The sequence below is a fragment of the Glycomyces arizonensis DSM 44726 genome (assembly GCF_000482705.1).
Lineage (GTDB): Bacteria > Actinomycetota > Actinomycetes > Mycobacteriales > Micromonosporaceae > Glycomyces > Glycomyces arizonensis.
The window spans coordinates 1-57,671 of sequence record NZ_AXWO01000019.1 but is presented as its reverse complement, the minus strand read 5'-3'; the positions used below and the strand labels follow the sequence as shown (position 1 = coordinate 57,671).

Sequence of the window (57,671 nt, the reverse complement as noted above, 5' to 3'; positions counted from 1 at the left end):
GCCCCGAGGTGACGGTGATGCCCCTCCTGTCGGTCAACGGGCGGGCCGTCGCCTGGGAGCGGTCCGCCGCAGTGGTCGGACTCCCCGCGGGACCGAACCTCGTCGAGGTCATGGACGACCACGTATACGAGTCGCGCACGGTCGAGATCCGAGCGGCGGCGGAATCCGAACTGTTCATCGGCGTCGACGGCATGCGCGGCATCACCCGCCTCCTCCTCGGCTCCCGGACGTACGCGGAAAGCGCCAGGATCGCGCGCCTCTCGCCCGGAGTGAAGGCGTTCGGGGCCGCGCTCGCCTCCACGATGCTGCTCCCCATAGCCGTGGGACTGCCCGCCGGGCTCGTGCTCCCGGACTCGTCCGTGCTGGGAGAGGCGCTGGTGTACGCCGCATTCGCGGTGGGCATCGCGTCGTTCTTCCCGTGGCGGCGCCGGTTCCGCAGGCACCCCAATGGAAAACCGTCGCGAATCCAAGACGTCCCGCCGCCCGAGCCGATTCCGTCCGCGGGGCGGGCCCGTCTCCTGCCCCCCGGCTCACCGCCGCCCGCCGGATCGGGACTGCTCGTGCGCTTCGCACCGGACACCGCGGCCGTGCAGCAGCTGCTCGTGACCGTGCGGACCACCGGCTCGACGCCGGGAATGGTGCCGTACTACTCGAACGGCTTCGAGGACTGGCTGGCCGCCCCCGAGATCACAGTGGACGGAGAGGCGCTCCCGTCTCGCTGGGGAACCTGGCTGATACCGCTCGACCCCGGCCTCCACACCGTCCGAGTCCGGCTGCCGGGATTCGCCGACCCCCGACACCCCGCCACCGCCCCGGCGGGGCCACCATCGGAGCAGACGATCCGACTCCAAGTAGCCCCGGGAAAAGTCCACACCCTCGACTGCCGCTACAACATCGTCCGCCTGGCGGCCGAACGCCTCGCCCGCGACCCGAGCACCGAATCGGCGTGGCAGCACGTACTGCGCTCGGTGAACCGCCTCGAAGAGGCCGAACGAGTCGCCTCGGCCCCGCCTTTGACGATCACCGCCGACGATCCCTGAATCGCGGGACGGCGGCGACGAGCGGCCGTGCGCGAAGCTCCTTGTACGGCGATCCCGCTCACCGCCCCGGCGACCTCGGCGAAGCGTTCACCGGCTTCGGACATGGCCGGTTCCGTGTCAGGCGTAGAACGGGTTGTAGTCCTCCGGAAGCTCTGCCGGCGGGATCTCCGGTGCCCCCTTGATCGGCTGCAGCGCCCCCGTGATCGTGTAACGGGCGTCGTCGAGGTCGTCGACGTCGACGAGGACCATGCCCGATGATCCGTCGGCGGCCACCAGGGTCCACACCGCGTCTGAAGCGGCGTTGGCCACCCCCAGGATGGCACGCGCCTTGAGGTGCGCGCACAGCCGTGAAGCCACGGAGACCAGTGGAAGGTCTCCGATGGCCGAGGAGAATTCCTCGCCCGCGCTGAAGGCGGTGTACTCGCCGTCGCGCTCGGGATCGAACTCGATGAGGACGAGGGGGATGCCCGCGGACGGCGTCTCCGTCACACCGTTCGCGACGGTCTTGATGCGGTCCGCCGGAATCCCGAAGACCGAAGCGGTGGCGGCCGCGACGTCTTGCAGGCGGACGGGATCGAGGAACAGGAAGTTGTAACGGGTCACTGCGGATCACCTTGGTAGCGGTTGCTGTTCTTGAAGACCTCCAAGGCCGCATTCCAGTCGGACTCGGAATTCAGGTACGGATTCTGCTCGATCCTTCCTTGAGCCGCGTCGAGATCGCCATTCGCGTTCATCATCTCCTTCAAGATCTGATACTGCGGGCGGTCGAGCTTCACGAAGCCGGGTCCGCTGTCCGGGAACAGCGTACCCTTCGGGAGCTCCATGCCGTAGCTGCGACCACTGTCCAATTCGTATCGCTGTGTCTCGGGATTCCATGTCGCGTCACCCGACTTGATGGCCTCGATGTCGCCGTTGACATCGGTCCCCGGAAGCACGACGGTGTTCTCGTCTTTCGCGGGACTTTTCCTTCTGATCTGGTTGAGGTTGTGCCGGCTGCTCGGGGCGCGAGGATCGGTATTGGCCGCCGGTCCCTGCACGGGTTTCTGGCCGCCGGTGTCGGAACCGCCTGGAGAATTCGAGCCCGATTGCCGGCTCCGGCCGAGTCCGGCTTCGGCCTCGACGGCATCGGAAGCGCTTTTGGTGCCTTGGGAGGTGTTGATCTTCCCCGACGGGGATTCGTGCGGGGGCGGGTCCGCGCCGTTGCCGTTGCCCGACCGGTTGGTCGGGCCGTCGGGGCCGTCGGGACCGTGGGGCTTCGCCAGTACGAGGCCGATGCCGATGAGCAGGAGGAGTCTCAGGGTTCGTCTCATGCCGCGGCCCTTAGTCGTTGAGGAGCTTGGAGAGGGCTTCGATGCTGGTGATCAGGGAGGAGATGAGCTCCATGGCGATGCCGACCCACTTGAGCACGGCCGCCGTGATCTGCGCGGCGATCACCGGGATGGTGACCACGAAGATCGCCTCCACCGCCCAGACGACCACGTGCGCGACCAGCTCGGCGATCATGTCGCGGACGATGTCGCGCGTCATCTGCACGAGCGCCCCCGCGCCCTCGGTGGCCGACCCGATGGCCGAGGCGATCGCGCCCAGGCCCCCGATCGCCTCGACGTTGTGGCCCATCATGTTGTAGTAGGCGTCCGAGGCCGCCCCGGACCACTCGTCGACGTCGCCCTCGACCGAGGTCTTCAGGTCGCCGGACATGGCGAACAGCTCTTCGGCCATGTTGTACCAGGTCTGCGCGTGGGACATGACCACGTCCGGTTTGCCGGTCAGCCAGTCGAGCATCTCCCGCAGCGGCTCGAAGTACTCCATCGCCCAACCGATCCCGTTGGACAGCAGCGCGCTGAACGGGTCCATGACCGTCCCGGCCACTTCGAGCCCGAGCCCGACTCCGGCCAGCGTGCCCGACACCCAGTTGCCGCTCTGGATCGAGGTGACCAGGCCTTCGATGCCGTCGGCCAGACTGGAGCCGGTCCACGGCTGCCGCGTCGACTGGACATCGGCGACCAGTGAGTTCTCGGTCATCGCCCCTACCCGCCCAACTCTGAGGAGAACTCCTCGAAGCTGACCGAGGCGTCGTTGTCGGACTCCTCGTAGGCGTCGGCCGCCGCGCGGATGCTCTCGGCCGCGAGGCCGATGTTCTCCTCCACGTAGGCGACCAGGCCGTCCTGGCGCTGGTGCCGCTCTTCCAGGATCCCGGAGATCCACCCGCACAGCAGCCCGTACGCCTCGTCGTCCTGGGCGATGTGCGAACTGGCGGACGCGATCGCCTCGAACCGGGTCTTGAACTGCTCCAGGTTGCTCGCGTGGGCCCGCAACTGCTCGGCGTCGACGACGTAGCCGGTCATCTACCGCTCACCGCCTTGCTCCGCGTCGTCGCCGAACTGGCGCCGCAGCCCTGACACGAAGGCCCGGCCCGCGGGCGACTCGGCGCCGACGGTGGACTCGACGAGCTCCTGCGAGCGTTCGGCCAGCTTGATCTTCGCCGCGCGGATCGCCTCCAGCACCGCCCTGGCGGCGGCCTCCTCCGAGACGCGCTTGATCCGCGCACTGAATACCAGGTCCACCGGGCTTCCGGTGTGGTCGACGGTCACCTCGGCGAGTTCGTCCCGGTCGGTGGCGGTGACCTTCAGCGTCTGCACCTGCGCGGCCAGCGCCTGCGTGTCCTCGGCCATCCGGTCGGTGCGCTCCTTCCAGTCCGCGAGCCGGGCCCGCGCCGAAGCCGGATCGATCGGCGGGAAGTCCATAAGGCCTCCAAGAGGTTCAAGAGCGGCCGCGGCGATGGAGCCCGCGGCCTTCAATCGACGGTTGGTGAACCGGTCGCCGATTCTATGAAGTCGATGCAAACCGCCACCGTCTTCCACGATTCCGGCAGACCGGGGTCGTGAACACGGTGTACGGCACGGCGCGCCCCTTCAGTGCCTGGACCTCACCCGCAGGCGGCGGCCAGCCGCGCAAGGGACCTGCGGGCGGCCCGCTCGACGCCGATCGGGACGAGCGCCGCCCGCCCTGGCACACGCACGCCCCCCGTCATCGCGACCACGGTGCCCCCCTTGCCGTCGGGCACGGCGGCGATGCCGATGATCAGGAACCGGCTCTGAAGCCAGCACCATCCGGGACGCACCGTGCCGCGCAGCCTCGCGCGCATCCCGAACCGGCTGCGCGCGATCGCCTCGACGCGGTCGCCCTCGCGGCGGACCACCGTGACGCCGCGCATGTCCGGCTCGATGTCGCCGAACGATCCCTCTATATCGGACACCAGCGCCCACACTTGCTCGAAGGGCGCGTTGATCCTTCGCTCGACCACGCGAGCGCCGGAGACGCCGGATGCCAGCACCCGGAACCTCGTGAGGTCGTCGACGCGCGCCTCGGGCCATGAACCGCTCATGCGTTCCACTCCTTTCGGAAGTACTGCCGGGCCCGGTGCAGCCGGGACTTCGCGGTGCCGGTGGTGACGCCGAGGATCGCGGCCGCGGAGCGCTCGTCCATGCCGTCGCGGTCGCGCAGCATCAGGATCGCCCGGTGCTCGGGGGAGAGCCTGGCCAGGACGTCGGCGATGTCGGTTCCCAGCTGCGGGTCGCCGGGTGCGGGCAGCTCGGACAGCTCGTCCGGGACGGCCCTGCGGTCCTGCCGGGCGACCCGCACCGCCTCGCGGACCGCGATCTGCCGCACCCACCCGTACACGGCCTCGGGCTTCCGCAGCCCGCGCAGCGATGTGAACACCGCGATGAGCGCCTCCTGGGCCGCGTCGGCCCCCTGGCCGAGGGCGATCGGGCCGCAGATGCGGGAGACGAACGGCGCCAACCGGTCCAGCAGCTCGTTCATGGCGACCGTGTCGCCGCCCTGGGCGGCTCGCACCAGGGCGGCGAGGGCGGGATCGGTCGTCATTGCAGGAAGTCTGCCATCCGCTCGGTGACCCGGTCGGGACAATCGAGCGTGAGCGCGTGCCCGCAGTCGTCGAGGACTTCCAAGTGGACATCGGGCATCAACGCGGCGAACGTCGCTGACTGCTCCACCGGCAGCACCGTGTCCCGCTCGCCCCAGATGACGAGGGTCGGCTGCTCCGTCTCCGGCATGGCCGCCTCGGTGCGGCTCCAGTCCAGGCCGCGCTCCAGCAGGTACATCGAGTGGAGGTTGTCGGCGAAGGTGCCCGGCGCCCAGTTCGCCTCGATCACTGACTCGGTGGCGCGCTCCTTGTGGACGAACAGCTCGGTGACGGACTCGGCCACCGCGTCCCGGTCGGGCAGGTACAGCTTCGTCATCAGCTCCCCGAGCACCGGCGGCTTGAGCAGCTCCCACGACCGCGGGTCGGGCTCGTCGGCACCGGAGGGCGCCAACAGCACCAGTCGGTCGACGCGGTCGGGATGCCGCTGCGCGAAGGCCAGGGCCCAGCCGCCGCTCCAGGAGTTGCCGCCCAGCGAGACGGTGTCGAGCCCGACCGCGTCGAGGAACACCTCGACGGCGCCGGTCATGGCGTCCAGGTTGAACGCGAAGTCGTCCTCGTGCAGCTCGGTGAAGCCCTGCCCCGGCAGATCGACGACGTAGACGGCGTGATCGGCGGCCAGGACGTCGGCCTGATGCTGCCACGCGTAGGCCCACGAGGCGCCCGGCGACAGCAGGACCACCGGCGAACCCTCGCCTTGCAGCGTGTAGTGGAACTCGGCCAGTGCGGTGTCGACGAAGCGCGAGTCCACCCCGGCGTCGGCGGGCTCGTAGCCGCGGACCGCGCTCGGCGTCCACCCGTAGGCCACCAGCAGGATCGCGGCCGCGGCCGCCAGCGGGGACGCCAGCGCCACCCTGCGACGCAGCCGTGCCGGTCCGCGGCCCTGGCGCGCCACCGCGAGGCAGCAGAGGGCGAGCGCGACGCACAGCGGCGTGTAGACGAGCAGGTTCGCCCAGTAGAACGCCGGATAGTCCGTCGGCGTCCCGGCCCCGGTGATCCACACCAGACCTGCGAGCGCCCTGACGCCGACGCCGATCGCGACGGCGACGGTGACGGCCTGGAAGAGGCGGCCGAACCGCTGCTCATAGCCTCCGGCGGCACGGCGCCAGACGGCGAAGGCCATGACGAGATTCGCGACCGCCAGCGGAATCACCACCCTTGGAGCGAATGAGGTCTCGAAGCCGAGGACCAGATACGACAGCGTCCGCTCGCTCGAAGCGGGCCACGTGAGGCCGAACGACCACAGCAGGTGCATCACGGCGTCCCCCGTCAGCACTGCGACGGCGAACCCCGCGGCGGCGCGGGTCCGGACATTGTTGCTCATATTGCCTTCTCCTGTGAGGAAGTGGAACGAGGGCCCTCACGAAGAAAGAGGCGGCCGCCCGCCGAAAGGTTCCAAGTGACCTCCGACACCCGCGAGCCGCGGCCCACTCATGGGGGCCGCGGCTCGCGTCAGTGCTGCCTGTCGGTGTCCTCTCCGATCAGCTCACCGCGGTGGCGGTCTGCTCGGTGCCCGGTGCGGTATCGCTCCAGTCGAGCCGGTAGAGGCCTCCCGTCCCCGGTGCGTTGGCGTACATGGCCCCTGCCAGGTACCCGAGTCCGGCGCCGAAGTCGCCGTACAGCATCAGGTCGGGGCATCTGACGGTGGTATCGATGTCGGCGGCGGGTTCGGCGGTGCCGGTGATGTGGACGACACCGTAGTCGTATTCGGTGCCGTCCTCGTCTTCGGCACCGATCAGGAGCCGCAGCGTCGCATTCGTCGCATGGGCGGTGGGGTCGAGATCGGCGATGGCGAGGCTGGTGCCGAGGTGGTCGGAGCTACCGGTCTCGTCGCCGAGCTGGACGCCCTGGTTGTAGACGCCCGCGCCGGTGTAGGTGCCGTCTGAAGCAAGGTTGACGGCGTGGACGGCACCGGCGTTGGCGACGTCGCCGAGGTCCTCCCACGGCACACCGATCGCGATGCGGGTGTCGGCCTGGTTCGGCCCGGCGCCCTGCGGCCAGTAGTCGGCCGCGGCCACTTCGTAGCCGAGCCGGTCCCCGCTCTCGGGAGTGCCTCCCAGGAAGGCATCATTCTGATCGAGCCAGGTGGTGTAGTCGGGCCATCCTTCGGGGCTGGTGTCGTGGTCGAACATGAGCACGCCGCCCGCGTCGGCGGCGGTGTTGGAGACGGTGTCCTCGAACGGGGCACCGACCGCCAGCGTCTTGGACGTGACCGCGAGCGACCATCCGAACTGGTCGCCGGTCTCGTTGGCACCTTGCACGCCTGGTGTGTTCTGGTCCACCCATGCGGTCGTGGTGCCGTGCCTGTAGATGAACGCGCCCGCGTCCTCGATGGCGAGGCCGCGGGAGTCGCCGTCGCGGTAGGCGCCGGTGGTGTCGACCTGGACGTCTTCACCGGGCATGCCGATGACGACCACGGGGGTGCCGTCGACCAGGTTGGTCGCGGACACCGAATACCCGAACAGGTCGCCGTCCTCGATCGCTCCGGGGTAACCGGCGGTGTTCTGACCGATGAAGTAGTCGCCGGAGGCGATGTCGCCGTCGCGACCGCCGGGGAAGTACTGGGCGCGGCCCTCGTCGGCATTCTCGCCGGGGATGCCGACGATGATCTCGGCGCATCCGTCGCCGTCGGCGTCGTAGAGGTCGACGGCGTGGCCGAACTGGTCCCCGGCCTCGGTGCCGCCCTCGATGCCCGCGTTGTCCTGGTGGACCAGGCTGACCGCTTGCGTGGCGCCGTCGACGAACCAGACGGCGCCGGCATCGGCGTCGCCGCCGATGTCGCGGGTCGGGTCGGGTATGACCGCGTCGGCGATCCCGTCACCGTTAACGTCGTCCTCGGCGCCGAAACAGGTGTCGGGATCGGCCCAGGCCGGCTGGGACGCCGCGAAGCCGTCTCCGGTGGAGTGCCGGACCCACATCGCGCCGATCTGGCCCTCCGTGGTCGCGCTGCGCAGCGTGACCAGATCCGCGGTGCCGTCGCCGTCGACGTCCCCGCCCGCGATGCGGGTATGGGTCCAGTCGGTCAGGTCGCCGGCGCAGCCGGTGCACCGGGCCGAATAGCCCCAGGAGCCGAGGGCGAATCCTCCTCGATCGGCTTGGGACTCGGCGACCTGCACGCGGATGCGGGAGGTGAACCGGTAGCTGTTGACGATGTCGAGCAGGCCGTCGCCGGTGACGTCGGCGACGGTGAGGTGGTCGCGGCCGGTGTCCCAGCTTCCGGCGGTGTCCAACGCCAGAACCGGCTCTGCCGGTGTGGTCGAGCACCGCTTGCCCACCAGATCGGTGTAGCGCAGGTACACGTCGGCGCTGCCGTCGGCGCCGGTGCGGACCTCGGCGATGTCGCCGCATCGGTCGTCGTCGAAGTCGCCCGCGAGCAGTTCGATCGTGCGCGAGTCGCCGGTGCCCGAGGCGATCTGCGCCGGTTCCCCGAACTTGTTCTGGCCGCGGTCGAACTCGGCCCGCCAGATGCTGTAGGCGCCGAGCCCGTCACCGCGCATGAGCACGAGGTCGTCGCGCTCGTCCCCGGTGAGGTCCGTGAGCTGGAGCTGCGTGTCGGTGAGGTTCCAGTCGTCCGCGACGTCCAGTTCGAGTCGCTTGTCGGACTCCAAGAAGACCTGTCCGTCCATATTGCATCCGCGGACGCGGGGGCCGCAGGCGGGGAACGCCCACACCTCGAAGAAGTCGTTCGAGGGCACGGCCACCACGAGGTCGTCGAAGGCGTCGCCGTTCACATCGGCCGCGCGCCAGACCGCGTCGTCGAGCCGCCACTCTCGTTCCGAGTCGGCGGGGGATAGCTCGGACTCGAACACGGGAGACGCGGAGCGAACGAAGCCGCCGTTTCCATCCCCTTCGAGCAGATACAGATGCGAGTAGTCCTTGTTCGCATCCGTGATCGCGATGCCGTCCAGCACGCCGTCGCCGGTGAAGTCGCCGGTGATCAGGTCGCTGTTGACTTCGCGGACCGTGTAGTCCGAGAGCGACTTCACCTGTGCGCCGTCGAAGACTCCGGTGTTGACGTTGACGCTGTCGATGGCGCCCGACCAGTAGAAGTCGGTCCCGCCTTCGTACAGGCCCGAGCCGATCCGGAGCGGACCGGTGGCCGACCACAGGTCCATGCCCTCGGCCGCGTCGTCGGGAAGCCCGTTCACGAAGAGCTGCGCCTTATCGGCGAAGGAGTCGTACACGACCGCGAGGTGCGTCCACTCCCCGACTTCGGCCGGAGCGAACGACTCGAGATGCGTCCAAGTGGGATTCACCGCGTCGGAGCCGGTGGACCGGAAGCTCCAGCGCCCGGTGTCCTCGTAGTAGCCGAAATAGAAGGGGGACATGGTGTTCCCGTCCTGGGACAGGATGTTCATGTTGCGGCCGGTCCGGTCGAGCCGGACCCAGGCGCCGATGGTGAAGTCGCCGGAGGTGTCGATCACCGGTCCGTCGCTGACGGCGGTGGAGGTGGAGCCGTTGAGCCCGAGGGCCTTGCCCTCGACGCCCTCGACGATCTCCACGTCGTCGCCGTTGAGATCGTTGCCGATCCCCGACTGGTCCTCGTAGTCGTCGTGGTCGACCGACTCGAAGTCCCAGATGCCTTCGGCGCGCTGGCCGAAGCGCTGGAGCTCTCCTGGCTGCGGTGCGCGGTCCCAGACCCTGACGTCGTCGATGTCGCCCGCGAAGTGGGTGCCCTCGTCGCCCCCGTAGAGGTCGCGGCCGACGACGAACGGTCCGGTGGCGTCGAAGTTGTCCGGGATCGGTGTCTGCACCTGGAGTTGGCCGTCGATGTAGAGGCTGATCTCACCGGTGCTGTTGTCGTAGACGGCGGTGACGGTGTACCAGACCCCCGCCTGCGGGTCGAGGTCGACCGTGCCGGTCGAGGGGCATTCCAGTCCTGCCCCCGGCTCGTTCGTGTCGAGGTTGCAGACGGTGAAGGTGAAGGCGTGGCCTTCGCCGTCGTATTTGAGCATGAATCCGGAGTTGACCAGGCCGTCCTGGGAGAGGATGGCGTAGTCGGTGTCGGTCTGGTGCAGGCGCACCGAGGCCGACACGGCGTAGGAGACATCGGTGTGGATCACCGGTGCGGTCGTGGTGGCGACGTCGTCGTCGCCGTCGAAGGTCAGGTAGGTGACGTGGTCGTTCGCCGCGTCGTCGGCGGTGCCTCCCTCCCAGGTCGGGCCGTCGATCGCCAAGGGCAGGTCGAGGTCGCCTTCGTAGGAGTAGTCCTGGTCGGCGGCGGTCGGCGAACCGAACTCCTGCTTGCCGAACTGCCAGTGGCTCACCGGGTCGGCGGCGTCGCCGACGCGGAATTGGTAGACGGTCTTCTCGGACCGGTTCCCGTGCGCGTCCCACGCCCAGACGCTGAGGTTCAGCTTGCCGCTGGCGTCCGGGTCGAGCGCGATGGTCGCGCTGTTGTCGGACGCCGAGACCGGAGCCGTGCCCTCCTGCACGAGCCTGATCTCGTTCTCGTCGTTGGCGTCGTGGAGGCTCCAGTCGTATCCGGCGGTGTCCTCGGATATGGAGTTCATGGTGAACCGGCCGGTCTTCCCGATCGACCCGTGGATCTCGCCGTCGTCGGGGTAGATGGTCGAGGTCACCGTGGGCGGTTCGGGCGGGGTGGTGTCGATCGTGACGGTGCATCCGCCGGATCTGGCGCTGAGCGCGTCCTCGGTGTCCCTGGCCCGGACGGTCACGGTGTACGCGTCGCCGGGGAGGTCGTCCTTGTAGACGGTCCAGTTCGACTTGTCGCCGTTGGACGCGGAGGTGGGCCAGCTCTGGCTGTCGCCGGTGGCCTGGTCGGTCCATTCGAGGAGGCCGTCCATGGTGTCGCCCTCGGCGTCGGAGAACGTGGCGGAGACGGTCCAGGAGTCCGCCGCGCCCAGCTCGACGTCGGAGTTCGCGCCGCACGGCTGACCGTCGATGGTGAACGAGCCGGGCCGGTTCGGCGGGGTGTTGTACTTGACGCTGAGGCTGACGCCGCCGGAGCCGGAGTCGGTCTTCTCGGGTCCGAAGCGGCGGAAGGAGTTGCAGCAGGCGCTCTCGTCGGAGACCTTGAGGCCGAACTGGATGACCCTGTCGCCGGTGCCGGCGACGTCGGCGACGTAGTCGGTCACGTCGGTGTGGATGTCGCGCGGGGCCCCGCACCCGGAGGTGACGCCCTCGTCGCGGGTGGCGAGCTTGGTGCCCCAGTCGCCGTTGTTGTTCCACGTCCAGCGCTTGAGGTTCGTCTCGAGCTCGTAGATCCCGTACGAGGGCGTGACCCCGTCGCAGGAGCGGGCCCAGGAGTAGGTCATCTGCATGTTGAGGTTCGCGTCGAGGATCTGGCGGCCCCGGAACTTGGAGGTGGGGAACTCGAAGGCGAGGCGCCAGGTCTGCTCCATGTCGCCCACGTAGTCGTCCCAGGCCCGGCCCAGGCGGGCGGTGCCGCTGGAGGACTTCTCGAAGCTGCCGCCGTCGTAGTAGTTGTGGTCGCGGTAGGAGCTCCAGCTCGACGCCAGGGCCCAGTGGCTGCGGTCGACGTCGACCCACCTGGGGTCGATCCTGATGGGGAACACCGCTTCGGGGTCGGTCAGCAGCGCCTGGTCGGGCGTCAGTGTGAGCGTGTCGTCGGCGTAGGCGGTGGCGACCTCGGCCATGCGCGCGAAGGTGCTCGGCGACCAGTCCTCGGACGCGTCGTCGCCGACGCCTTCGGACGGCGCGGTCGCGTCCCACATGGTCGGTGTCGGTCCTGTGTAGATGGTGTTGCCGGCGTAGTCGAGGATCTCCAGCGCCCCGGTCTCGCCTATGGCGGCCGAGAACCCGTCGAGTTCGATGCCCAGTTCCAGGGTCGCGACCTCGGCCGAGGCGGCGGCCTCGGGGGTCTTGATCTCGAAGACCTTGGCGAAGCCGTCGTTGGTGGCCCTGACCTTCAGGTCGACGCCGGGGATGATCTCGGCGTAGGTGGCCGTGTCGCCCTCGACGGTCGGGGTGGGCAGGGCCTCGTGCCAGGTGTAGGCCATCGAGCGGCCGTGCACGTCGGTGATGCTGGCGATGACGGTGTCGCCGCCGCCGGACAGCTCCAGGCCGGTGTCGCTGGTGGCGGGCACGAAGGTGCCGTGGCCGGAGGCGATGAGGGTGTTGTCGATCGCCGTCCAGGTGCCGTCGGCCAGCTGCGCTTGGAACGGCTCCATGGCGATCTCTTCGATGAAGGTCCCGTCGGGGGCCGCGTAGACCTCGGAGTCGGCGCTGCCGAGCGATTCGATCTCGACGTTGTCGCCGGTGGCCTCGGCCTCGGCGGCGGCGTCGGCGATCACGGTGTCGGTCGCGATGTCGGAATTGGCCGTGCCGGGCGGCACGCCTTCGCCGACCTCGCTCTGGGCGTACGCGGGCGGGGCGGCGAGGAGGGCTGCTGCCACGGCACCGGCGGCCAGGACAGCCAGCGGTGCCGCGATCGATCTGGGGGGAGAAGATCGCACGTGAAGCTCCTTATTGGTTTGTACGTGGTGCGCCGTGGCGCTGCGCCGAACGCACGACTCCGGAGAGTATGCCAGATTGTGGACGGTCGCGAAAGCCCTGCGTTGTACCAGCTCACTGGCACCATAAAAATCATGTATTTCTATTGATTGTCCTGTCAGGGCTCTGATACAGTCTGCAATCGACATAACTTCATGTGACCGAGCTGGAGCCCCTGTGGACGACACCCCCCTGTCCGTGCCCGAGACCCCTCGACCCGCCCGTACCCGCCTGCCAGACACCTTGGACATGCCCTGGCGCGCCTCGCGCCGGACGCTGATCCGCCGCGGCGTCGTCGTCGGCGCGATCGCGGTCCTGCTGACCGGATTCCTGACCTGGTTCGGCGTCTGGGAGCAGCCCTACCGCCCCGACGCGGCCGAGCAGGTCGACTCCGTCGCCGGAGAGGACTTCGAACCCGGCGAGGCCGACCTTCCCGAGGACCAGACCGAGGGCCGCGGACTCGAGGGCGACCAGGCGGTCGCCTTCCCCGTTGCGAGCGCGCATGAAGTGGACCTGGCCGCCGGTGAGGCGGCCCGCGTCGACGAGCTCGGTGTCACGCTCACGCCCATCGGAGCCGATGTCCCCGAACGGGTCCGCATCGCCCTCGACTCCGCCTCGGCCGATGACGGCCTCCACTGGGAGATCGAGCGGACCGACGGCTCGTCCGAACCGGCCGAGATCGAGATCGCGATCGACTACAGCGCTTGGCGGAACGCCGGAGGCGCGGACTGGGACGATCGGCTCAAGGTATATGGCGCCGACGGGGCCGAGATCGATTCCGCCAACAACGCGGCCGACGCCATGCTCACCACCACCGTCGAACTGACCGAAACCCGCTCCGGCGGCGGCTACGCCCCCGCATCGGACGGCGGCGAGCACACCGCCCACGGCCAGTTCGGCACCTCCAGCGCCACCGCCTCGTTCACCGTGGCCGCCTCGGCCTCCGGCGACAACGGCACCTTCGCCGCCACCACGCTCTCGCCCTCCTCCACGTGGTCGGCGGGCAACCCCACCGGCGACTTCTCCTGGTCCTACCCGATCGAGGTCCCCTCCTCTCCCGGCGGCCTCGACCCGTCCATCGCCCTGTCCTACTCATCATCCTCAGTGGATGGTCGCAACGAGTCGACCAACAACCAGCCGTCGCTCATCGGTGAGGGCTTCTCCTACGAACCGGGCTTCATCGAACGCCGCTACACCCCCTGCCGGCTCGACGACGAGGACGGGCCGAACAACCCGCCCGAGGCCGAGACCGGCGGCGACCAGTGCTGGCGCACCGACAACGCCGTGCTCTCCCTCAACGGCTCCGGCGGCGAGCTCATCCGCGACGACGACACCGGCGAATGGAAGATCAAGAACGACGACGCCTCCAAGGTCGAGAAGCTCACCGGCGCGACCAACGGCGACGACGACGGCGAGTACTGGCGCGTCACCACCTCGGCGGGCATCCAGTACTACTTCGGCCTGAACCGCCTGCCCGGCTACGACTCCGGCGACGCCGAGACCGCATCGACCGCGACCGTCCCGGTCTTCGGCAACCACTCCGGTGAGCCCTGCCACGCCACCGCCTTCGAGGACTCCTGGTGCGACCAGGCCTGGCGCTGGCAGCTGGACTGGGTGGTCGACACCCACGGCAACGCGATCGCCTACTTCTACGAGGGCGAGACCAACCACTACCTGCTCAACATCGACGAGGACAACCCCGTCGACTACGACCGGGCCGTGAACCTGGCCCGCGTCGACTACGGCCTGCGCGAGGGCGACGGCTACACAGGGGCCACCGACCGCGTCGTCTTCGACCTGGCCGACCGCTGCGTCGCGGGCTCGACCTGCGACTACGACCACCCCGAGAACTGGCCCGACACGCCGCTCGACCAGTACTGCGACGGGACCGCCGACGACTGCGCCGACCTCTACAGCCCCACCTTCTTCACCGACCAGAGGCTCGCCTCGATCACGACACAGGTCAACGTGGACGGCACCTGGACCGGCGTCGACGAGTACACGCTCCGGCACTCCTTCCCCGACCCCGGCGACTCCACCCGCGCGGGGCTGTGGCTCGAAGGCATCCAGCGCACCGGCCTGGCCGGTGACGAACCGATCGCCATGCCCGAGATCACCTTCGACGGTGTCCAGCTGTCCAACCGCGTCCAGAAGTCCATCGACACCAAGGCGCCGATGAACTGGTGGCGGATCTCGGCGGTCCGCAACGGCACCGGCGGGGTCACCACCGTCGAGTACTCGGGCACCGAATGCGACGCCAAGAACGGCGTCATGCCCTCCAGTCCCGAGCACAACGACATGCGGTGCATGCCGGTGGTCACGACCCTCGCCGAGGACAACGACGGCGTCACCGAATACGACTGGTACCACAAGTACCTGGTCATGAAGGTCGCCCAGATCGACACCGTCGGCAACTCGCCGCCGGTCACCACCAGGTACGAATACGTCGGCGATCCCGCGTGGCGCTTCACTGACGACGACGGCCTGACCGACCCCGAGTACAAGACCTGGTCCCAATATCGCGGCTACGGGGAAGTCCGCACCATCAAGGGCGACGGCGCGGACGACCTCCTCGTGTCCGAGACCACCTACTTCCGCGGCCTGGACGGCCAGGAGCTCCCCGACGGCACCACCACCTCGGTCGAGGTCGACGGTATCACCGACCACGACGAGTTCGCCGGGCGCCCCCGCACCCAATCGACCATCCTTGACGGCCAGGTGATCTCCGAGACCACCTACACGCCATGGCGTTCGAGCCCGACCTCCACTCGCGTTCGCGACTGGGGCACCGTCCACGCCCGACACACCGGCACGAGCACCATCGAGGCGACCTCGCTGCTCGCCGACGGGTCGTGGCGGACGGTCGCCACCGAGACGAAGTACGACTCGTGGGGCATGGCCTACGCGACCGAGTCGTCCGGCGACACCGCCGTGACCGGTGACGAAGAGTGCACCGAGATCACCTACGCGCGCAACACCGCCGAATGGATCCTCGCGATGCCGGTGCGCACCGAGCACCTGGCCGTCGCCTGCGACCAGGAGCCGTCCTACCCCGCCGACGTCATCTCGGACGAGCGCGTCTACTACGACGGGTCCACCACGTTCGGCACCGCCCCCACCATCGGCGACGCCACCCAGACCGAGACGCTCAAGGACTACGTCGACGGCGCACCTGTCTACCTGGTGACCGGCTCGGTCACCGTCGACGACTACGGACGCGGCCTGACCTCCACCGACGTCGACGGCAACGTCACCACCACCGAGTACACCCCCGCCACCGGCGGACCGATCACCCAGATCACCACCACCAACACGTACGGCCACACCACCACCCAGATCCTGGAGCCGCTGCGCGGCCAGGCGCTCCAGTCGATCGACGCCAACGAGAACGTCACCGAGATGGAGTACGACGCGCTCGGCCGCCTGGTGGCCGGCTGGGCGCCCGACCACGCCCGCGCCGACGGATACGAGCCGTCCGCGACCTTCGAATACCTGCTCAACGACGACGCGGCCTCGGCCACGGTCACGCACGGCATCGGCCCCAACGGCGACTACACCACCACGTACGAGCTGTTCGACGGCCTGCTGCGGTCGGTGCAGACGCAGATCCCCGCCCCCGGCGGCGGCCGCGTCCTCTCCGACACCTTCTACGACACGCGCGGCCTCGTCCACAAGCAGTACGGCGCCTACTACAACAGCGCCGAACCGTCGGCGACGCAGTTCTCCACGTCGGACAACGAAGTGCCCAGCATGACCGTCTACGAGCGGGACACGGCAGGCCGCGTCACCGACGAGGTGTTCTACTCCTTCGCCCAGGAGCAGTGGCGGACCACGACGATCTACGACGGCGAGCGGGTGACCGTCATCGACCCCGACGGGCGGGCGGCCACCTCGGTCTCCGACGCCAAGGGCAACACGATCGAGCTGCGCAACCTCCACACCTCCGACCCCGCCGGCGCGGCCGACACGATCGGCTACGAGTACGACCGGGCCGGACGCCTGGTCGCGATGACCGACACCGGCGGCAACGAGTGGACCTACGAGTACGACCTCATGGGCCGCCAGACCGCGGTGAACGACCCCGACACCGGCCGCACCGAGACCACCTACTACGACAACGGCCTGGTCGAATCGGTCACCGACTCGCGCGGCGAGAGCACCTGGTACGAGTACGACGATCTCGGCCGCGTCCGCTACGTGATGGACGGCGACTTCTGGGGCGAGGTGATCAAGTCCTACACCTACGACACCTTCGGGCTCGGGCTCCCCGCGATGACCAACACCTGGGACGAGGACGGGAACCTCTTCAGGACGCGGATCCTCGGCTACGACGACGCGAACCGGCCGGTCGGCATCCGCTACACCCTCAACGGCGACCTGGGGGCGCTGGACCGCTCGTTCGACTTCCGGTACGAGTACTACCAGGACGGCTCCGTCGCCGAGGTCAAGTACCCGTCGGCAGGCGGCCTGCCCGAGGAGGGCGTGGTCACCACGTACGACGACCTGGGGCTGCCGCAGGCGACCTACTCGGCCAGGCAGTGGTACGTCTCCCAGACGGCCTACACGAAGTTCGCCGAGCCGCAGCAGCTCGTCTTCGACCCGGACGGGCCCAACGTGTCCCAGGCTCCGGTCGCGTGGCAGGCGTACACGTACGCCGACGGCACCCGGCGGGTCACCAATTCGGACTTCTCGATATCGACCGGCCCCGACCACGTCATCAACGACACCGATTACGCCTACACCGACGGCGGCCTGATCACCGGCATCGACAACCAGTCCGATTACGGCTCGGACACGCAGTGCTTCGCGTACGACCACCTGAAGCGGATCACCGACGCCTGGACCGGCGCGACGCCCGCGGCCTGCGACGCCGAGCCGACCACGACCGACGACGTCGGCGGCGTGGCCCCGTACTGGCAGTCCTGGTCCTTCGACGACTCGGGTAACCGCGCCGGGCAGGTCGACCACCTGGCCGGCCAGACGATCGACTACGCCTACGACGAGACGCAGCCGCACACGGTCACCGCGGCGACGGTCACCACGCCCGAGAGCACCCAGACGCTCAACTACGCCTACGACACCGCGGGCAACACCACCTCGCGTCCGAACGCGAACGGCGTGGCCCAGTCCCTGACGTGGTCGGCCGACGGCAAGCTGGAGACGCTCGAACAGGGCGGCGACGTCACCGACTACCAGTACACCGCCGACGGCGGCCGCATCGCCAGGACCGACCCGGACGGCACCATGACGGTGTTCCTGCCGGGCATGGAAGTGGTGAAGCACCCGGACGGGACGGTCACGGCCAGCCGCTACTACTCCCACGGCGGCAAGCAGATCGCGGTGCGCACCAACGACGACACGCTGTACTGGCTCGGCGGCGACCACCAGGGCACCAATACCGCGATGGTCGACTCAGTGACGCACGAGGTGCAGGTCCGGTACTTCGACATCTACGGCAACACGCGCGGCACGCCCGTCGCGGGCTGGGTCGACGACCACGGCTTCCTCGGCGCCACCGAGGACCCCTCCGGCCTGACCCATTTGGGCGCCAGGGAATACGACCCGATACTAGGCAGATTCATATCCGCCGACCCGGTCATGGACCCCACGGACTCCCAGCAGATGGCCGGCTACTCCTATGCCAATCACTCGCCGGTGAGCTTCGCCGACCCGACGGGGATGTACTATGAGGAATACACCGGTGGCGGCCGCCGGGTGCCCTCGCAGAACCAGGACCCCGACCGGCTGGACCACCTCGAACGCTACGACTTCGACGGCCGCGGCGACCCGAACGCGCCCCCGCAGCCGCCGAGCGACGATGACCTCGAAGAGGCCAACGAGGTCATGAACACCTCGACGGTCGACATCGTGATCGACGTGGCGGGCGACATCCTGCTGGACCTGATCGGCATCAACGACCTCATGAGCTGCATCGGCGGCGACGTGTGGGGATGCGCGACCCTGATCATGGACCTGATCCCGTGGTCGAAGGTCTTCACCTTGGGCAAGAAGATCTTCAAGGCGGTCAAGACCGTTTACAAGGCGGTGAACGCCTTCACGGAGAAGATGTCCTGGGCGAAGTCGATCATGCGCCACAAGGACGCCGCCGAGGAGGCGGCCGAGCGGGCAGACGAGGTAGCGGACACCACTTCGGACCTCGCCAAGACCGCCGATTCCTGCCCGTTGCCGGGCAACTCCTTCACTCCGGATGCCGAAGTGGTGATGGCCGACGGGTCGACGAAGCCGATCGACGAGCTCGAACCGGGCGATGAGGTCTTGGCGACCGACGAGGACACCGGCGAGACCGGATCCCGCGAAGTCGACGCGACCATGGTGAAGACCTCCGAGCGGACTCTGGTCGAGATCAGCGTCGACACCGACGGCGACGGCCGAGCCGACGACACCGTGACCGCTACCGACGAACACCCGGTCTGGGCAGCCGACTTGGCGACAGTGCCAGAGGAGGACGCCTTCGGTGCCAACCTGACCGAAACCGAGTTCACGGAGACCGCCGACCCGGCGGCGGAGGCCGACGGTTCCGGCTCGGGAGGCGGCGGCCCGCCCACGGCCGACCTGACGACCACGACAGGGCACGAGAACGGCCCGGCGACCACCGCCGGTAACCCGAACGACGACCATGCCGACAGTCTGGCCAGCGCCAACGTGGAGCTTCCGGGCCTGTGGGTGAACGCGATCGACCTGAAGACCGGCCAGCTCCTGCGCACCAGCGCAGGCACCTGGATCCAGATCACTGCGGTCGACACGCGAACCGAACAGGCGACGGTCTACAACCTCACGGTTGCCGACCTCCACACCTACCACGTGGCGGTCGCCGACACCGACTTCCTCACCCACAACGACGGCTGCGGTGTTGGAGACGGATTTCTCTATCGGGGGGTAGGGAAGGACCACCCTGGGTACGATGAGGCCCTGGAAGGAAAGGCGACACCGCGCGGTGGGCATGATGACCCCGGAAGCCACGCCGGAGGCGACACCGAAAGTGAATTTACTTCATGGACTCATGAGCTCGAGGATGTAGCCGCTGATGCGGCTCAAGAGGATGGGCCGGGAGGCGTAATTCTCCGAATTCCGCAGTCGAGTGTTCCCGAGGGGTCTGATGTCCAGATTCATGGCACTGACTTCGAATCGTACGAGGAGATGGAGCATGCTATTCAAGGCGTAGTCGAGGGCGCCGAGGTCAGTATGGATCTGGGCCGTACCTGGAACTTTCCGTAAAACTGAGAAGCGCAGGACGCACCAGGATTCGATGATGCAATAGTAGGTATTGGTGGAATGGAGCGCAACGATCTGCTGAATGCTCTGAACGGATCGTCCGGCATCGAAGAGCAGGCCAGGCGGGCAATTGAGGACGGTGATGATTTCGAGATTTGGCCGAGAGCTGTGGCCAAATCGGAGATCTTGACGATCTATTCGCGGCGGCTGCGGTTGCTTTCCAAGAACGGTCAGCCATCGGTCGGATTCGCTGAAGCGATCGAAAGCATCAGGAGTTTCCCGGAAGACCGGCTGCGGATCGGATACGTCGATGACCGACCTCGGGGAGGATACTATTTCCAACTCTTCCTGAGCCCGGAGGATTCAGTGATCGTCGCGTGTTTCGGAGTTCAGGAGAGCATTCGGGAACGGTGGAAGAGCCGATGAGCGAGAGGGGCGTGGTGTGGGGCTCGATGGGAGCCTCATGCTCGCTCTCTCGGAAACCTGGAGGCGGGCGCTTCGGTCGCAGGGCCTCCCGGTGCGCGGTGGGACCTGGTGTGGCAGATCGTCCGCGATCACCGCGTGCGGGATGAGCTCGCCCCCGGTTCCTGCGACATCGATGCGCGTCTGCGCGGCAAAGACCTCCGCCAGTACATTCCCGAGGCGAACCTGCCTCCGGTCGATCGCCGCACTGCTCGGCGAGTGTCGCAGTCGTTGAACGAGGCCGCGTGGAGGGCGCGGCGCAAAGGCGATGCGGCCGCGCGCCGTGCGGACACGTGGGCGCCGGACGTGCGGATACTGCTCTCCCTCGCCTCCTTGAACGCGGAAGCGCTGGACGACACTGTCGTCTCCTGGCATTACTGCATGAACATCGCTTTCGCCTTTGAGGTGCTGACGCCTCGCGAACGTACGGCGGACGAGGCGTTTCCCGTTCCGATCGGGCCGTCGTCGCCGTGGGTGCCGTTCGTGGATATGGCCAAGGTGCTCGGCGTGGTCGAGTGGGAGGTGCCCGGTGCGGTCACCGGCGCGCTCTCGGGCACGGCTCGGCTTGCGCGCCGCGAGATTCGCCGGTTCGGTCCGGTCGCCTACCTGTTGCAGCTGGAGTCCATTCGCCAGGCCGTCCGCAACGGCGACAGAACGGTCATGCCGGTCCACGTGCTCGCTGCGGTGGTCTCGGCCGCCTCTCAGCTCAGGCTTGTCGGCGGCGTGGTCGCCGAGCGGTTCGCCCCCGCGCTGGGAGCAGGTCTCTCACTGCTCGGCAAGGGGATCGAGGCGGACCGCCTCAAAGGACCGGCCGCACCCGAACCACGGGCGTCGATTTACGGCGGCAAGTTCTGGCAACGCTTTCACGGAGATCTCCGCATAGGCGATCCGGCCTTCGCGTTCTTCGAAGAGGCCGAGGCCATCGCGGCGCGGGACGGCCGCCGCCAGATCGGCGACGGCGACCTCGTCAGCGCCATCACCGCAAGCGACGATCCGGCGACCTTGTCCATTATCGAGACCATCGGCCTCGACTCTTAGGCGATTATGGACTGAATCCGATCATCTGGCACTGAAGGGATTCGCCACGTGCCTGAGCACATCGGGGTGACAGCGGCAACTTGACCGTGGAAACGGAAGGGCGGCAGTCGCGCTCGCTGCTGGTCGTCACGGCGACAAGGGCGCGCGACCGACTCGTCCTGATCTATAGTGGTGAAACGAGCCCACTGCTCAAGGGGTTGCGGGTGTGATCTCGCCGACTCTCCAACGTCGATCAGGCGTGGGATCGCCCCAGAAACTAGACGCTTTCGCACCGGCGGCGTGTCGCTGCTTGAACTTCCGGAGTTGATGTGTAAGGGTTTCAAAACGCGCGTATCAATCGCGCCCAATCGAATACCGACGGCGGGCCGCCGTCCAAAGACGCCAATCCAGTTCGGCGGCCCGCCTCCTACCAGAGAGGAAACCTCCCATGGTGCAGTCGAGCCTACCCTATGACCCGGTTCCCGCCTCGGTCAAAATCGACCTTGAGCTCCACCAGCCGTACCGGACCTGGTTCGGTTTCGGACGCCTGCGCTGCGAGTGGTGCCACCACAAATGGGGCGCCCACGGGTGCCCGCAGCGCCGCTCCGCAGTGAAGCTCCTCGCCTCCTGCCTCAACTCCCCTTCGCTTCGCGGTGTGCTCTCCAACCTGATCGGCTTCTCGTGGGGTGGTGCGGCATGAACCCGGAACGCATCGTTCTCGGGCGGTTCAACCTCGAACACCGCCGGATCGAGGTCTACCAGGTGGCGGGCCGTTCCGCCACTTCCGTTCGGCTGCGCCGGATCGAACCGGAACCGGTCGTCGATCTGGGGTACATCAACCGGATCGGGTCGCCGTTCTCGCGACTGCACCTGTACCGGGCCGAGTGGTCTCCGGCGTTGCGGCGGGTTGCCAAGGAGCAGGCCGCGGGGATCTGGTTGCACTCTGCGCAGCATGAGGCGGAGGTGGACGGATGACCTTGCACTTCGTTGACAAGCTTCCGGTGTTCGGTTACCGCGAGGTCGACGGCCTTGATCTGGCCTTCGCCTGGATCTGGCGGCAGCCTTCGCTGCGCGTGACCTTCGTCGACGCCGATCCCTCGCTGATCGGCCGCGTCACCCACCTTGACGGCATTCCGCGTCTGGTCGCCGCACCCGACAACCTCGCCTGGCTCCACCACGACGACCCCGCCCGCACCCTCGCCGTCCTCGACTTCGCCACCGACCTCTGGAGACGAAAAGACTCCATCATCCGCACCTGCGACGGCTGAACGTCCGTGGCCGCGCCGCCGCACCGCGACCGGCTCAAGTGTGAGCGGTGTCCGATCGGGTACTTCTGTCATCGCACATCGGCAATGGAGGTGACGATGACGAGTTCGGCGGTTTCGACCAGATCGCCACGGCCGGACACGGTGTCAGCGGCACGCTCCATAGCGACGAGCAGTGGGTCCGAGCCGGCTGTGAGCCGATGCCCGCACGGCCGTCGGTGCTCCTCCCGAGGAGCCCGCCGCCGGAAGGGCACGGGTCGCGGCGCGGCATCGGGCCACGACGAACACAGGAGGTCTTCATGATCGGATTCATCGTCGCAGGACTGATCATCGGCGCGCTCGCGCGCCTCATCAAACCCGGCAAGCAGCATCTCGGCATCCTCGCCACGCTGATCCTGGGCCTGGTCGGCTCGGTCATCGGCGGCACCATCGCGAACCTGATCGGCACGGGCGACATCATGGAGCTCAACATCTTCGGCTTCATCGCCGCCGTCGTCGTCTCGGTGCTGCTGATCGGGGTGGCCGAAGCGATCGCGAACCGCGGTCACAGCACCGCCCACTAGGGCGTGTTCACGAACTGAGACAGCCGCCTATTGGACCTGTTGCGCCGCAACGGAATCCAATAGGCGGCTGTCGTCGAGCCCCTTATGACGGGCATTTGACCGGTGAGCAGTGGCAACGCCCGCGCAGCCCGGTCCCCGTCATCGTCGACCGCCTACAGCGCGAGCATCGCCGCGGCGACCTCGTCGGCGGCCACGTCCGGGAGGGCGGTCGCGGCCTGTTCGAGCACGAGCAGCCGAGCGCCGGGAATCTCGCGCGCGAGCGCCTCGCCGTTGCCGACCGGGAAGAACCGGTCGCGGCGGCCGTGCACCACGAGTGTCGGCATCGCGAGCTCGGGCAGGCGCTCGCGCCAGCGCGGCTTGCAGTCGAGCTTGGCGAAGACCGTGCCCAGATGGTTGGCCATCTGGACCGCGGGCCGTGTGCTCGGGGCGCGGTCGAAGATGCGCTCGGCTCTGGCGCGTGCCGCATCGGGGTCGTCGCCGAGGATCGCCGCGCCGTCGGCGGCGAACCGGGCCACGGCGGCGCGGTCGGACCAGTCCGGCTTGGGGAGCGCGAAGCGCCGCTTCATCGTCGCGGCGTCGTGGTCGGGCAGGTCGGCGTCGACCGGGCCCGGCGCGACGGGCCGCGTCCCGGCCAGCGTGAGGGCCGCGAACGCCTTGGGGTGGTCGAGCGCGGCGAGTTGGGCGATCATGCCCCCGACGCCGATGCCCGCCAGGTGCGCGGGCCGGTCGTCGAGTTCCCGGGCGAGCGCGGCGGCGTCGGCGGCGAGGTCGCGCAGCGTGTAGGCGGGCGCCTGGGGGTCGACGGTCGTGGAGGCGCCGCAGTCGCGCAGGTCGTAGCGCACGACGTGGCGTCCGCCGTTCGCCAGCGCCCGGCAGAGCGCATCGGGCCAGGACAGCATGGTCGGGCCGCCCGCGAGCAGCACGAGGGGCGCCGCGGTATCACCGAAGTGCTCGACCCCGAGCTTGACGTTCTCCGACATGCGTTACTCCCTCTGATCCGGCAGCCCGGCGGCCGCACTGATGCAGACGAGACGCGGAGCCGAAAATCATCGGTCAGAATCTTCCGGTGAGGCGACGGATGATGTCGAGCGGCGCGGCGCGGCTCCGTCGTCTCAGGTGAGCGGCCGGAAAGTCCGGACCGCTGACGACGGCCAGGAGGCCACCGTGAAATACGTCATTCTGATCCACTCCAACCCCCAGCCCTGGGGACACCCGACCGGCGACTTCATCGCCGAGAACCAGGCCCTGCCGATCGAGCAGCGGGAACGGCTGAACACCGAGTTCGAGAACCTCCTGGAAGCGATGCGGGACAACGGCGAGCTGATCACCGGGGAGGCCCTCGGCGACCCGACCACGTCGACGCTCTACCGCTGGCACGACGGCGAGCCGCTGGCCACCGACGGCCCGTACTCCGAGTACAAGGAGCACCTGGCCGGGTTCTTCCTGATCGACGTCTCCGGCCCCGAACGCGCCCAAGCGATCGCGCGAGTCTTCTCCGGACCCGGAGAGACCATCGAGCTGCGGCCGGCGATGTGGCCGGGCGGCGAGGAGCAGTAGGGACCATGGTCCAGACCCCGGACGGCGACCTTGAGGCGGTGTGGCGGCGCGAGTCGCCGCACGTCCTCGGGGCGCTGGTCCGCCGCTACGGGCACTTCGACCGCTGCGAGGACGCCGTCCAAGAAGCGCTGATCGCGGCGGCGCTGCACTGGCCCCGCGAAGGACTCCCGGCGAACCCGCGCGGCTGGCTGATCCGGGCCGCCTCGCGCCGCCTGATCGACGCCCAGCGCGGCGACCGGGCCCGGACCGCCCGGGAGACCGCCGCCGAACGCGATCCCCTTCCCCGCCCCGGCGCCGAACGGGACGATTCGCTGCACGTGCTGCTGCTGTGCTGCCACCCCGCGCTCCCCGAGGCCTCCCAGATCGCCTTGACCCTGCGCGCGGTCGGCGGGCTGACCACCGAGCAGATCGCGTCGGCGTTCCTCGTGCCGGTCGCCACCATGGCCCAGCGGATCAGCCGCGCCAAGGCGAAGCTGGCGGCGTCGGGGGCGCGCCTCGGCGACGTCGGCGCGGACGACCTGCCCGAGCGGGTCCGGTCGGTGCGGCAGGTGCTGTACCTGATCTTCAACGAGGGGTACGCCCGAAGCGCCGGGCCCGAGCTGCTCGACGTCGCGGTGACCGGGGAGGCGATCCGGCTCGCCCGGGAACTCCACCGCCGCCTGCCCAGCGACACCGAGACCGCCGGGCTGCTGGCGCTGATGCTGCTGACCGAGGCGCGCTCGGGCGCGCGGGCCGACGCCCGCGGCGAACTCATACCGCTGGCCGAGCAGGACCGCGCCCGGTGGGACGGCGCGATGATCGCCGAAGGCGTCGCATTGGTGGAGCGGGCGCTGCCTATCGGGCCGGTCGGGTCGTTCCAGCTCCAGGCGGCGATCGCCGCCGTCCACGACGAGGCGGCCGACTACGCCGACACCGACTGGCCGCAGATCGCCGAGCTCTACCGGATGCTCGACGCCGTCGCGCCCGGGCCCGTCGTCACCATGAACCGCGCCGTGGCCGTCGCGATGGCCGAGGGGCCCGAGGCCGGTCTGGCGATGCTCGAACCGCTGATGCGGGAGCGGAAGCTGGACCAGCTCCACCGGCTGCACGCGCTCAGGGCGCACCTGCTGGAGCGGGCGGGCCGCGTCGGCGAGGCCCGCGACGCCTACCGGGAGGCGGCGCGGCTCACCACGAGCCTGCCCGAGCAGCGCTACCTCTCGCGCAGAGCCGCCGCGCTGGACCCCGAACCGGGAAACGGCGACGGCGGCCGTCTCCGCTGAGGGCCTCTCCGGTCGAAGACCCTGCGTGGACGATACTGATCTGGTGCAGTGGTTCTACGACAGCAGCGACACCGATGAGTTCGAGCAGTCGATCGAGATGCGCCTGAGACGCGCCGATGCCTGGGCCGACGGCGCCGTCTTCGACCCGGACACCGCGCGCGAGGCCCTCCGCTTCCGCCACGACAGCCGCGACGGCAGGCTCGGCTACTGGACTCCGGAGCTGGTGCGCGAGTTCCTGACCGAGATCGTCCCCGAGCGCTTCACCGGCGGCATCGAGCACTACGCCCACGTCCCGGAGGCGCTGCGCACCTGGCTGCGGTTCCTGGAGCACGCGGGTGCGCTCGACCCGCACGGGTCGGACTTGAGCGGACTCGAACGGGCCGTGGACGAATGCGCCGAGGACTTCCCCGCCGCGTTCGCCGAGCCCGCCCGCTGGGGCCCGGCGCGCATCGTCGCCGAAGCGGCCCTCGCGTCCGGGATCGACCCGGCCACCCCCGGCGGCGCCGAGCGGCTCAACGCGTTCATGGCCGACGGGCACGACTCCGAAGCGACGGCCGCCGCCGTCGCACGGCAGCACGAGCGCCGCCTGCGAAACCAGCGGACGCCCCCGCTCCCCGCGGCCGAGGTACCCGCACCGGGGCGCGCGGCGGCGCTCGCGTCCGAGACCGAAGCGGTTCGCGCCGCCACCGCCTTCCTCGACTGGCTCGGCGAAGGCCGCGCCATCACACAGAAAGGCAACCTCCGCAAAGCCGACGCGGTCGCCCTGGTCGAGCTGCTCGGCACCGGCGACGACACCGAATCGTTCGCCAGCGCCGCGGACCTGCCGGTCCTGCACTGGCACACCGAGCTCGTGCTCGGCGCGGGCCTGGCGCGGCGCGTCAAGCAGCGCCTCGTCCCGGTCGCCAAGCACGCCCGGCTCACCCGCGATCCGTACGCGCTGCTGCTCGCCGCATGGGAGGCCGAGGCGCTGTGGCGGCCCCAGAGGCCGGGCCTGTTCGCCGCGCGCCGGGACGACGACGGGTCCGTCCTGCGGCTCCTGGTCGAAGCCCTGCTCGGCAGCGCCTGCGACATCGATCTGCCGGTCGCCGAGATCAGAAGGCGGATCGCCGCCGCGGTCTACGGCGACACCGACGACCCCGACGATCTCCGCGGCATGGTCGTCGCCTTGACGCTGTACCGGGACATCGACCACGTCCTCACCGCGCTGCACCGGTTCGGCGCGATCGAGTCCGACCGCGAATGGGAGATCGACGACGAGGTCGGCCTGGCCGATCCGGCCGCTGAGGTCTCGGTCCGGCTCACCGATCTGGGCCGAGCCCTGCTGTGGACCAAGCGGCGCGAGGCGGGCCTGGCCGCTCCGGCGCTGGGGGAGCTGACCGGGTGCCCCGCATCGGTGATGCTCATGTCCGTCGTCGAGCACTACGGGCAGGACACCGGTGTCGAGGAGATCCGCCGCTGGCTCGCCGCGCACGGCGACGACCCGGCCCCGCTGCTGGAGGCGATCGCCGCGAATCCGTTCCGCACCAGCCAGAGCGCCATGCTCGGCGCGGCCGCCGACGCGGTCGGACCGGAGCTGCTCGACCGCGCCGGGCAGGACCGCCGCCTGGCGCCGATCGCGCTGATGCTCGGCAACCTCCGCGGCCGCCTCGACCTGAACGTCCTGATGGAGGGCACCGAAACCGAACGGGCACAAGCGGTCCTCGGCATAGCCGAGCAGATCCTCGAGATGCTCGAACACCTCGGACCGGAAGGGTACGCCGCGTCCGTGGGCGATCTGCCGCCCGAGTCCCTGGAGGGGATGGCGGCCCTGATCGCCGAGAGCGGCCACCCCGACCGGTGGCTGACCGGCCTGTTCGCCGAGGAGGCCGCGCCGCTCCTGGCCGGGCCGGGCGACCGCCGCAGGGCGGGCCTGGAGGCGGCCCGCGACAGGGCCAGGCACGCCAAACGCAGGAAGAAGCGGCCGAAGAAGCGCCGCCGCTGAACCGCGGGCAGGCCGGGACCTTTCGGACCCGGCCCGCCTCCCGCCGTACCGGAGCGTCCGGTCGGCGCCGCGTCCTCACATCCGGCGCCGCGTCTCGTGACGGACGTTCTCGGAGGCGTGCCGCGACTCGTCCTTGACGTGTTCGGCCGACCCCTTCGCCTCGTCCTTGACGTGCTCGGCCGACCCCTTCGCCTGGTCCTCCAGATGATGCGCCGATTCCTTGGCGCTCTGGCCGACGTTCTCGCCCATCTCCCTGCCGACCTGCTTGACCTCGTCCTTGGCCTGGTCGACCATGGGCTCGGCCCGTTCGGCGAGCTCGCGAGAGGCCCGGTCCCCCGGCAGCAGCGAGGCCACGAGCGCGCCCGCGCCGACGGCGATCAGCCCGGCGGCGAGCGGGTTGCCCTCGAACCGCTCCTTGACCTGGTGCCGGCCGTCGTCCGCGCTGCCCATCACCTTGTCCTTGGCGCCGTGGAACCGCCGCTGCATCCGGTCCTTGCCGCGCCCGGCGATCCGCCGCGGGCTCACTCGGTCGTTGACCTCGTCGATCGTCTCTCCGAGGTCCTCTCGCGTGCGTTCGATGTCGTATCTGATCTCGTCTGCTCGCGTGCCCATGAGGCGTCCTCCTTCAACGTGTCCACGGTCTGCCGTGGCATCGGTGAGATATTGCGAAGCTGTTTGCGGCCGTTGACGTACAGCACTGCGGCCACGATCGCGTAGACGACCGCCACGATGAGGAACGCCCATCCGGCGTCCATCACGTTGGCCAGGCCCCACGCGATCGCGAACGAGCCCAGCAGCAGCGCGAGGTGGCCCATGAGGGCCGCCGCGCCGAGCTTGGCCCCGGCCTTCGACGCCTTCGACGCCTCCTCGCGCAGTTCGACCTTGGCCAGCTCCACCTCCTTGCGCAGCAGCTCGCTGACGTCGCCCGCGGCCTCGCTCAGCAGCTGCCCGATGGACTGGTCGTCCCGGGAGCGCCGTCCGTCGGCCGCCTCGTTCATGTCGGCGAACCGGCGTTGTGCGTCGTCCATGTCGGCGAACGGACGTTGCGTCTCGTTCACGTCGGGGATCCGACGTTGCGTGTCATCGATCATGGTCTGATGCCCTCCTGACCGGTCGACGGCATGGACCCGCCGGGCGGTTGCGGCCAGTCCGCCGCCTCGCGGCCGGTCGCGGGGTCGCCTTCGCTCCGGTGCTTGCGGGCCTCGGCCCCGCCGCGGAGCAGCCTGCCGATCGCGAACCCGGTGACGGCGGCGATGCCCAGGAACGCGCCAGGACGCCTGCGGGCGAAGCGCTTGGTGTCGTCCATGAGCCCTTCGAAGCCGCGATCCTGCATGCGCCCGGCGGCGTGGTGGATCTCGTCGGCCGCCGACTGCGCGTAGTCGCCCAGCTTCCCGGCATCCTCGGGGTGGCCCTGTGCCAGGGCGCTGACCTGGTCGCCGAGTCGACGCAGCGAATCGGTGGCCTTCTGCGACTGCTGCGAGACCTCATCGTGCAGCTGCGACCGAGCGTCGTCGGCGACGTGCTTGGCCTCCGTCTTGGCCTGGTCGGCCAGTTGCCGTCCCTCGTCGCGTGCGGTGTGGGCGACGTTCCCGGCCTCTCCCGCGGCCGTGTGCGCCACGGCCGATCCTTCATGCCGCACCGTGTCGGCCGTCGCTTCGGCGGCGCCGGTGCTGCCGCGCCCATCTGCTGGCCTCATGCTGGCCTCCTCTTCCCGTCTCAGGACGAGTCATCGATGAGTGGTGCTGATGTGCTCGCGTCGGCGTACCCCCGCAGGGCCCGTCCAATCGCCTTCTCAGTGCTTTGTGGATATCGGACGAAGGCGATGAACAGCGAATTCACGAGAAAAGAGGGACGGTCCGCTCAGCCGCGGAAGGACCGCGTCCCCGGGACGCGGGGCCCAAAAGCCCCTACCGGCTGCGCGGCTCGCCCTCGTGGAGGAAATACGACCCCAGGGCGGCCGCCAGGGCGGCGAACACGACGACGGAATAGGCCGCCAGCGCCACTTCGAGGAGCCGGGCGACATCGCCGTCGGCGCCGAGCGGCTCGCCGGTGATGGTCCCCATCGCCGCGTCGTGCAGCGCGTCGGCATAGCGCGTGTAGCCCGCGAAGGTCTGCAGCAGCTGGCTGGAGCTCAAGACCACGATGAGGGTGACCGAGCTCAACCAGCCGATCCGGCCGGACAGCAACTGCCCGGCCGACCGGCTGCCGCGCACTGCCGAGCTTGCGACGCGCCCGGCCCGGGCGGCCCTGGCCAGCTGGGCCGCCCGCAGGACCCGCAGGAAGGGCACGATGAGGAAGACCAGCTGCCACCAGGTGCGGCGCATGAACGCCCACCGATCGGGCGCGACGTAGAGCCGCAGCGCGTACTCCCCGGCGAAGACCAGCCACAGCAGCCACGCGGCGACCGACAGGACCACCGTCAGCGTCGTGCTCTCGGACAGGGACTGCCCGAGCACGACCAGCAGGAAGATGACGCCGAGCACGCTCATCGGCCGGTCCAGGCGCCCGGCCAGCTCCTCGGCCCACGCCTGCCGCCGCGGCGCTTCGTCCCGAGCCGGCAACCTCATCCCCACCGGCATACCCGCACATCGGAAACGACGAACGGCCCGAACCGCATCGATGCGGACCACCGCCGAACTGCGGCTCCATGGAGGCTCATGGGAACCTGTTTTTCCCAGGTGAAGGCATTGTGCGACTTCCTTGCGTCCAGGTCTGATCGCCGACCGGGCAGCTCGCCGGAGCCGGGGCATGAGCTACGCGACTCGGAGCGAGGTCCGCGCCGCCGGGTCTTCGACGAGATCACTCCTTCGCGTCGGCGGCGGCCAGGAAGTCCGAGAGCCTGCGGTGGAGGGTCATGCCGGTGAGCATGGCGACGTGTCCGCCGGGACATCGCACCACTTGCGGCGGGTGTCTCAGGCGGTCGACCAGAGCGAGGCTGGCCGACGGCGGCACGATGTGGTCCTCCGCGGTGACGGCGAGCATGACGGGCACATCGAGGCTTTCGAGGCGTGCCGGTCGGCCCAGCACCCTCCAGCTCCCGTCCTTGAGCGCGTTGCCGCGGACGTAGTCGACGAGGTCGAACAGCAGCGCACCGGGGAGGGGCGTCTGCTCCCACACCCACCGCGACAGCGGCCCGGCGACCGATCGCCAGTGCTGTTTCCGTCGCCGCCGCCAGGTCTGGCGGGCGGTGCGCAGTGCGACGGGGCGGAGCCAGTGGAAGCTCTCCCGTATGAGCGGCGCCGGCACGAGGCCGTGACCATCGAGGGTGAGCACCGGTGCCAGCCAGCGCGAACGGAGGACGCGGCCCAGGCGGCCCGCCGCCGCGGTGTCGACGAGCGGGGCGATGGCGGTCAGGGAGGCCAGCCCGGCGTCGCCGAGGGCCGCGTGCGCGGTGATCGCCAACGTTCCGCCCAGGCAGTAGCCGACCAGATGGATCTCGGGCCGGGCGCTGTGCTCGCGGACCGACTCCTCGGCCGCCATGAGCGTCGTGACGTAGGCGTCGAATCCGCGGCTCGCCTCGGCCGGTCCCGGAACGCCCCAGTCGAGCAGGTACACGTCGTGGCCGCCCGCGAGCAGCGCGGCGACGAGGCTGCGCCCGCGCGCCAGGTCGAGCACCCAGGAGCGCGTGACCAGCGAATGCACCACGAGGACCGGCGAACCGGCGGCGCGCCGTCCGCTCGCATAGTGCCGCAGTGCCGCCGGGCCGGAACTCCAGACCACCGAGGAAGGCGTGGTCGGCACCGCCGCCCGGTGCAGCCCAGTGGCGATCTCGACGACATGGGGCCAACCGGACACCGCGGCCAGCGCGCGGGCACCGCCTGCCCGAGCCCACCTCCCCGCGCGCACGATCCGGTCGGCCCGCAGCAGGCGCCGATCGGTCGAGGTCAAGAGGGGCTTCATCCGACTTGCAGTGTCGCACACCATTGCCTGCCGTTCGTCGGCCGCGTTGCACGACATACCGGGGGCGGTGCAATCCACTTCGCGGGACCGGAAGCCCGGACGACCGCCGGTCTGGCCCCGAAACCGCGGCAGGCACCGGGTCGGTGAACGACGTCCCCGGCTCGCTCGGGCCGGTGCCGCCGTCGCCGCCATGGAACGCGCGACTCGTTGTTGCGGAATCGAAATATTTGCGACTCCTTTTCGTGTCCGTCCGGCACTAGGTTTTGTTAATCGATTAACTTGCACCGCGTCGAGTACGATGTTCTGGTTAATCGATTAACTGATTGGAGTAGGGCAATGGTGACCAGACCTCCCCGCCTTGCCGACGTGGCCAAGGCCGCCGGAGTCTCGACGGCCACGGCCTCCATGGCGCTCAACGGAACCGGTGGCACGCGCATCGGCGCGGACACCCGCGCCCGGGTCCGGGCCGCCGCCGCCGAGCTCGGCTACCGCCCCAACACGGTCGCCCGCGGCCTGCGAACGCGACGCACCCACATGATCGGGTTCGTCGGGGACGACGTCGCCACCACCCCCTTCGCCGGGCAGATGATCCGCGGCGCGCACGACGCGGCCCGCAAGGCCGGATTCCTCCTGCTCATGATCGACACCACGGGAGACCCGAGCGAGACGGGCGAGGCCATCGCCGCCCTCCAGGAGCGCCAGATCGACGGCATCCTCATGGCCACCATGTACCACCAGGTCATCGACGTGCCCGAGGAGATCGGCTCCACGCCGGTCGTGCTGCTCGATTCGCGCAGCGCCGACGGCTCGGCCTCCTCGGTCGTGCCCGACGAGCGCGGCGGCACCCTCGGCGTCCTCGCCGAGCTCGCCGCGGCCGGGCACCGGCGCATCGGCCACGTCACCACCGCGGAGGACGTCGAGGCCCGCCGCATCCGCCTCGACACCTGGCGCGAGCACCTCACCGCCTACGGCCTCGACCCGGACGAGCTGCTGGCCGAGGCCCCCGAGGCGATGACGCGCGGCGGCTACGACACGGCCATGCGGCTGCTCACCCGGCTCGACCGGCCCACGGCGATCTTCTGCTTCAACGACCGCATGGCGATGGGCGTCTACCGCGCCGCCGACGAGCTCGGGCTGTCCATCCCCGACGACCTCTCCGTCGTCTCCTACGACGACCAGGAACTCATCGCCCCCGAGCTCGCCCCCGCCCTGACCTCGGCGGCCCTGCCCCACTACGCGATGGGGCGCTGGGCGGTCGAGGAGCTGCTCCGGCGGCTCGACGACCCCGATGCCGAACCCGCCGGGCACCTCATGCCCTGCCCGATCTCCCGGCGCGACTCCGTCGCACCGGTCTGACCCTTCAATCCGAACCCTTTGGAGTGAACCGCGATGCAACGACGCGATCTGATGAAACTCGCCGCCGCCTCCGGCGGGGCCGCTCTGGTCGGCCCGGCCCTGGCCGCCTGCTCCGCAAGCGAGAGCGCGGCCGACGGCGAGCTGCTGGTGTGGACCCACAGCGCGGGCAACGAGGAGGAACTGGCCGTCACCGACCAGATCCTCGAGTCCTTCAACGGCGGCCAGGACGAGTACACCGTCGAGCGCGAGTCCTTCCCGCAGGACGCCTACAACGACACCGTGAATGCCGCCGCCCTGTCGGGGGACCTGCCCGACCTGCTCACCGTCGACGGCCCCAACGTCCCCAACTGGGCCTGGGCCGGGAACCTCCAACCGCTCGACCTGCCCGCCGAGCTCACCGACAGGTTCCTGCCCTCCACGCTCGGGATCTTCCAGGACCAGCTGTACTCGATCGGCCACTGGGAGGCCGCCTGCTCGGTCTTCGCGCGCGAGTCGGTCCTGGAGGCCGCGGGCGTCCGCGTCCCCACCATTGAGGAACCGTGGAGCCGCGAGGAGTTCGACGAGGCCCTCGAACGCATCGCCGCCGACACCGACTACCAATGGGCGATCGACCTCTCCACCGCCGACATCGGCGAGTGGTACCCCTACGCGTACTCGCCGTTCCTCCAGAGCTTCGGCGGCGACCTGCTCGACCGCTCCACCTACCTGACCGCCGAGGGCGCCCTCAACGGCGAGGCCGCCCTCGCCTGGGGGCGCTGGTTCCAGGGCCTGTTCACCGGCGGGTTCGCGAACATCGAGTCGCCGGTCGGCGGCGAGGACTTCAACCAGGGCAAGGCCGCGATGGCCTACATGGGCAACTGGGGCGCCCTGCCCGCGATGGACCTGTTCGACGACGTGCTGTTCCTGCCCCCGCCCGACCTCGGCACCGGACCCAAGATCGGCGGCGGCTCCTGGCAGTGGGCGATCACCAGCGCCGCCGACCCGGCCGGTGCGAACACGTTCCTGGAGGCGGCCCTGTCCGACGAGTTCGTGGCCGACTTCTCCAACGCCGCCGGGCTGATCCCCGCCACCGACGCGGCGGCCGAGCTGACCGAGCACTACGCGAGCGACGGCGCCCTGCGGATGATGGTCGACTACTCGCGCGAATTCGCGGTCCTGCGGCCCGAGACACCCGCCTACACCGTCATCTCCAGCGTCTTCACCAAGTACACCGGCGACATCATCCACGGCGGCGACGTCCGCGAGGCCCTGGACGCGGCCGTGTCCGAGATCGACGCCGACATCGAGTCGAACTCCGGATACGGGTTCTGAGAAGGGCGATCATATGACCATCGCCAGCACCGACCGAGTCGCCGCCGAGGCCGCCGCCGTCGGCCGCGCACCGGCACCGCGGCGGCGCCGCGGCGATTTCAGCCGCTCCGAGCAGCGGGCCGGAGCCGCCTTCGCGACACCGGCCGTCGTCCTGCTGCTGCTGTTCGTGGTCGGACCGGCAGTGGTGTCGCTGGCCATGAGCTTCACCAACGCCCGGCTCGTCTCGCCGGTCGCGCCGGAGTTCGTCGGCCTCGACAACTTCCGGCGGGCCTTCACCGAGGACGCGGTGTTCACCCGCTCGCTCCTCAACACGTTCCTGTTCGCGGCGCTGGTCGTCCCGATCCAGGGCGGGCTCGGCCTGGTGCTGGCGCTCCTGGTCAACCAGAAGATCGCCGGGCGGAACCTCTTCCGCACGATCTACTTCCTGCCGGTGATCACCTCGATGGTCGTCATCAGCCTGCTGTGGCGGTTCCTCTACCAGGAGGACGGCCTGGTCAACTCGGCGCTGTCGATGCTCACCGGCGGCGTCTGGGCGGGCCGGGCGTGGCTGGCCGACCCGTCGACGGCGATGGGCGCGATCGTGGTGATGAGCGTCTGGCAGGGCGTCGGCTTCCACATGGTGATCTGGCTGGCCGGCCTCCAGACCATCCCCGAGGAGGTCTACGAGGCGTCCGCGCTCGACGGCACCACGCCGTGGGAACGGTTCCGGTACATCACCCTGCCGCTGCTCAAGCCCACGTTCGTGTTCGTGCTCATCACCATCACGATCGCCGCGATGAGCCTGTTCATCCAGGTCGACATCATGACCGGCGGCGGGCCGCTGAACTCGACCAGCTCCATCGTCTACCAGATCGTCCAGAAGGGCTTCCAGCAGCAGCAGATCGGCTACGGCGCCGCCCTGTCGCTGGTCTTCTTCTGCATCGTGCTCGCCCTGGCACTGCTCCAGCGCCGCCTGACCCGCGATAAGGACTGACCGCCATGAACGCAATGACGCTGCGGCCGCGCCGCCGCCTGTGGGCGTACCTGCCGATGACGCTGCTGGCCGTCTTCTTCCTGTTCCCGATCGTGTTCATGCTGGCCGCCAGCCTCAAGAGCGACCACCAGATCTTCGCCGACATGGACTCGTTCAGGGCGTTCCTGCCGGTCGGCGGCATCTCGCTGGACAACTACGCGGCCGTGTTCGACCGGGTCCCGTTCTGGCGCTTCCTGGGCAACACGATCTTCGTGACCTTCATGGTCACCGCCCTCGGCCTGGTCGTGAACTCCCTGTGCGGCTACGCGCTGGCGCGGATGCGGTGGAAGGGCCGGGCGGTGGTCTTCGCCTTCATCATCGCCACGCTCATCCTGCCCTTCGACACCACGATCGTCCCGATGGTCTACCTGGTGGCGAACCTGCCGTGGATCGGCTTCGAGGGCGTCCGGCCGGTGCTGGAGGTCGGGTGGCTCAACACCTACCACGTGCAGATCATCCCGTTCGTCGTCAACGCCTTCGCGATATTCCTGTTCGCCCAGTACTTCAAGAGCCTGCCCAAGGGCCTCGAAGAGGCCGCGGCGATGGACGGCGCCGGATGGCTGCGCACCTACTGGCGGATCATCGTGCCGCTGTCCAAACCGGTGTTCGCCACCGTCACGATCCTGACGGTGGTGACCTCCCCGGCCACCTGGAACGCCTACCTGTGGCCGCTGATGACCGTGCAGAGCGAGGAGCTGCGGCCGGTCATGGTCGGCGTCCAGTACTTCTTCCAGCTCGACACCTCCTGGGGCGAGGTGATGGCCTACATCTCGATGATCACGATCCCGATGGTCGCGGTCTTCATCGCCTTCCAGAGGGCCTTCATCCAGTCCATCGCCAGCGCCGGCATGAAGGACTGAACCCCCACCGGACACCCCGACACCCGCATTGAAAGGAAACCGATGCTCAAACTCGCCGACCACTGGGTCTGGGACTCCTGGTACGCCGTCGACGACGAGGGCCGCCACCACGCCTTCTTCCTGCGCGCCTCCAGGGCGCTGCTGGAGGAGGGGCGGCGCCACCAGCGCGCCTCCATCGGGCACGCCGTCTCCGACGACCTGCGCGCATGGACCCTGCTGCCCGACGCGCTGGTGTGCGACGACGCCCCCGCCTGGGACGACCAGGCCACCTGGACCGGTTCGGTCGTGCGCGACGGAGAGGGCCGGTGGCGGCTGTTCTACACCGGCGTCTCCCGCGCCGAGGAGGGCAGGGTCCAGCGGATCGGCTCGGCCGTGTCCGACGACCTGGTCACCTGGCGCCGGCTGCCCGGGCCGCTGGTCGAGGCCGACGAGCGGCACTACGAGAAGTTCGGCCCGGACTCGGGCTGGTTCGACGAGGCCTGCCGCGACCCGTGGGTGTTCCCCGACCCCGGCGGCGAGGGCTGGCGGATGCTGTTCACCGCGCGCGTCGCCGGTCCCGAGCCGGCCCGCGAGCGCGGCGTGGTCGGCCATGCCCGCTCGTCCGACCTGGAGCACTGGGAGGTGCTGCCGCCGCTGAGCCGCCCCGACGTGCTCGGCTTCGGCCAGATCGAGGTGTGCCAGCTCCACCGTGTCGACGGGCAGTGGCTGCTGCTGTTCTGCTGCGGCGACGCGGAGGCCTCCGACGCCCGCAGGGCCCTGGGCGAGACCGGCGACAACTACGTGCTGCCGTTCGACGATCCGCTGGCCGGGTTCGACGTCGCCAAGGCCCGTCCGTTCGAGCACGAGAGCCTGTACGCCGCTCGCCTGCACGACATCGAGGGCCGTACGCACCTCATCGGGTTCCGGAACTTCGAGGACGGCGAGTTCGTCGGCGAACTGGCCGACCCGATGCCGGTGCGGTGGGACGGCGAGCGACTGGTCCGCGGCGCCCGGTCCTGAGGAGGCACGTGCACCGCTTTCGAACGGCAGGCCATTCCGAAATATCGGAATGGCCTGCCTGGCAATTAACCGGATTTAACTCGGATGCGCCGTCGGATTAACGTCCCTTAACTCAATACACTTATATATGTCAATTCCGAAAGAGTAGATCCGGAGCAATGATGCTACAGACTTCGAGACGGACGCTGCTCCAAGCCATCGGCGTCGGCGGTGCCGCATGCCTGGTGGGAGTCCCGGCGGCCGCCCAGACGCCGTCGCGCAGGCCCGTATACCACTTCTCCGTCCCCGACCACTGGAAGAACGACCCGCAGCGGCCGATCCTCATCAACGGGAAGACGCACTACTACTACCTCTACAACAAGGACTATCCGGCGCCCGGCACCGGAACCTCGTGGCGCCTGGCCTCCTCCGATGACAATGTGGACTTCCAGGACCTCGGCGTCGCCATTCACAAGGAGACCAATCCCGACGGATCGATCTGGTCCGGGTCCCTGGTCGTCGACGAGCACGACACGGCCGGCTACGGCGCGGGCGCCGTCATCGCCCTCGCCACCCAGGAAGACCGCTTCGCGCCCGCCCCGCACAAGCAGGCGCAGTTCCTGTTCCACTCGACCGACGGCGGCCGCACCTTCGCCCGCCGCGACCAGGTCGTCCTGCCCAACCCCGGCGTCGTGGACTTCCGCGACCCCAAGGTGATCCGGGACGAGGAGCGCGGCCGGTGGGTCATGGCCCTCGCCGAGTTCGACAAGGTCGGCTTCTACCATTCCGACGACCTCAAGAGCTGGACGTACGTCGACGGCTTCATCAGGGGCGGCCTGGGCGTCTTCGAATGCCCGGACCTGTTCTGGATGGACTCCGACACCGGCCCCGGGCGCTGGGTCCTGGGCGTGAGCGTCAACGCCAAGCACCTGGGCCTGCCCGCGAACTACGCCTACTGGACCGGGGACTTCAACGGCTCGAACTTCTTCCCCGACCACCAGGACCCGAAGTGGCTCGACTACGGATGGGACTGGTACGCGGCCGTCACCTGGGAGCGCGTGGCAGACGGCGAGATCGACCCGAAGACCCGCCACGCCATCGGCTGGATGAACTTCTGGGACTACGCGGACAACACGCCGACGCGGGACTCGGACGGGTTCAACGGGACCGATTCGATCGTCCGCGAGGTCTCGCTGCACTGGTACAGCGCCACCGAGTCCGCGCTGGTCTCCCGACCGGTCCGAACCCTGGACGACCGGGCCTCCAACCGGATCAGCCTCGGCGACATCGCGGTCGACGGCACGAGAGTGCTCGACTACCGCGGCCGGGCCTACCAGGTCCAGACCCGCGTCACCTGGGACCAGCTGGACAACATCGGCCTGCAGCTGCGGCTGTCGGACGACGGCTCCAGGCACGTCGACGCCGGTGTCTACCACGACTTCGCCTACCTCAACCGGGCCTTCACCGGCAACCCCGACCCCTCGGGGCAGTGGATGGAGAGCCACACGCCCTTCGATCCCGCGCGGCGGGAGGTGGAGCTGCGCATCCTGGTCGACAACCTTTCGGTGGAGCTGTTCGTCGACGACGGCCGCTATGTCCACTCCAGCCTGACGTTCCCCGAGAACGCCGACGACCGCCTCGCGCTGTACACCTCCGGCGGCCCGGCGCTCTTCCACGATGTCACGATCACCGAGTTCGCTCCGGTCGATCCGGCCCAGACCGCCTATGCGAGGCTGCGCAACGCCGCCACGGGGCTGTACCTCGACGGCATGGGCCGCACCGGCAACGGCTCGGACGCCGGGCAGTGGGCCGACAGCGGCCATGCCAACCAGCAGTGGATCGTGGAGGACGGCGGGTCTTTCGTGCGGATCAAGAACCGCGCCACCGGGCTGTACCTCGACGGCATGGGCCGCACCGCCAACGGCGCCAACGCCGGTCAGTGGGCCGCCAGCAGCGGCAGCGCCAACCAGCAGTGGACCATCGAAGCGGCCTGAGCGCTCGTCCCGAAGGCCGAGGCGGGCTGCTCCGCATGATCGCCGATCATGCGGAGCAGCCCGCCGCTGTAAACCCGGCCCTCGCCTCACCCTGTCAACTCGCCGCGGCGCGGCGGATTCGCCCCGGCGCGCGAGCAGGTGGCGGCCGCGACCGCGGAGGCGAACTCGACCGCCTCGCGGGCCTCTGCGGCCCTCAGGCGCGCCAGCCGCCCCGGCGCGAGCCGTCCGGCCCGATCCAGCCAGTGCAGCAGCGCGCCGCTGAAGGAGTCCCCGGCGCCGACGGTGTCGACCAGCTCCGCGCGGTGCGCCGCCACCGTGAACTCGTAGCCGCTCCCGAACACCTGCGAGCCGTCGCCGCCGCGCGTCACGACGACGAGGCGGCGCCCCTGGGCGATCCAGCTCCGCGCCGACTCGGCGGGGTCGCGGCCGGGCCAGATCCACTCCAGATCCTTGTCCGAGACCTTGACGAGATCGGCGAAGGAGAGCCACCGCTCCAGCCGCGCCCGGTACCGCCCCCGCTCGCCCAGGTGCTCGGGGCGCACATTGGGGTCGAGGCTGATCGTGGTGGACCCGCTGAGCTCCTCCAGCCACTCGGCGACCACCGCGCCGCCGGGCCCGAGCGCCAGGCCGAGCGACCCGGCGTGCACGGCGTCGAACCCCGGCGAGGCGGGAAGCTCGGCGGCCGACCACTGCCAGTCGGCGGTCCGGTGGAGGTGGAAGGCGTAACTCGCCTCACCCGGGGGAGTGACCGACACGACCGCCAGGCTGGTGGGCTCTGCCGCGTCCACCGTCCAGCGCAGGTCGACACCCGAGGCCCGCAAGTGGCCGCGGAGCAGCTCGCCGAACGCGTCGCCGGACAGGCGGCCGAGGAACGCCACCGGTGACTCCAAGCGCCCCAAGGTGACCGCCACGTTCATCGGGCTGCCGCCCGGATGCGCCACCGGCCGCGTCGGGTCGGACTCGGCGACCACCAGGTCGATCAGGGCCTCGCCGACGACGCCGATCAATGCGCACCGTCCTGGGCGGCGCCGGTCATGATCGCCACCGCGTCGGTCATCGAGTGCGTCCGCGGCGTGATCGTGGCCGCCCGCTTGCCGAGCCGCTGGATGTGGATGCGGTCGGCCACCTCGAACACCTGCGGCATGTCGTGCGAGATCAAGATGACCGGGACGCCGCGGTCGCGCAGGCCCGCGATCATGTCGAGGACCTGGCCCGACTCGCGCACCCCCAGTGCCGCGGTCGGCTCGTCGAGCACGACCACCTTCGAGCCGAAGGCGGCCGCCCGGGCGACCGCGACGGCCTGCCGCTGGCCGCCCGAGAGGTTCTCGACCGGGACGGTGACGTCCTGGAGCGTGCTGATGCCCAGCTTGGTCAGCTCCTCCTTCGCCCGCTGCCGCATCCGCTGCCGGTCGACCACGCGCAGGACCGTGCCCAAGGGACCCGGCTTGCGCAGTTCCCGGCCGAGGAACAGGTTGGCGGCGACGTCGAGCGCGGGCGAGACGGCGAGGGTCTGGTACACCGTCTCGATGCCGTGGGCTCGGGCGTCCTGGGGGCGCTTGAAGTGCACCCGCCGTCCCTCCAGACGGATCTCCCCTTCGTCGGGGACCTCGGCGCCGGTGAGGCATTTGATCAGGGTCGACTTGCCCGCGCCGTTGTCGCCGATGACGGCCAGCACCTCGCCGGGGTACAGCTCGAAGCCCACGCCGTCGAGGCCGACGACGCGGCCGAAGGTCTTGACCAGGCCGGTCGCCCGCAGGATCGGTTCGCTGCCGCTGATGTCGTCGGTGCTCATTTGCGCCCCTTCCGGATCCACTGGTCGACCGAGACGGCGACGATGACGAGGACGCCGACCGCGAAGGTCTGCCAGAGCACGTCGACCCCGGCCAGGGACAGCCCGTTGCGGAAGACGCCGACGATGAGCGCGCCCAGGAGCGTGCCCCACACGGTGCCGCGGCCGCCGAACAGGCTCGTGCCGCCGATCACGACGGCGGTGATCGAGTCGAGGTTCAAGTCGACGCCGACGTTCGGCGAGGCGGCGTTGGACCGGCCGATCTGGATCCAGGCGGCGACGGCGAGGATCGCCCCGGCCGCGAGGTAGATGCTCGCCAGCACCCGCTGGACGCTGATGCCCGCCAAGCGCGCCGCCTCCGAGTCGTCGCCGGAGGCGTACACGTGCCGGCCCCACGCCGTCCCATGGAGGACCAGCGCCAGCGCGACGTAGAGGACCAGCATCATCACCACCCCGGCGGTGATGTTGACCCCGCCGACGCTGAAGGTCTCGCCGGTCAGCGTCAGCAGGTCCGGCATGTCCCCGCCGCGCACGGTGGCACCGCCCGAGTACAGCAATGTCAGCGCCAGGAAGACGTTGAGCGATCCGAGGGTGACGATGAACGGCGGGAGCTTCAGCCGGGTGACCAGGAAGCCGTTTACCGCGCCCGCGCCGAGCCCGACGGCCAGGCCGAGGCCGATCCCGAGCGGGGCGGGGAGTCCGTTCTGGACTGTGGTCTGCGCGATGACCATGGAGCTGAGCACCATGACCGCGCCGACCGACAGGTCGATCCCGGCGGTGAGGATGATGAGCGTCTGGGCCAGGGCGAGTGTCCCGACCACGGCGACCTGCTGGCTCACCAGCGACAGGTTCGACGGCTCCAGGAAGCGCTCGTTGAGGCCGCCGAAGACGGCGACGGCGGCGATCAGGACGATGGCGGGGCTGATCGCCGGATGGCGGTGCAGGAGGTTGCGGATCGCGCCGAGGGGCGTGGAGCGGTCGAGGAACTCCTCGGCCAGGTCGTGCTCCGCCGCGGGCGCGTTGGTCTGCTGACTCACGTGTGCTCCGTTGTGCTCGAGTCGCCGGGACCTAGCCCCAGCAGACGTCGGCCGCTTCAGTCGAGGTGATCGATGCGATGCCGTCGTGCGGCTGGTCGGTGACCAGCTCGACCCCGGTGTTGAAGAAGTCGAGTCCCTCGGAGGCCTCCGGGGCCTCGCCGGTGGTGGCGAGCGCGTGGATCGCCTCGACGCCGAGTTCGGCCATGCGCACCGGGTACTGCTGGCTGGTCGCGTCGATGGCGCCCTCGGCCACCGCATCGACGCCGGCGCATCCGCCGTCGACCGACACGACGACGAGGTCGTCGGTGGCACCGGCGGCGTCGAAGGCCTCGTAGGCGCCGTAGGCGGCCGGTTCGTTGATGGTGTAGACGACGTTGATGTCGGGGTTGACCGACAGCAGGTTCTCGGCGGCGGTGCGTCCGCCCGCCTCGGCCCCTTCGGAGGCCTCGTGGCCGACGATCGCGTACTCGCCGCCGGAGTACCGGCCGGTGGCGGCCTCGTCGCCGTACTGGCCGGGGTCGGCCAGGTCGATGCCCATGCCGTCCAGGAAGCCCTGGTCGCGTTCGACGTCGACCGAGACGATCTTGTCGTCGAACAGGTCGATCATGGCGATGACGGCCCGCTCGCCGCCGAGCTGGGCGGCGGTCCACTCGCCGATGCGCTGCCCGGCCAGGAAGTTGTCGGTGGCGAAGGTGATGTCGACGGACTCGGGGTCGGTCGGCGGGGTGTCCAGTGCGATGACGTACAGGCCCGCGTCCCTCGCCCGGATCAGGGCGTCCTCGACGCCCGGCCCGTTGGGGGTGATGAGGATGCCGTCGTCGCCGCGGGAGACGGCGTTCTCGATCGCCTGTATCTGGGTGTCCTCGTCGCCGTCCTGGCGGCCCGCCGCGAGGGTGAGTTCGACGCCGGCCTCCTCGGCGGCGGCCTCGGCGCCCTCCTGCATGGCCACGAAGAAGGGGTTGGCGGTGGTCTTGACGATGAGCGAGACGCCGACGGCGTCCTCGTCAGACCCGCCGGAGCCGCATCCGGTCAGGGTGAGGGCCGCGCCCGTGGCGAGCACGCAGGCGGCCGCGATGGTTCGGCGGTTGCGATGCATCGGTGAATCTCCTCTGGGGGTTGGGTACCGCTGCTCGATTGACAACGATGTCATGGTTATCTTTAGAGCATGCGAACGCAAAGATTCAAGTTAAGCCAACCTTGGAGACCAAATCGTGACATCGTTGTCAGAATCTGATGCGGGCAGCAGCGCCCGCCCCACCATGCGCCATGTCGCGAAACTCGCAGGTGTGGCGGTCAAGACCGTCTCAAGGGTCGTCAACGGCGAACCGAACGTCGCCCCCGAGACCGCCCGCCGGGTGCTCGACGCCGCGCGAGCCCTCGACTACCAGCCGGACCCGCACGCCGGGAACCTGCGCCGGTCCGACCGCCGCACCAGGACGCTCGGCCTGCTCGTCAGCAGCGTCGACAACCCCTTCGCGGGCGCCGTCCACCGGGCGGTCGAGGACGTCGCGGTCGAACACGGCGTCGCCGTATTCGCCTCCAGCCTCGACGACGACCCTGAGCGCGAACGCGAGGCGGTCGCGGCGTTCCTGCGGCGGCGGGTCGACGGGCTCATCCTCACCACCGCGTCCACGAACCAGGCCTACCTGGAGCCGGAGCTGCGGCGCGGCACCCCGGTGGTGTTCGTCGACCGGGAGCCGCGGGGAGTCGAGACCGACGCGGTGGTCAGCGACAACTTCGGCGGTGCCGCCCGGGCGGCCGAGCACCTGCTGGCCCGCGGCCATCGGCGCTTCGCCTACCTGGGCGACCTCCACAGCCTCCAGACGGCCCGCCACCGGCGCCGCGGCTTTCTCGAGGCGCTCGACCACGCCGGCATCCCCGTCGCCGACGTCCCGGTGATCGAGGACCTCCACGACCCCGAACGCGCTCGCGAGGCGCTGCTGCGGCTGCTGGACGGCCCGAATCCGCCCACGGCCGTGTTCAGCTCGCAGAACCTCGTCACCGTCGGCGCGCTGCGCGCGCTGCGCGAGCGCGGGCGCCATCGCGACACCGCGCTGGTCGGCTTCGACGACGTCGAGCTGGCCGACCTGCTGGAGCCCGGGTTGACCGTCGTGGCCCAGCATCCGGAGGACCTCGGCCGCATCGCCGCCGAGCGCGTGTTCGCAAAGCTGAACGGCGACGGCTCCCCGTCGCAGCGCATCGTCGTGAGCACCACCCTCATCGCACGCGGCAGCGGAGAGATCCCGCCCTCAGGAATGTAAGAAGACCCCGGATCCGCCCTGGCTCAGCCGCTCAAAGTGAGCGATTTTCGCCCGCGCCAGGGATCGATGGCGGACCGGCGATTTCCAGGACGACGAAAGGCGCCGATCCTAAGATCGACGCCTTCGCGTATTGCCTGGTTTTACAGGCCTGATAGAGGCCTACGGGAACCTGTATTCGCAGGTGGCGGCCTTGATCGCTCCGCTGATAGCGCATCGCCTGCGCCATCGGTGAAGCGCCGGGCCGTGGACGGACCTACGCGGAGCGCCGGGGCTGTTTCGGGAACCTCGCGAGGCACCCGCCGTTTCGCCGCTTGCTCAGCGCTGGGCCGTGCGCGTGAGCTGCCGTGCCCGCAGCGCTGTGAACATCGGCTTGCGCGACGGGGACTCCGCCAGGCCGCTGTGGAGCGCCGCGGTGACCGCGGCCGAGGCCGCGGAGCCGTCGACCGCGGAGATGCCGGCGAGGATGATGTCGAGGACCTCGTCGGCCGCCGCGGCCACGAGTTCGGGTTCGGCGGTCTTGGCGCCTCTGGAGAACCCGCGTGCGAGGTCGCCGTCGTCGATGACGCGGCGGTCGGTCCAGGTGTGCATTCGACGCCCGTATCCGGTGCCGTCGATCCAGGTGTCGACCATGAGCACGAGCTGGTGCGCCGACCGGTCCCAGAGCAGGTCGCCGTCGAGCAGCGCCGACAATGCCGGGAGGTGCTGCGCATGCGTGAGCGTCGACCGGAGGGCGGCCGTAGCCTGGTCCTGGGAGAAATAGCTGTAGGCCATACATGAACCGTATCCGGCCCGCGGCCTGAATCTGCCGCCGCCGGTATAGACAATCGAGAAATCTCGTCGCGATCGCCTCCCCGCGACGCCGCCGTGCGAGCTGGCGCAGCGCCCGGACGGGTTTTCCGGGTCGGCGAGGGCATTCACCGCGAGCGAAGGGTCTTCCACGTGTGCTTCGCGACGAAGGGCCGGAAGGAGGGGTGCGGGCACTCCTGGAGCAGCGATGCCGATGCGCACCGCGCGCCGGATGTGGCAGCGTCACAGCGCTCCCTCCCCGAATGGAACCGGTGCGATGACCAACCTGAAGACCATGGCCCTGTGGCGCCCATGCGGGCCGGCCGAACTCGAGCTGGTTCGCGAGTCCGGCTGGGCCGTCTGGCCGCCACGGCTCCCCGAACAGCCGATCTTCTATCCGGTCCTCAACGAGGACTACGCGACCCGCATTGCCCGCGACTGGAACGCGCCCCGTGACGGTGTCGGCTATGTGACCCGCTTCGAAGTCGAGCGCGCCTTCGCCGAGCGCTACCCGATCCAACACGCCGGCGGCGAGACCATCCTCGAACTCTGGGTCCCAGCCGAGGAACTCGAGGAGTTCAACCGCCACATCATCGGACCGATCGAAGTCGTGGCCGAGTACCACGCCGCTGACCTGAGCAAGCCCTGCTGACGGGCGCGGCGGCGATGGGTCGGGGAACGGTGCAGGCCGGCGGCTAAGGTTTGCGGCGTGGAGCTACACGTCGCGAAGTCCGGGTCCGATACCGCCGTTGGAACCGCCGAGGCCCCGCTGCTCAGCATCGGCGCGGCCGCGGCGCTGGCACAACCGGGGGACACGGTCCTCGTGCATGCGGGCGTGTACCGCGAATGGGTGAATCCGCCTCGCGGCGGCACGGCCGATGCGCCGATCACCTACCAGGCCGCGCTGGGCGCGGACGGCCGCTACGAGCCGGTCACGATCTCCGGCGCCGAGGTGATCGCCGACTGGCGCCCCCACCCCGGCTCCGCGGGCGTCTGGACGGCGACGGTGCCGAACACCCTGTTCGGGGAGCGCAACCCGTATGCCGAACGCATCGGCGGGGACTGGTTCTTCGACCGGGTCAACACCTGGCACACCGGCGAGGTGTATCTCGACGGCAAGTCCATGTACGAGTCGCTGACCCTGGGCGGCGTCGAACGCCCCGAGGTCACCGAGGACTCGTTCGACCCGGCGGGCTCCCTGCTGACGTGGTACTGCGAGGTGGGCGACGACGCCACGACGATCTGGGCGAACTTCGGGGGCGCCGACCCGGCCGCGCACGCGATCGAGATCAACGCCCGCAAGTTCGTCTTCTGGCCCGCGGCCACGGGAATCGACCACCTCACGGTGCGCGGCTTCACCCTGACCAAGGCCGCCACGCAGTGGGCGCCGCCCACCGCGCTCCAGGAGGGCCTGATCGGCCCGCACTGGTCCAAGGGCTGGCTGATCGAGGACAACACGATCACCGACTCGAAGAACGTCGGCGTCTCCCTGGGCAAGGAGGCCGGCACGGGGCAGAACGAGTGGACCGCGGGACCGAAGGGCGCCAAAGGCGGCACGCAGCGCGAACGCGAGGTGATCGGGCGGGCGCTCGCCCTGCGCGGACCCGACGCGGGCGAGCCGCACCCGTGGGATCGGGACCATGTCGGCTCCCACACGGTGCGCCGCAACACCATCCGGGACTGCGAGCAGGCGGGCGTCGTCGGCCATCTCGGCGCGGCGTTCTCGACCGTCGCCGACAACCACATCTCCCGCATCCACGTGAAGCGGCAGTGGCACGGCGCCGAGGTGGCCGGCATCAAACTGCACGCCGCCATCGACACCGTGATCAGCGGCAACACCATCCACCACACGCATCGGGCCCTGTGGCTCGACTGGCAGGCCCAAGGCACCCTGGTGCGGCGCAACGTCTGCTACGCCTCCACCGCCGAGGACTTCATGGTCGAGGTCTGCCACGGCCCCTACCTCGTGGACTCGAACCTGTTCCTCTCACCGTGGGCGGTCAAGGACATGTCCACCGGCGGCGCCTACGTGCACAACTACTTCGCGGGCCGCATCGCGAACTGCACCGAGCACCAGCGGTACACCCCGTACCACCTCCCGCACTCCACGGCCGTCTACGGCGTCTCGAACATCCTCGGCGGCGACAACCGGTTCTACAACAACCTCTTCGTCGGTGACCGCGCCCGCGAAGAACGTGCCGAACCGGCGCTCGCGAGCTTCTGGTCCGGCGCGATCGACATCGACGGCGTGCCCGGCCAGGCCGCCTTCGTGCCGACCCCGGTGGGAACCTCGCAGTACGACGCGTATCCGACGCCGGAGGAGTATCCGAACGAGGACGGCAGCGCGCTGGCCGGGCCGCGCCTGCCGGTCTGGGTCGAGGGCAACCTGTACGCGGAGGGCGCCGAGCCGTTCCGCGCCGAACCCGCGCCCCGTGTCCTCGACACCTCACCGGTGCGCGTCGAGGTGCACGACGCCGCAGCCGGGAGCGTTCGCGTCGAAGTGTCCGGCGCCATCGACGCCGTCGCCCCGGTGACGACCGCGCGCCTCGGGACGAGCTACCAGGCCGAGATGGGCTACACCAACCCCGACGGGTCTGACCTGGACCTGAGCGCAGACATCACCGGCCTCCCACGCGACGAGGCCGTGCCCGGGCCGTTCGCGGCCCCGGCCCCCGGCACCCGGATCCTCGCTGCGCCCGCCCCGGACCGAGAAGCCCGCTGACGCATCGTGATGCGAGCGGGAACCGGCGGCGTCCCCTCCGCCTGGTTCGCGGCTGACGCTCGTGGGGGACCGCCCTCGGGGCCTCAACCCAGCGCGTGCGGCCTCCGGAAATGTGAAAAGCGCCGATCCGAAGACCGACGCATGCATACAACTACCTGCTTCTTGCAGGCTTCACAACGGCCTATGCGAACCTATATTCGCAGGTGGATGCGCTGTATAGCCGCGTGATGGGGCGGCCCGTTCGGAAGCCGGCCGCTGGGGTCGGCACGGGTAGCGGCGGAACTGGCGCCTCAACCTCGGCGAAATCGTTAATACAACTTCGGCAAATCTGTGATTATGGTCGTGATTTCGTCGAGTCATGTCCAGCCTCCTGCCTCGACGAGCGCTCTCTCGCCTGAACGAGCGTGTTGACGCGTTCAGAGCCGTCGTGGTCGGCGGCCCTCGGCAGGCTGGGAAGACCACCCTGCTGCGACAACTGCATGCCGAACGAGGCGGGACCTTCGCGACGCTCGATGATCCGACCGTCCTCCAGACGGTCCGCTCCGATCCGTCGGGGTTCGCCGGGCATGGTTCGGCGCCTCGGATCTTCGACGAAGTACAGCGCGGCGGCGACGATCTGCTGCTTGCGGTCCAGCGCCTCATGGATCTCGATGATGCGCCCGGCCAGTTCGTCCTGTCGGGCTCGACGCGGCTTCTGACGGTGCCGACCTTGTCGGAATCGTCGGCGGGACGAGCCGTGTTCGTCGACCTCTGGCCCCTGAGCGCCGCCGAACGGACAAGATCCGATGTCGATGCGCCTGAGCTCCTGTTCGACCGGCAGCGCCTGCTGGACTCACCGCAGGCGTCGCAATGGACCAGGGCCGACTACTTCAAGCTCGTCTGTGAGGGAGGCTATCCGGAGGCGGCTCGAATCGGTTCCGAATCGCTTCGTGCGGACTGGTTCGAGGGCTATGTGTCCACGGTGGTGCTGCGGGACGTTGCGGAGTTCGCGGACGTTCGCCACGCCAACCTGCTGCCGCAGCTCCTGCGGCTGGTCGCCGCGCGCTCCGGCTCGAACCTGGTGCTCTCCGAGCTCGCCAAGAGCTTGGAACTCAACCACGCCACCGTCCGTGACTATCTGGGTTATCTCGACATCGTCTACCTCACCGCGAAACTGCCGACGTGGTCGACCAGCCTGACCGCGAAGTCCATCAAGACTCCGAAGGCTTACGTCACGGACTCGGGATTGACGGCGTCGCTGCTCGGAGCCGACTTCGAAGCCGTGTCGGCCCCCGGGCACCCACTTGCGGGACCGCTGGTGGAGACCTTCGCGTTCACCGAGCTGACCCGGCAGCTGACAGTGAGTTCGATTCGAGCGGGGCTGCACTTCTACCGTGACCGCGACGGCCGCGAGATCGACTTCGTGCTCGAACGACGAGACGGAGCCGTGGTGGCCATCGAAGTCAAGGCCTCGGCAACGGTGCGGTCCGACTCGTTCAAACATCTCCATTGGCTGCGAGACCGAATCGGCGACCGGTTCCGCGCCGGATACGTCCTCTACTTGGGCGAGGAGACGGTGCCGTTCGGACCTGACATGGCCGCCCTCCCCGTCTCGGCCCTGTGGGGCGGGGCGCCCATGCCGTGATCGCCACCGCGCTTCGGCGACCATGGCGGCCTGGGCCGCACCCGCGTCGCTCAAGACCATGTAGCCTGCCTCACCGGGGTACGGCCGTTGCGTATCCCGGATCCGGTCGTTGAGCCCTATACGGCGAGCATGGAGGTGCGGCATGGGGAGGGAGAACCGGCTGCGACGCAAGGCCAAGTCGCGGGAGAAGCTCAAGCGCCGAGTCAGCGACCGCAGTTCGGCCCAGGCCCCTGCGACCTGGGAGGAGCTGCTGGCCCGAGCTCGATACGCCCTGGTCCAGATCATGGCCGACGCCTGCCCTTGCGGCGAGTGCGACGCCCCCACCTGGGAGCAGTCGGCGCTCATGCTGTCCCGCGCGACGGCGCACGGCCGCTGGCGCGAAGCCGTGGCGACCACCGTCGACGCGATGGCCGAGGACGCGATCGGGCAGGCATGGGACCGCGGTTGGATGCCCAGGGACGTGCTCAGCATGATGGCGAAGACCACCTCCAGCCCGGCGATGAAGGCCGCCGCGACGCTCATGCGCTCCGAACTGCGTCGCTATGCGGAAGCGCAGCTGAGCGACCTGTGGAGCGCGCAGCGGGAAGCACTGGCCGAACACTCGGCGCCCGCGTCCGTCAAGGAGGCGCTCGCAGGCCGTGAGGGCCCTGCCTGGACCGCGGCCGCCGCGGCGCTCTTGGAGGCGCTGTACACCCTCGCCGACCTCGAACCGATCCCGATGGTGCAGCCGCGCCCCGGCGGGCGCCCCGTTTCGGTGCGTGGAGACGGCGCCGAGTCCGCCAAGGTGTACGAGAAGGTCCGGGCGCTGCTGGCAAAGGCCGAGTCGACGGACTCCGACGCCGAGGCCGAGGCGTTCACCGCGAAGGCCCAGCAGCTCATCGCCAGGCACTCGATCAACGAGGCCCTCCTCGCGGAGGGCGGGGACGCGGCCGTCAAGGCCGCGGCGGTGCGCGTCTACGTCGAGAAGCCCTACGAGAAGCAGAAGTCCGAGCTGCTGCACGTCGTCGCGGACGCCAACGGGTGCCGAGCGGTCTACTCGACGGCCGCCGGGTTCTGCACCGTGGTCGGCGCCCGGACGAACCTGCGTTCGGTGGAGCTGCTGTACAACTCGCTGCTGGTGCAGGCGACGTCCGCGATGACCCGGGCGGGCGCGAGGCGGGACGGTGCGGGCCGGTCGCGGACGCGCTCGTTCCGGCAGTCGTTCCTGGCGTCCTTCGCGGTGCGGATCGGGGAGCGGCTGGCCGAGTCCGCCGAGACCACGGTCCGCGAGGTCGCCGACGAGACCGGGACCGACCTCGTCCCGGTGATGCGGTTGCAGCGCGAAGCGGTGGACGCCAAGACCGAGGAGCTGTTCCCGAACCTGACCTTCCGGTCGGCCACGCGGATCAGCGACTACGAGGGCCACATCGCGGGCCGCGCGGCGGCCGACCGCGCCAGGCTCCAAGGGGCGGAGGAGATACCGACCCGCTGAGCGGCCCGCGTCTGGTCGATCGCCGGGAGCCTCGTGGGCGAGGGCGTCTCGGTCCGGTCCATGCCCGGCGTCTGAAGCGCCGCAACGCGGCTTCGCGAGGCCCGATCAGCGCTTCAGCCGGCCTCGGATTCCCAGATGGCGGCGATGGGGATGGCACGCATCTTCGGGCCGAACGGCAGCGTCTTGTCGCCGGTGTAGAGCACCGCGCCGAGGAGGAAGTCGTCTCCCAGTCGGTCCGCGAGGTGCCGCAGTCCGTTGAAGTCATCGCCGCGGACGGTCGCTCCCGCTTTGACTTCGAAGGCGACCACCTGACGTCGCGGCGTCTCGAGCACGATGTCCACTTCGAGTTTGTCCTTGGTCCGGTAGTGGAACATGGTCGCGCGCCGTTCGGACCAGGAGAGCTGGCGCTGCAACTCCATGGCGACGAAGCCTTCGAGGAGCGGTCCGAGCGCGGCGTCCTGGCGGGCGAGCGAACGGGCGTCGGCTTGGACGAGGTGCGCGGCCACGCCCGAGTCCACGAGGGCGGTTTTGGAGGTCTTCACCGCTCGGGAACTGAGGTTCCGGGTGAACGCGGGGATCCGTTTGAGGAAGTAGACCTCCTCCAAGAGACGGACGTGTCGAAGCACCGTGTTGCGGTCGACCTCCAGGGACCGGGCGAGGTTGCCGGGCACCAGCAGTCCGCCCGAGCGAGCCGCCAGCATCTGCGTCAGCACCGACAGCTGGGTGACGCGTTCGAGCTCGGCGAGCTGCATGACATCCCGGTTGATCAGGTCGGATACGTACGAGTCGAAGAATCGGCCGCGGCGGCTCGCCGTCCGCGCCACCGCCTCCGGAAAGCCGCCTCTGACCAGCCGCTCGGCGTAGTCGCGCAAGTCCTCATCGGATTCATGGTCGAACGCGGGGCCCTGGTCGAAGACCGCGTCGACGAAGCCGTCCGGGGCGCCGTCGATCTCGCCTTGCGAGAGCGGCCACAGCTCGATGGTCTCCATTCGACCGATCAAGGTGTCGGGGAGATTGCGCAGACCGAGGATGCGCGCCGAGCCGGTCAGCAGGAACCGTCCCGGGCGGCCGTCCCGGTCGACCGTCGACTTGATCGACAGCAGCAGCTCGGGGTCGCGCTGGATCTCGTCGATGATCATCGGTTCGTCGCGGTTCACGAACGTGACCGGATCGGCCGCGGCGGCCCGCCGGGTCTGCGGGTCGTCGAGGCTGAACCAGACCGCGCCCCGGTCCTCCCCGATCAGCGACACGAGGGTGCTCTTGCCCGCCTGTCTCGCGCCGTTCACCAGAATGACGCGGGTGTCGGCCAGCGCCTCCTCGACCATCGACGCCGCGCGCCGGGGCAGGATGGTGCCGTGCGGGGAACGAGGTACTCGACTCACGTCTACAGCCTACCATCACGCATGTCTGGACGCTGATGTCGCGCATGTATGGTCGCTCGACTGACGCATGAACGGTCGCTCTGGCTCACCGGTGAAAACGGACAAGTAGTCAATATTGATGATGAATATCCGGACTCGGTTGAGAATCGACGCTCACCTGACGCACGTTTGGCCGCACCACTCGCGCCGCATTCGGAACAGCCCGGCCACCTGCGGTTCGATGCCTCAACGCCGTGGCCGCTGCTCGAACAGGCGGACCGCGGCCTGAAGGATCCGCGCCTCGCGATGCTCGTACCCCAGCCAGTACAGATGATCGGGCTGCGCCACGAACGCGGGATCTGCGCGCCCGCCTATGACCGCGGTGCCGATCCGCCTCGGCTCGACCCCGCGGAAGTCGGCGAGGACGGTGTCCGTGAGCGTCGACCACACGAACTCGACCTCGAAGTCATCGACCTCGACGCAGCCCAGCACGATCAAGCAGGAGGAGCGGACCGGCCGCCGCGGGTCAGCGGCGGCGGCCGGTCCCGCCGGGAGGCGGTCGTGTCGAGCGTTCAAGCGACGGCCTTCCCGGCGTTCGGGCGGCAGGCGGGACACCAGGCGCGGTCGTGGAGGTGACGGCCCGGTGTGTACCGCCACCCGGCCGCCTCGACCCGGCGCGCCATCTCCCCGTAGCCCGAGGCGGAGAGATGGAAGACGCCGGGGCACAGGCAGCATGACACCGTGACGCGGTGCCGGGGCTCCACCATGCCCTGGGCGTCGACGGTGCCGGTGTGCGGCTTGTCGAAGACCACGGCGCGGTAGCCGCGGTCGTCGTGCTGGTCGGATGGGCACGGTTCGGATGCGTGCGGTTCGGACGCGACCGCGGCGGCCGGAGGAACAACGGTTGCCGGTACCGCCGCGGTCGCGTCCGAGGGAGCAGCCGATCCGCCTTCACTGCTCCCCGCACCGCCGTCACCCCTGTCGACGGCGGAGTCTGCGAGTCCGGGCCGCAGCGCGAAGACGCTGCGCGCGAGGAGATCCGAGAAGTCCGTCACGGCCGGGCCGCCGCTCCGGGCCGCCCACCGAGGATCGCATCGATGGCCGTGAAGGCCAAGTCCCTGACCTCTTGTTTCCATTCGGGCGGATTCGACGACCACAGCAGCCCCTGCCAGCGGATGAGGCGCGCGGACGGGTCGAGCGGCAGGCATACGATCGCGATCTCGGGTCCTTCGTCGTGGTGCAGGCGAACGCCGATCCGGTGCCCGCCCGCACTGGCCCGCAGGACGAAGACCGTCCCGGCGACGTTGACGAAGTGCCCCAGCACCCGGCCGGGTTCCAGCGGTGGTCGGTTCCGTCCTGTCATCGCGTCGCTCCCCGATGCCGTAGATGAGTCGCCTGTGGATCGCAGCCGTGCTTGGACGACTGCTGCGACAAGCCTAAGAGCAGCGGAAACGTTGACACAAGAATGGAAACTGGCAGGCGAGTCAGTCGGACTCGCTGGATAGCCGGTCAGAATGGACAGGCGGCGAAGGCCAGAATGTCCACGTGGAATGTCCCGAGGATCGCTCGGGTGAAGGCCGGTCGGCTACGCCTCGTCGTCGGCGGCGGCGCGCTCGGCGTCGTCGACGAGGACGCCCAGGTCCAATTCGCCGTCGCGGACGCCGCCGACGAACGCCTCCCACTCGTCGGGCGTGTAGATCAGGACCGTGCCGCCGGGGTCGTCGGCGCGGCGCATGGCGACCAGGCCGTTCTCGGCGAAGCCGATCTCAAGTTCACCGGGGGTGCCGTCGTCTGCTTCGGGACGCTCCCAACGTGCTGCGGCGCTGTCGAATCGCCCTTTGAGCGGGTGTTCGCGGACCGGCTCGTTCATGGCGCTCCTCGGTGCGGGGGAGTGGCGACGGGCGGCGGGTTCTCGGGTTCCGCCGCCGTCGCGATCGGTGGTGCTGTGTCGGGTGAGCCCCGGCCCGCTCGCCTCCACGCCGGGCCTGGGCGCTCACTACTGTGCGGGAGTGTCCTTCACCCATGCGAGCAGGCCGTTATAGCTGTTCGCGCTGACGGTGAGGATGGGACGGTCGTCGGCGAGCTTGCTGTCCGAGACCTGCGGGTTGTCGCCGTTGAGACGCACCTCGACGCAGCTATTGTTCTGGTTGTTGGCGCTGCGGGTCGACTTGCGCCAGGGCCCGATACTGGTCACTTTAGGAAGTCCTCCAATGCGATCGACTTGCGAGATGCCACCTTGAGAGCACCGGTGAAGAACTTACCTCGCGTCGAATCCGCGGGAATGAAGCCAGAACCCCGTGGCGACTCGACGTTGATCACGGTCTCTTCGCCGCCATCGTATTCCAGAAGGTTGAGCGTCCACGATTGCAATTCGTAGAAGCCGACAGCGAACGGGAGGACGCGCACGTCGGCGAAGGGCAGGGCGGCGATTTTGTGCAGGTCAGCCAGAATCTCCTCTTTTTCGGAACCAAGGGCCATGCTGATCGCAGCCTCGCCGATCAGGAACAGCGCAGGACGCTCTGACCCGATCCAGCGTTCACGCCGGTCCATGCGGAAATCCAGACCGTTATCCCAGTCTGGAGCCTCATCGAAGGAGACTTCGGTCTTGTCGCGGATCATCCGGTAATAGGCAGGGCTGTGGATGAGTGAGGGCAGCACCGAATACGAGTGGAACGCAAGGTAACTCGCGTTGTCCTCACACTGCTGGTAGAACCATCCGCTATCGTCCAGGGCGCTCGCGTAGTGGCTACACCAGTCGTTGGCCCTTGCGGCCTCGACCAGCATGGCGATGTGGTCGAACAGCTCGTGTGGGGTTCGGTAGAAACGCAGGAGCGAGAGCACCGTGCCGAGCTTCACACCCCGATACCTTCCGGACTCCAAGCGGCTCAGGGTCTTCGGTGAGCAGATGTCGCGGGGGATCTCGGTCTTCTCGTAGCCTCGTGGGTAGTAGTCCCGCGGCCGTGTCCGTTCGGAGAGGAGCTGACGGGCCAGCTCCATGAGCGGAGGAGGGCCGGGGGTCGCGTCGTCACTTTCCGTCATGGGCAGGAATTCTAGACAGCGTGCGCACTTCGTTACAAGATCATCCCGCGCGTCGCACGCGTGTCGCAAAGTGTCAAATATCCGACTCTTCCGAATTCCATTGTCTCGCAAGGAAGTTGGTTTCCTCGATTTTCGCTCGGATAACAGGCGTCGGTGTGTGGCGGCAGCGGCGGGCGGGGTCCGGCCGCTGCCGCGTGCCGCTACTGCGACAGCAGCTTGCGAAGGTCTTCCACGTGCAGTCGTTGCGTCCGATCGGCCACCAGGCTCGGAGAGAACCGGACGCCTTCCTTGCGAAGGAGGTCGTGCGGGTCGCCGAGGTCCTTTCTCGGCCAGGTGAAGTTGGGCGAGACCTTGCCCTCGGCGAGCAGGACCCGCCAGAGGTTCTTCAGGTGAGGGGCGTTCGCGATGAAGCTTCCGACCCCACTCTGATGTTGGCCGGTGAGTCGTGCGAGGTCGCCATAGGTGGTCCAGTTGCCTTCGGGCATGCGCTCAAGGACGACGGCGATCATCTCGGTCCAGTCCATGAGCTGCTGATCCTCGGTACCGGGAGTGATCTCGGAGTGCTTGCGGCGGCGGTACTCCTCGCGCCAGTCGCCGATCGGTTTCCCGCTGGGCGTGTGGATCCATGCCTCCCAAGGGTGCGGGTTCGGGCCCGGCGTGAGCGGCGCAAGGGCGGCCGCCGGGTACGCGTGTGCCTGCCCGTCCTCGGTGAGGATGCAGCCGTTGGCGTCGACGTGCGCGATATGGGTCTCCCGCAGGTTCGGGCGTTCCCAGCGGAGCTCGTCGCCCGCCTTGAAGTCGCCGCCTGCGATGAACTCGTGCACGCCCCGAATGCCCGCGAGTCGATCTGTGGTCCGATCGTGGACCGAGTCGCGGGAGGCGTTGATGCGTCCGCCTGAAGTCGTTGCAGCTCATCGAGGATGCCGTTGGCCGCGTCATCAGCGCTCGTGAACCTGAAGGGGAACGTGGCGCCAAGCCGGGCGAGTGTTTCCGGGCTCAACTCTAGGCCGTGTTTACGAACTGAGGAAGCCTCCTGTTGAATCTGTTGTGTCGCAACGGATTACAATAGGAGGCTTCTATGTCCAGCGTAACAGTACGCGGGGATCTGACCGATAAGCAATGGGCCAGGCTGCGCCGCTGGATCCCCGGCCCCGCCCCGACCGGCAGGCCGATCACCAGGTCAAGACGAACCCTGTTCAACGGCGTGGCCTGGCCAGTCCGGGCCGGATCTCCCTGGAGAGACGTCCCCGAACGCTACGGCCCCTGGCCCACCGTCTACCCCCTGTTCGCCACCTGGCAACGGACCGGCATCTGGGCGCTGATGGTGAAGATGATCCTGGCCCTACTCGACCATCACGGCCGCCTGACCTGGACGGTCAGCGTCGACTCCACCACCGTTCGCGCCCACCAGGCCGCCGCCGGAGCCGGAAGCCGGGCCGTGCCCGGCGAACCGGACGACCACGCGCTCGGACGCTCACGCGGGGGCTGGACCACCAAGGTCCACCTCGCCGCCGATACCGACCAGGCCATCATGTCCATGCAGCTCACTGCCGGGCAGCGTGGTGACTCACCACAGTTCCAGCCGGTGTTGGAGCACCTCAGCGTGCCCCGGCCAGGGCCCGGCCGGCCCCGCAAGCGTCCACGCCGCGTCTTGGCCGACAAGGCGTATCCGAGCAAGGCCAACCGCCGCTACCTCCGCAAGCGCGGTATCCAGGCCGTGATCCCCGAGAAGAAGGACCACCGCAGGAACCGGATCGCCAAGGGTCGCGCCGGTGGCAGGCCTCCGGCATTCGATCCCGAGGCGTATAAGGAACGCAACACCGTCGAGCGGGCCATCGGGCGCCTCAAGCGCTACCGCGCCGTCTCTACCAGGTACGACAAACTCGCCGTCCGCTACGAGGCCACCATCCAAGTCGCGATCATCCTCGACTGGAAACCCAGTTCGTAAACACGGCCTAGGAGCAGACAGCCCGCCCGCAATCGTTCGAGCAGGGATCGGGCGAGGTGCTGTTCGGTGTCCGCTGTGGCGCCCCTGAGGGGCCTCGGGTTTTCTGGACAGCCAGCGTTACGATCGCTGGTAGAACGGAAAGCAGGAATTGTGAGTCAGGGACGCACCTACAAGCCCGAGTTCAAGCAGATGGCCATCGATATGGCGCTCGATGGCGGCAAATCCGTTGCCAAGGTGGCCGCGGAACTCGATATCAACGAGTGGACGCTCCGGAATTGGGTGAAGCAAGCCCGCAAGCAGCGACGGATTACCGGCGCAACTCCCGATCAAACCAGTGAGTCCATGTCCATGGAATCACCGGAGATGCGTCGGGCCGAACAACGCATCCGTGAACTCGAGATGGAAGTCGCGTTCCTAAAAAAAGCAGCC

Annotated in this window: 52 protein-coding genes and 2 pseudogenes (1 of these 54 running past the window's edge); 26 read left to right on the top strand and 28 right to left on the bottom strand. The window is 69.1% G+C overall.

The window, feature by feature from the left end:
- A protein-coding gene (locus tag H613_RS0114255) for a hypothetical protein (RefSeq protein ID WP_026924342.1) crosses the window boundary here: on the top strand, nt 1–1,040 show its 3' portion. It extends 124 nt beyond the left edge of the window; the window shows 1,040 of its 1,164 coding nt (coding positions 125–1,164); its start codon lies off the left edge, out of view; it ends in the stop codon at nt 1,038–1,040.
- Nucleotides 1,041–1,157: 117 nt separating this feature from the next.
- Here H613_RS0114255 and H613_RS26595 read toward each other — a convergent pair whose 3' ends face one another.
- The 9 genes from H613_RS26595 to H613_RS0114210 form a co-directional block, all read right to left on the bottom strand.
- The gene (locus H613_RS26595; RefSeq protein WP_035738142.1) at nt 1,158–1,643 is read right to left on the bottom strand and encodes a hypothetical protein; all 486 of its coding nucleotides are present in this window, start codon (nt 1,641–1,643) and stop codon (nt 1,158–1,160) included.
- Nucleotides 1,640–2,350, bottom strand: coding sequence for a hypothetical protein (locus H613_RS0114245; RefSeq protein ID WP_026924341.1), 711 nt, complete (start codon nt 2,348–2,350; stop codon nt 1,640–1,642). The genes H613_RS26595 and H613_RS0114245 overlap by 4 nt, the downstream gene beginning before the upstream one ends.
- Nucleotides 2,351–2,360: 10 nt before the next feature.
- Nucleotides 2,361–3,062, bottom strand: a complete 702-nt coding sequence (locus tag H613_RS0114240; RefSeq protein WP_026924340.1) for a WXG100 family type VII secretion target — start codon at nt 3,060–3,062, stop codon at nt 2,361–2,363.
- Nucleotides 3,063–3,067: 5 nt separating this feature from the next.
- Nucleotides 3,068–3,385 carry a hypothetical protein gene (locus tag H613_RS0114235; protein ID WP_026924339.1) on the bottom strand — a complete coding sequence of 106 codons (318 nt, stop codon included), beginning with the start codon at nt 3,383–3,385 and terminating at the stop codon, nt 3,068–3,070.
- The gene (locus H613_RS26590; protein ID WP_051393356.1) at nt 3,386–3,784 is read right to left on the bottom strand and encodes a YbaB/EbfC family nucleoid-associated protein; all 399 of its coding nucleotides are present in this window, start codon (nt 3,782–3,784) and stop codon (nt 3,386–3,388) included.
- 182 nt (nt 3,785–3,966) lie between these two features.
- A complete protein-coding gene (locus tag H613_RS0114225; RefSeq protein WP_026924338.1) occupies nt 3,967–4,425 on the bottom strand; it encodes an SRPBCC family protein in 459 nt (152 codons plus the stop codon).
- Nucleotides 4,422–4,925, bottom strand: a complete 504-nt coding sequence (locus H613_RS0114220) for an RNA polymerase sigma factor (RefSeq protein WP_026924337.1) — start codon at nt 4,923–4,925, stop codon at nt 4,422–4,424. The genes H613_RS0114225 and H613_RS0114220 overlap by 4 nt, the downstream gene beginning before the upstream one ends.
- Nucleotides 4,922–6,304 carry an alpha/beta fold hydrolase gene (locus H613_RS31445; RefSeq protein ID WP_169731999.1) on the bottom strand — a complete coding sequence of 461 codons (1,383 nt, stop codon included), beginning with the start codon at nt 6,302–6,304 and terminating at the stop codon, nt 4,922–4,924. Before H613_RS31445 ends, H613_RS0114220 begins: the two co-directional genes overlap by 4 nt.
- Before the next feature lie 157 nt (nt 6,305–6,461).
- Complete coding sequence (locus H613_RS0114210; protein ID WP_156926036.1) at nt 6,462–12,419, bottom strand: LamG domain-containing protein; 5,958 nt, start codon at nt 12,417–12,419, stop codon at nt 6,462–6,464.
- A gap of 214 nt (nt 12,420–12,633) precedes the next feature.
- Here H613_RS0114210 and H613_RS32400 point away from each other — a divergent pair, with 214 nt between their 5' ends.
- The 7 genes from H613_RS32400 to H613_RS0114185 all read left to right on the top strand — a co-directional run bounded on the left by H613_RS32400 (nt 12,634) and on the right by H613_RS0114185 (nt 22,996).
- Nucleotides 12,634–19,692, top strand: coding sequence for a polymorphic toxin-type HINT domain-containing protein (locus H613_RS32400; RefSeq protein ID WP_156926035.1), 7,059 nt, complete (start codon nt 12,634–12,636; stop codon nt 19,690–19,692).
- A 57-nt stretch (nt 19,693–19,749) separates the two neighbouring features.
- On the top strand, nt 19,750–20,115 hold the full coding sequence (locus tag H613_RS30920; RefSeq protein WP_156926034.1) for a hypothetical protein: 366 nt from the start codon (nt 19,750–19,752) through the stop codon (nt 20,113–20,115).
- Between the two features lie 108 nt (nt 20,116–20,223).
- Complete coding sequence (locus H613_RS0114200) at nt 20,224–21,189, top strand: hypothetical protein (protein ID WP_026924334.1); 966 nt, start codon at nt 20,224–20,226, stop codon at nt 21,187–21,189.
- 427 nt (nt 21,190–21,616) lie between these two features.
- Complete coding sequence (locus H613_RS30915; RefSeq protein ID WP_156926033.1) at nt 21,617–21,868, top strand: hypothetical protein; 252 nt, start codon at nt 21,617–21,619, stop codon at nt 21,866–21,868.
- The gene (locus tag H613_RS0114195; RefSeq protein ID WP_026924333.1) at nt 21,865–22,143 is read left to right on the top strand and encodes a hypothetical protein; all 279 of its coding nucleotides are present in this window, start codon (nt 21,865–21,867) and stop codon (nt 22,141–22,143) included. Before H613_RS30915 ends, H613_RS0114195 begins: the two co-directional genes overlap by 4 nt.
- Entirely contained in the window at nt 22,140–22,436 is a 297-nt protein-coding gene (locus H613_RS0114190) for a hypothetical protein (RefSeq protein WP_026924332.1), read from the top strand. The genes H613_RS0114195 and H613_RS0114190 overlap by 4 nt, the downstream gene beginning before the upstream one ends.
- A 296-nt stretch (nt 22,437–22,732) precedes the next feature.
- A complete protein-coding gene (locus H613_RS0114185; protein ID WP_026924331.1) occupies nt 22,733–22,996 on the top strand; it encodes a GlsB/YeaQ/YmgE family stress response membrane protein in 264 nt (87 codons plus the stop codon).
- A 152-nt stretch (nt 22,997–23,148) separates the two neighbouring features.
- Here H613_RS0114185 and H613_RS0114180 read toward each other — a convergent pair whose 3' ends face one another.
- Entirely contained in the window at nt 23,149–23,976 is an 828-nt protein-coding gene (locus tag H613_RS0114180; RefSeq protein WP_026924330.1) for an alpha/beta fold hydrolase, read from the bottom strand.
- A 184-nt stretch (nt 23,977–24,160) separates the two neighbouring features.
- Here H613_RS0114180 and H613_RS0114175 point away from each other — a divergent pair, with 184 nt between their 5' ends.
- The 3 genes from H613_RS0114175 to H613_RS0114165 are packed head-to-tail and all read left to right on the top strand — an operon-like array spanning nt 24,161 to nt 27,793.
- Nucleotides 24,161–24,553 carry a YciI family protein gene (locus tag H613_RS0114175; protein ID WP_026924329.1) on the top strand — a complete coding sequence of 131 codons (393 nt, stop codon included), beginning with the start codon at nt 24,161–24,163 and terminating at the stop codon, nt 24,551–24,553.
- A 5-nt stretch (nt 24,554–24,558) separates the two neighbouring features.
- Nucleotides 24,559–25,812: an RNA polymerase sigma factor gene (locus H613_RS0114170; protein WP_026924328.1), complete on the top strand. Its 1,254-nt coding sequence runs from the start codon at nt 24,559–24,561 to the stop codon at nt 25,810–25,812.
- A gap of 25 nt (nt 25,813–25,837) precedes the next feature.
- The gene (locus H613_RS0114165) at nt 25,838–27,793 is read left to right on the top strand and encodes a hypothetical protein (RefSeq protein ID WP_156926032.1); all 1,956 of its coding nucleotides are present in this window, start codon (nt 25,838–25,840) and stop codon (nt 27,791–27,793) included.
- A gap of 75 nt (nt 27,794–27,868) precedes the next feature.
- Here the strand turns inward: H613_RS0114165 and H613_RS0114160 are convergent, their stop codons facing one another.
- From H613_RS0114160 to H613_RS0114140, 5 genes are all read right to left on the bottom strand, one after another.
- Nucleotides 27,869–28,405, bottom strand: a complete 537-nt coding sequence (locus H613_RS0114160) for a DUF3618 domain-containing protein (RefSeq protein WP_026924326.1) — start codon at nt 28,403–28,405, stop codon at nt 27,869–27,871.
- Nucleotides 28,315–28,884: a phage holin family protein gene (locus tag H613_RS26580; protein ID WP_211234828.1), complete on the bottom strand. Its 570-nt coding sequence runs from the start codon at nt 28,882–28,884 to the stop codon at nt 28,315–28,317. Before H613_RS26580 ends, H613_RS0114160 begins: the two co-directional genes overlap by 91 nt.
- Nucleotides 28,881–29,489, bottom strand: a complete 609-nt coding sequence (locus H613_RS26575) for a F0F1 ATP synthase subunit B family protein (RefSeq protein ID WP_156926031.1) — start codon at nt 29,487–29,489, stop codon at nt 28,881–28,883. Before H613_RS26575 ends, H613_RS26580 begins: the two co-directional genes overlap by 4 nt.
- 211 nt (nt 29,490–29,700) lie before the next feature.
- On the bottom strand, nt 29,701–30,360 hold the full coding sequence (locus tag H613_RS0114145; protein WP_026924325.1) for a hypothetical protein: 660 nt from the start codon (nt 30,358–30,360) through the stop codon (nt 29,701–29,703).
- A 232-nt stretch (nt 30,361–30,592) separates the two neighbouring features.
- Nucleotides 30,593–31,681, bottom strand: coding sequence for an alpha/beta fold hydrolase (locus H613_RS0114140; protein ID WP_156926030.1), 1,089 nt, complete (start codon nt 31,679–31,681; stop codon nt 30,593–30,595).
- A gap of 348 nt (nt 31,682–32,029) precedes the next feature.
- Here H613_RS0114140 and H613_RS0114135 point away from each other — a divergent pair, with 348 nt between their 5' ends.
- From H613_RS0114135 to H613_RS32890, 7 genes and pseudogenes are all read left to right on the top strand, one after another.
- Complete coding sequence (locus H613_RS0114135; RefSeq protein WP_026924323.1) at nt 32,030–33,049, top strand: LacI family DNA-binding transcriptional regulator; 1,020 nt, start codon at nt 32,030–32,032, stop codon at nt 33,047–33,049.
- A 33-nt stretch (nt 33,050–33,082) separates the two neighbouring features.
- A complete protein-coding gene (locus H613_RS0114130) occupies nt 33,083–34,360 on the top strand; it encodes an extracellular solute-binding protein (protein WP_026924322.1) in 1,278 nt (425 codons plus the stop codon).
- A 13-nt stretch (nt 34,361–34,373) separates the two neighbouring features.
- Nucleotides 34,374–35,333 carry a carbohydrate ABC transporter permease gene (locus H613_RS0114125; RefSeq protein ID WP_051393353.1) on the top strand — a complete coding sequence of 320 codons (960 nt, stop codon included), beginning with the start codon at nt 34,374–34,376 and terminating at the stop codon, nt 35,331–35,333.
- A 5-nt stretch (nt 35,334–35,338) separates the two neighbouring features.
- Complete coding sequence (locus H613_RS0114120) at nt 35,339–36,232, top strand: carbohydrate ABC transporter permease (protein ID WP_035738136.1); 894 nt, start codon at nt 35,339–35,341, stop codon at nt 36,230–36,232.
- Nucleotides 36,233–36,274: 42 nt separating this feature from the next.
- Nucleotides 36,275–37,231 (top strand): glycoside hydrolase family protein, encoded by a 957-nt coding sequence (locus tag H613_RS0114115; protein ID WP_026924319.1) that lies wholly within the window; start codon nt 36,275–36,277, stop codon nt 37,229–37,231.
- A 161-nt stretch (nt 37,232–37,392) separates the two neighbouring features.
- Nucleotides 37,393–38,910: pseudogene (locus H613_RS26570) on the top strand (glycoside hydrolase family 32 protein); the annotation flags it as partial.
- Complete coding sequence (locus H613_RS32890) at nt 38,896–39,204, top strand: RICIN domain-containing protein (RefSeq protein ID WP_439330249.1); 309 nt, start codon at nt 38,896–38,898, stop codon at nt 39,202–39,204. The pseudogene H613_RS26570 and the gene H613_RS32890, both read left to right, overlap by 15 nt.
- Nucleotides 39,205–39,290: 86 nt before the next feature.
- Here H613_RS32890 and H613_RS0114105 read toward each other — a convergent pair whose 3' ends face one another.
- The 4 genes from H613_RS0114105 to H613_RS32130 are packed head-to-tail and all read right to left on the bottom strand — an operon-like array spanning nt 39,291 to nt 43,126.
- Nucleotides 39,291–40,211, bottom strand: coding sequence for a carbohydrate kinase family protein (locus H613_RS0114105; RefSeq protein WP_026924318.1), 921 nt, complete (start codon nt 40,209–40,211; stop codon nt 39,291–39,293).
- Entirely contained in the window at nt 40,208–40,996 is a 789-nt protein-coding gene (locus H613_RS0114100) for an ATP-binding cassette domain-containing protein (protein WP_026924317.1), read from the bottom strand. The genes H613_RS0114105 and H613_RS0114100 overlap by 4 nt, the downstream gene beginning before the upstream one ends.
- Nucleotides 40,993–42,030, bottom strand: a complete 1,038-nt coding sequence (locus H613_RS0114095) for an ABC transporter permease (RefSeq protein ID WP_026924316.1) — start codon at nt 42,028–42,030, stop codon at nt 40,993–40,995. The genes H613_RS0114100 and H613_RS0114095 overlap by 4 nt, the downstream gene beginning before the upstream one ends.
- 31 nt (nt 42,031–42,061) lie before the next feature.
- Nucleotides 42,062–43,126: a substrate-binding domain-containing protein gene (locus H613_RS32130; protein WP_026924315.1), complete on the bottom strand. Its 1,065-nt coding sequence runs from the start codon at nt 43,124–43,126 to the stop codon at nt 42,062–42,064.
- A gap of 115 nt (nt 43,127–43,241) precedes the next feature.
- On the opposite strand from H613_RS32130, the gene H613_RS0114085 reads away from it, so the two are divergent.
- Nucleotides 43,242–44,291 carry a LacI family DNA-binding transcriptional regulator gene (locus tag H613_RS0114085; RefSeq protein WP_026924314.1) on the top strand — a complete coding sequence of 350 codons (1,050 nt, stop codon included), beginning with the start codon at nt 43,242–43,244 and terminating at the stop codon, nt 44,289–44,291.
- Nucleotides 44,292–44,606: 315 nt separating this feature from the next.
- Here the strand turns inward: H613_RS0114085 and H613_RS0114080 are convergent, their stop codons facing one another.
- The gene (locus H613_RS0114080) at nt 44,607–45,062 is read right to left on the bottom strand and encodes a hypothetical protein (protein WP_026924313.1); all 456 of its coding nucleotides are present in this window, start codon (nt 45,060–45,062) and stop codon (nt 44,607–44,609) included.
- A 292-nt stretch (nt 45,063–45,354) separates the two neighbouring features.
- Here H613_RS0114080 and H613_RS0114075 point away from each other — a divergent pair, with 292 nt between their 5' ends.
- The 5 genes and pseudogenes from H613_RS0114075 to H613_RS26560 all read left to right on the top strand — a co-directional run bounded on the left by H613_RS0114075 (nt 45,355) and on the right by H613_RS26560 (nt 50,894).
- Entirely contained in the window at nt 45,355–45,729 is a 375-nt protein-coding gene (locus H613_RS0114075) for a hypothetical protein (protein ID WP_026924312.1), read from the top strand.
- 57 nt (nt 45,730–45,786) lie between these two features.
- Nucleotides 45,787–47,799: a right-handed parallel beta-helix repeat-containing protein gene (locus tag H613_RS26565; protein WP_051393350.1), complete on the top strand. Its 2,013-nt coding sequence runs from the start codon at nt 45,787–45,789 to the stop codon at nt 47,797–47,799.
- A 358-nt stretch (nt 47,800–48,157) separates the two neighbouring features.
- Nucleotides 48,158–49,039, top strand: a pseudogene (locus H613_RS0114065) (ATP-binding protein); the annotation flags it as partial.
- Between the two features lie 21 nt (nt 49,040–49,060).
- A complete protein-coding gene (locus H613_RS32940) occupies nt 49,061–49,423 on the top strand; it encodes a DUF4143 domain-containing protein (RefSeq protein WP_500683465.1) in 363 nt (120 codons plus the stop codon).
- A gap of 142 nt (nt 49,424–49,565) precedes the next feature.
- Nucleotides 49,566–50,894, top strand: coding sequence for a DUF2786 domain-containing protein (locus H613_RS26560; RefSeq protein ID WP_051393348.1), 1,329 nt, complete (start codon nt 49,566–49,568; stop codon nt 50,892–50,894).
- Between the two features lie 113 nt (nt 50,895–51,007).
- Here H613_RS26560 and H613_RS0114055 read toward each other — a convergent pair whose 3' ends face one another.
- From H613_RS0114055 to H613_RS0114020, 8 genes are all read right to left on the bottom strand, one after another.
- On the bottom strand, nt 51,008–52,219 hold the full coding sequence (locus H613_RS0114055; protein WP_051393347.1) for a DUF8612 domain-containing protein: 1,212 nt from the start codon (nt 52,217–52,219) through the stop codon (nt 51,008–51,010).
- A 282-nt stretch (nt 52,220–52,501) separates the two neighbouring features.
- Nucleotides 52,502–52,831: a hypothetical protein gene (locus H613_RS0114050; RefSeq protein ID WP_156926029.1), complete on the bottom strand. Its 330-nt coding sequence runs from the start codon at nt 52,829–52,831 to the stop codon at nt 52,502–52,504.
- Nucleotides 52,828–53,310 (bottom strand): hypothetical protein, encoded by a 483-nt coding sequence (locus H613_RS0114045; RefSeq protein ID WP_026924308.1) that lies wholly within the window; start codon nt 53,308–53,310, stop codon nt 52,828–52,830. The genes H613_RS0114050 and H613_RS0114045 overlap by 4 nt, the downstream gene beginning before the upstream one ends.
- Complete coding sequence (locus H613_RS0114040; protein WP_156926028.1) at nt 53,307–53,618, bottom strand: hypothetical protein; 312 nt, start codon at nt 53,616–53,618, stop codon at nt 53,307–53,309. The genes H613_RS0114045 and H613_RS0114040 overlap by 4 nt, the downstream gene beginning before the upstream one ends.
- 222 nt (nt 53,619–53,840) lie before the next feature.
- Nucleotides 53,841–54,125 (bottom strand): DUF397 domain-containing protein, encoded by a 285-nt coding sequence (locus H613_RS26555; RefSeq protein ID WP_035738132.1) that lies wholly within the window; start codon nt 54,123–54,125, stop codon nt 53,841–53,843.
- A 126-nt stretch (nt 54,126–54,251) separates the two neighbouring features.
- Nucleotides 54,252–54,449, bottom strand: coding sequence for a DUF397 domain-containing protein (locus H613_RS0114030; RefSeq protein ID WP_026924306.1), 198 nt, complete (start codon nt 54,447–54,449; stop codon nt 54,252–54,254).
- Nucleotides 54,446–55,294: a Scr1 family TA system antitoxin-like transcriptional regulator gene (locus H613_RS0114025; RefSeq protein ID WP_026924305.1), complete on the bottom strand. Its 849-nt coding sequence runs from the start codon at nt 55,292–55,294 to the stop codon at nt 54,446–54,448. Before H613_RS0114025 ends, H613_RS0114030 begins: the two co-directional genes overlap by 4 nt.
- 200 nt (nt 55,295–55,494) lie before the next feature.
- The gene (locus tag H613_RS0114020; RefSeq protein WP_026924304.1) at nt 55,495–56,118 is read right to left on the bottom strand and encodes a restriction system modified-DNA reader domain-containing protein; all 624 of its coding nucleotides are present in this window, start codon (nt 56,116–56,118) and stop codon (nt 55,495–55,497) included.
- A gap of 254 nt (nt 56,119–56,372) precedes the next feature.
- Here H613_RS0114020 and H613_RS0114015 point away from each other — a divergent pair, with 254 nt between their 5' ends.
- Nucleotides 56,373–57,242, top strand: a complete 870-nt coding sequence (locus tag H613_RS0114015) for an IS5 family transposase (protein ID WP_026924303.1) — start codon at nt 56,373–56,375, stop codon at nt 57,240–57,242.
- A 150-nt stretch (nt 57,243–57,392) separates the two neighbouring features.
- Nucleotides 57,393–57,671, top strand: a 279-nt coding sequence (locus H613_RS0114010) for a transposase (RefSeq protein WP_051393346.1), incomplete at its 3' end; no start/stop codon positions are given.

Bases quoted from the DNA above. Each gene is read 5' to 3' on its own strand.
- H613_RS26580 (WP_211234828.1), bottom strand. From the start codon at position 28,884: ATGATCGATGACACGCAACGTCGGATCCCCGACGTGAACGAGACGCAA.
- H613_RS0114075 (WP_026924312.1), top strand. From the start codon at position 45,355: ATGACCAACCTGAAGACCATGGCCCTGTGGCGCCCATGCGGGCCGGCC.
- H613_RS0114120 (WP_035738136.1), top strand. From the start codon at position 35,339: ATGAACGCAATGACGCTGCGGCCGCGCCGCCGCCTGTGGGCGTACCTG.
- H613_RS0114055 (WP_051393347.1), bottom strand. From the start codon at position 52,219: ATGGTCGAGGAGGCGCTGGCCGACACCCGCGTCATTCTGGTGAACGGC.
- H613_RS30920 (WP_156926034.1), top strand. From the start codon at position 19,750: ATGGAGCGCAACGATCTGCTGAATGCTCTGAACGGATCGTCCGGCATC.
- H613_RS26560 (WP_051393348.1), top strand. From the start codon at position 49,566: ATGGGGAGGGAGAACCGGCTGCGACGCAAGGCCAAGTCGCGGGAGAAG.
- H613_RS0114240 (WP_026924340.1), bottom strand. From the start codon at position 3,062: ATGACCGAGAACTCACTGGTCGCCGATGTCCAGTCGACGCGGCAGCCG.
- H613_RS0114235 (WP_026924339.1), bottom strand. From the start codon at position 3,385: ATGACCGGCTACGTCGTCGACGCCGAGCAGTTGCGGGCCCACGCGAGC.
- H613_RS0114180 (WP_026924330.1), bottom strand. From the start codon at position 23,976: ATGTCGGAGAACGTCAAGCTCGGGGTCGAGCACTTCGGTGATACCGCG.
- H613_RS0114025 (WP_026924305.1), bottom strand. From the start codon at position 55,294: ATGACGGAAAGTGACGACGCGACCCCCGGCCCTCCTCCGCTCATGGAG.
- H613_RS0114130 (WP_026924322.1), top strand. From the start codon at position 33,083: ATGCAACGACGCGATCTGATGAAACTCGCCGCCGCCTCCGGCGGGGCC.
- H613_RS0114040 (WP_156926028.1), bottom strand. From the start codon at position 53,618: ATGACAGGACGGAACCGACCACCGCTGGAACCCGGCCGGGTGCTGGGG.
- H613_RS0114145 (WP_026924325.1), bottom strand. From the start codon at position 30,360: ATGAGGTTGCCGGCTCGGGACGAAGCGCCGCGGCGGCAGGCGTGGGCC.
- H613_RS0114220 (WP_026924337.1), bottom strand. From the start codon at position 4,925: ATGACGACCGATCCCGCCCTCGCCGCCCTGGTGCGAGCCGCCCAGGGC.
- H613_RS32130 (WP_026924315.1), bottom strand. From the start codon at position 43,126: ATGCATCGCAACCGCCGAACCATCGCGGCCGCCTGCGTGCTCGCCACG.
- H613_RS0114015 (WP_026924303.1), top strand. From the start codon at position 56,373: ATGTCCAGCGTAACAGTACGCGGGGATCTGACCGATAAGCAATGGGCC.
- H613_RS26555 (WP_035738132.1), bottom strand. From the start codon at position 54,125: ATGAACGAGCCGGTCCGCGAACACCCGCTCAAAGGGCGATTCGACAGC.
- H613_RS26590 (WP_051393356.1), bottom strand. From the start codon at position 3,784: ATGGACTTCCCGCCGATCGATCCGGCTTCGGCGCGGGCCCGGCTCGCG.
- H613_RS0114190 (WP_026924332.1), top strand. From the start codon at position 22,140: ATGACCTTGCACTTCGTTGACAAGCTTCCGGTGTTCGGTTACCGCGAG.
- H613_RS0114080 (WP_026924313.1), bottom strand. From the start codon at position 45,062: ATGGCCTACAGCTATTTCTCCCAGGACCAGGCTACGGCCGCCCTCCGG.
- H613_RS0114100 (WP_026924317.1), bottom strand. From the start codon at position 40,996: ATGAGCACCGACGACATCAGCGGCAGCGAACCGATCCTGCGGGCGACC.
- H613_RS0114170 (WP_026924328.1), top strand. From the start codon at position 24,559: ATGGTCCAGACCCCGGACGGCGACCTTGAGGCGGTGTGGCGGCGCGAG.
- H613_RS31445 (WP_169731999.1), bottom strand. From the start codon at position 6,304: ATGAGCAACAATGTCCGGACCCGCGCCGCCGCGGGGTTCGCCGTCGCA.
- H613_RS0114225 (WP_026924338.1), bottom strand. From the start codon at position 4,425: ATGAGCGGTTCATGGCCCGAGGCGCGCGTCGACGACCTCACGAGGTTC.
- H613_RS0114135 (WP_026924323.1), top strand. From the start codon at position 32,030: ATGGTGACCAGACCTCCCCGCCTTGCCGACGTGGCCAAGGCCGCCGGA.
- H613_RS0114160 (WP_026924326.1), bottom strand. From the start codon at position 28,405: ATGGGCACGCGAGCAGACGAGATCAGATACGACATCGAACGCACGCGA.
- H613_RS0114115 (WP_026924319.1), top strand. From the start codon at position 36,275: ATGCTCAAACTCGCCGACCACTGGGTCTGGGACTCCTGGTACGCCGTC.
- H613_RS0114125 (WP_051393353.1), top strand. From the start codon at position 34,374: ATGACCATCGCCAGCACCGACCGAGTCGCCGCCGAGGCCGCCGCCGTC.
- H613_RS26575 (WP_156926031.1), bottom strand. From the start codon at position 29,489: ATGAGGCCAGCAGATGGGCGCGGCAGCACCGGCGCCGCCGAAGCGACG.
- H613_RS0114185 (WP_026924331.1), top strand. From the start codon at position 22,733: ATGATCGGATTCATCGTCGCAGGACTGATCATCGGCGCGCTCGCGCGC.
- H613_RS0114245 (WP_026924341.1), bottom strand. From the start codon at position 2,350: ATGAGACGAACCCTGAGACTCCTCCTGCTCATCGGCATCGGCCTCGTA.
- H613_RS0114195 (WP_026924333.1), top strand. From the start codon at position 21,865: ATGAACCCGGAACGCATCGTTCTCGGGCGGTTCAACCTCGAACACCGC.
- H613_RS30915 (WP_156926033.1), top strand. From the start codon at position 21,617: ATGGTGCAGTCGAGCCTACCCTATGACCCGGTTCCCGCCTCGGTCAAA.